The organism is Streptomyces albiflavescens, from assembly GCF_014645835.1.
GTDB classification, from domain to species: Bacteria; Actinomycetota; Actinomycetes; order Streptomycetales; family Streptomycetaceae; genus Streptomyces; species Streptomyces albiflavescens.
On sequence record NZ_BMMM01000014.1, the window covers coordinates 62131 to 119801 of the forward strand.

44 protein-coding genes (1 of these 44 running past the window's edge) are annotated in these 57671 nt (G+C 70.3%); 21 read left to right on the top strand and 23 right to left on the bottom strand.

Annotated elements, in window-relative coordinates:
* Nucleotides 1–44 precede the first annotated feature (44 nt).
* The gene (locus tag IEY95_RS32675) at nt 45–722 is read right to left on the bottom strand and encodes a DUF2238 domain-containing protein (RefSeq protein WP_189189791.1); all 678 of its coding nucleotides are present in this window, start codon (nt 720–722) and stop codon (nt 45–47) included.
* A gap of 289 nt (nt 723–1011) precedes the next feature.
* Here IEY95_RS32675 and IEY95_RS32680 point away from each other — a divergent pair, with 289 nt between their 5' ends.
* Complete coding sequence (locus IEY95_RS32680) at nt 1012–2166, top strand: FAD-dependent oxidoreductase (protein WP_189189792.1); 1155 nt, start codon at nt 1012–1014, stop codon at nt 2164–2166.
* A gap of 385 nt (nt 2167–2551) precedes the next feature.
* On the top strand, nt 2552–4981 hold the full coding sequence (locus IEY95_RS32685; RefSeq protein WP_189189793.1) for a GH92 family glycosyl hydrolase: 2430 nt from the start codon (nt 2552–2554) through the stop codon (nt 4979–4981).
* 409 nt (nt 4982–5390) lie between these two features.
* Here the strand turns inward: IEY95_RS32685 and IEY95_RS32690 are convergent, their stop codons facing one another.
* Nucleotides 5391–6314: a LysR family transcriptional regulator gene (locus IEY95_RS32690; protein ID WP_189189794.1), complete on the bottom strand. Its 924-nt coding sequence runs from the start codon at nt 6312–6314 to the stop codon at nt 5391–5393.
* 71 nt (nt 6315–6385) lie between these two features.
* On the opposite strand from IEY95_RS32690, the gene IEY95_RS32695 reads away from it, so the two are divergent.
* The 5 genes from IEY95_RS32695 (at nt 6386) to tgmB (ending at nt 12042) form a co-directional block, all read left to right on the top strand.
* Nucleotides 6386–7273: an SDR family NAD(P)-dependent oxidoreductase gene (locus IEY95_RS32695; protein ID WP_189189795.1), complete on the top strand. Its 888-nt coding sequence runs from the start codon at nt 6386–6388 to the stop codon at nt 7271–7273.
* Nucleotides 7274–8208: 935 nt separating this feature from the next.
* Nucleotides 8209–9318, top strand: a complete 1110-nt coding sequence (locus tag IEY95_RS32700; protein ID WP_189189796.1) for a PLP-dependent cysteine synthase family protein — start codon at nt 8209–8211, stop codon at nt 9316–9318.
* The gene (locus IEY95_RS32705; RefSeq protein WP_189189797.1) at nt 9315–10685 is read left to right on the top strand and encodes an MFS transporter; all 1371 of its coding nucleotides are present in this window, start codon (nt 9315–9317) and stop codon (nt 10683–10685) included. Before IEY95_RS32700 ends, IEY95_RS32705 begins: the two co-directional genes overlap by 4 nt.
* Nucleotides 10686–10881: 196 nt before the next feature.
* Nucleotides 10882–11073 (top strand): putative ATP-grasp-modified RiPP, encoded by a 192-nt coding sequence (gene tgmA / locus IEY95_RS32710; RefSeq protein ID WP_189189798.1) that lies wholly within the window; start codon nt 10882–10884, stop codon nt 11071–11073.
* A gap of 15 nt (nt 11074–11088) precedes the next feature.
* Nucleotides 11089–12042, top strand: a complete 954-nt coding sequence (gene tgmB, locus IEY95_RS32715; RefSeq protein WP_189189799.1) for an ATP-grasp ribosomal peptide maturase — start codon at nt 11089–11091, stop codon at nt 12040–12042.
* Between the two features lie 88 nt (nt 12043–12130).
* Here the strand turns inward: tgmB and IEY95_RS32720 are convergent, their stop codons facing one another.
* A complete protein-coding gene (locus IEY95_RS32720; protein ID WP_308429363.1) occupies nt 12131–13723 on the bottom strand; it encodes a serine/threonine protein kinase in 1593 nt (530 codons plus the stop codon).
* A gap of 160 nt (nt 13724–13883) precedes the next feature.
* Nucleotides 13884–15095, bottom strand: coding sequence for a 4-hydroxybenzoate 3-monooxygenase (locus IEY95_RS32725; RefSeq protein WP_229703515.1), 1212 nt, complete (start codon nt 15093–15095; stop codon nt 13884–13886).
* A gap of 241 nt (nt 15096–15336) precedes the next feature.
* Between IEY95_RS32725 and IEY95_RS32730 the strand changes: the two genes are divergently transcribed.
* Both IEY95_RS32730 and IEY95_RS32735 read left to right on the top strand, forming a co-directional pair.
* Nucleotides 15337–16776 (top strand): serine hydrolase domain-containing protein, encoded by a 1440-nt coding sequence (locus IEY95_RS32730; RefSeq protein WP_189189802.1) that lies wholly within the window; start codon nt 15337–15339, stop codon nt 16774–16776.
* 170 nt (nt 16777–16946) lie between these two features.
* Entirely contained in the window at nt 16947–17402 is a 456-nt protein-coding gene (locus IEY95_RS32735; RefSeq protein WP_189189947.1) for a hypothetical protein, read from the top strand.
* Here IEY95_RS32735 and IEY95_RS32740 read toward each other — a convergent pair.
* On the bottom strand, nt 17389–17673 hold the full coding sequence (locus IEY95_RS32740; protein ID WP_189189803.1) for a hypothetical protein: 285 nt from the start codon (nt 17671–17673) through the stop codon (nt 17389–17391). The two genes, IEY95_RS32735 and IEY95_RS32740, sit on opposite strands and share 14 nt — an antisense overlap.
* Nucleotides 17674–18053: 380 nt before the next feature.
* Complete coding sequence (locus IEY95_RS32745) at nt 18054–18269, bottom strand: hypothetical protein (protein ID WP_189189804.1); 216 nt, start codon at nt 18267–18269, stop codon at nt 18054–18056.
* A gap of 150 nt (nt 18270–18419) precedes the next feature.
* On the opposite strand from IEY95_RS32745, the gene IEY95_RS32750 reads away from it, so the two are divergent.
* Nucleotides 18420–18911, top strand: a complete 492-nt coding sequence (locus tag IEY95_RS32750) for a VOC family protein (protein ID WP_189189805.1) — start codon at nt 18420–18422, stop codon at nt 18909–18911.
* Between the two features lie 113 nt (nt 18912–19024).
* Here IEY95_RS32750 and IEY95_RS32755 read toward each other — a convergent pair whose 3' ends face one another.
* The 9 genes from IEY95_RS32755 to IEY95_RS32795 all read right to left on the bottom strand — a co-directional run bounded on the left by IEY95_RS32755 (nt 19025) and on the right by IEY95_RS32795 (nt 27646).
* Nucleotides 19025–19375 (bottom strand): UBP-type zinc finger domain-containing protein, encoded by a 351-nt coding sequence (locus tag IEY95_RS32755; protein ID WP_189189806.1) that lies wholly within the window; start codon nt 19373–19375, stop codon nt 19025–19027.
* Complete coding sequence (locus IEY95_RS32760) at nt 19372–20814, bottom strand: ATP-binding protein (protein ID WP_189189807.1); 1443 nt, start codon at nt 20812–20814, stop codon at nt 19372–19374. The genes IEY95_RS32755 and IEY95_RS32760 overlap by 4 nt, the downstream gene beginning before the upstream one ends.
* Nucleotides 20811–22487 (bottom strand): NAD(P)/FAD-dependent oxidoreductase, encoded by a 1677-nt coding sequence (locus tag IEY95_RS32765; protein ID WP_189189808.1) that lies wholly within the window; start codon nt 22485–22487, stop codon nt 20811–20813. Before IEY95_RS32765 ends, IEY95_RS32760 begins: the two co-directional genes overlap by 4 nt.
* Nucleotides 22488–22609: 122 nt before the next feature.
* Nucleotides 22610–23899, bottom strand: coding sequence for a DUF4032 domain-containing protein (locus tag IEY95_RS32770; RefSeq protein WP_189189809.1), 1290 nt, complete (start codon nt 23897–23899; stop codon nt 22610–22612).
* 72 nt (nt 23900–23971) lie between these two features.
* Nucleotides 23972–24796 (bottom strand): amidohydrolase family protein, encoded by an 825-nt coding sequence (locus tag IEY95_RS32775; RefSeq protein ID WP_189189810.1) that lies wholly within the window; start codon nt 24794–24796, stop codon nt 23972–23974.
* 72 nt (nt 24797–24868) lie between these two features.
* Nucleotides 24869–25675, bottom strand: coding sequence for an N-formylglutamate amidohydrolase (locus IEY95_RS32780; protein WP_189189811.1), 807 nt, complete (start codon nt 25673–25675; stop codon nt 24869–24871).
* 57 nt (nt 25676–25732) lie between these two features.
* Nucleotides 25733–26185, bottom strand: coding sequence for a cyclic nucleotide-binding domain-containing protein (locus IEY95_RS32785; RefSeq protein ID WP_189189812.1), 453 nt, complete (start codon nt 26183–26185; stop codon nt 25733–25735).
* A gap of 245 nt (nt 26186–26430) precedes the next feature.
* Nucleotides 26431–27234, bottom strand: coding sequence for a VOC family protein (locus IEY95_RS32790; protein ID WP_189189813.1), 804 nt, complete (start codon nt 27232–27234; stop codon nt 26431–26433).
* A gap of 196 nt (nt 27235–27430) precedes the next feature.
* On the bottom strand, nt 27431–27646 hold the full coding sequence (locus IEY95_RS32795; RefSeq protein WP_189189814.1) for a DUF4177 domain-containing protein: 216 nt from the start codon (nt 27644–27646) through the stop codon (nt 27431–27433).
* Nucleotides 27647–27866: 220 nt separating this feature from the next.
* Here IEY95_RS32795 and IEY95_RS49430 point away from each other — a divergent pair, with 220 nt between their 5' ends.
* Nucleotides 27867–29459, top strand: coding sequence for an aminotransferase class V-fold PLP-dependent enzyme (locus IEY95_RS49430; protein ID WP_229703538.1), 1593 nt, complete (start codon nt 27867–27869; stop codon nt 29457–29459).
* A gap of 161 nt (nt 29460–29620) precedes the next feature.
* On the opposite strand, the gene IEY95_RS32810 is transcribed toward IEY95_RS49430, so the two are convergent.
* Entirely contained in the window at nt 29621–31330 is a 1710-nt protein-coding gene (locus IEY95_RS32810) for an ATP-binding cassette domain-containing protein (RefSeq protein WP_229703516.1), read from the bottom strand.
* A gap of 165 nt (nt 31331–31495) precedes the next feature.
* Here IEY95_RS32810 and IEY95_RS32815 point away from each other — a divergent pair, with 165 nt between their 5' ends.
* The 3 genes from IEY95_RS32815 to IEY95_RS32825 all read left to right on the top strand — a co-directional run bounded on the left by IEY95_RS32815 (nt 31496) and on the right by IEY95_RS32825 (nt 34800).
* Complete coding sequence (locus IEY95_RS32815; RefSeq protein ID WP_189189815.1) at nt 31496–32188, top strand: DUF6629 family protein; 693 nt, start codon at nt 31496–31498, stop codon at nt 32186–32188.
* Between the two features lie 72 nt (nt 32189–32260).
* The gene (locus tag IEY95_RS32820; RefSeq protein WP_189189816.1) at nt 32261–32959 is read left to right on the top strand and encodes a response regulator; all 699 of its coding nucleotides are present in this window, start codon (nt 32261–32263) and stop codon (nt 32957–32959) included.
* Nucleotides 32956–34800: a sensor histidine kinase gene (locus IEY95_RS32825; protein ID WP_189189817.1), complete on the top strand. Its 1845-nt coding sequence runs from the start codon at nt 32956–32958 to the stop codon at nt 34798–34800. Before IEY95_RS32820 ends, IEY95_RS32825 begins: the two co-directional genes overlap by 4 nt.
* A gap of 214 nt (nt 34801–35014) precedes the next feature.
* Here IEY95_RS32825 and IEY95_RS32830 read toward each other — a convergent pair whose 3' ends face one another.
* Both IEY95_RS32830 and IEY95_RS32835 read right to left on the bottom strand, forming a co-directional pair.
* Complete coding sequence (locus IEY95_RS32830) at nt 35015–36916, bottom strand: AMP-dependent synthetase/ligase (protein ID WP_189189818.1); 1902 nt, start codon at nt 36914–36916, stop codon at nt 35015–35017.
* Nucleotides 36917–37269: 353 nt separating this feature from the next.
* Entirely contained in the window at nt 37270–37719 is a 450-nt protein-coding gene (locus IEY95_RS32835; RefSeq protein ID WP_189189819.1) for a hypothetical protein, read from the bottom strand.
* A gap of 310 nt (nt 37720–38029) precedes the next feature.
* Here IEY95_RS32835 and sthA point away from each other — a divergent pair, with 310 nt between their 5' ends.
* The 3 genes from sthA to IEY95_RS32850 all read left to right on the top strand — a co-directional run bounded on the left by sthA (nt 38030) and on the right by IEY95_RS32850 (nt 41274).
* Nucleotides 38030–39433, top strand: a complete 1404-nt coding sequence (sthA, locus tag IEY95_RS32840; RefSeq protein ID WP_229703517.1) for a Si-specific NAD(P)(+) transhydrogenase — start codon at nt 38030–38032, stop codon at nt 39431–39433.
* Between the two features lie 94 nt (nt 39434–39527).
* Entirely contained in the window at nt 39528–39974 is a 447-nt protein-coding gene (locus IEY95_RS32845; RefSeq protein WP_189189820.1) for a MarR family winged helix-turn-helix transcriptional regulator, read from the top strand.
* Between the two features lie 40 nt (nt 39975–40014).
* Nucleotides 40015–41274, top strand: a complete 1260-nt coding sequence (locus IEY95_RS32850; RefSeq protein ID WP_189189821.1) for an epoxide hydrolase family protein — start codon at nt 40015–40017, stop codon at nt 41272–41274.
* A 13-nt stretch (nt 41275–41287) separates the two neighbouring features.
* Here the strand turns inward: IEY95_RS32850 and IEY95_RS32855 are convergent, their stop codons facing one another.
* A complete protein-coding gene (locus IEY95_RS32855; RefSeq protein WP_189189822.1) occupies nt 41288–42307 on the bottom strand; it encodes an LLM class flavin-dependent oxidoreductase in 1020 nt (339 codons plus the stop codon).
* A gap of 424 nt (nt 42308–42731) precedes the next feature.
* On the bottom strand, nt 42732–45518 hold the full coding sequence (locus tag IEY95_RS32860; RefSeq protein WP_189189823.1) for an alpha/beta hydrolase family protein: 2787 nt from the start codon (nt 45516–45518) through the stop codon (nt 42732–42734).
* Between the two features lie 565 nt (nt 45519–46083).
* Between IEY95_RS32860 and fusA the strand changes: the two genes are divergently transcribed.
* On the top strand, nt 46084–48183 hold the full coding sequence (gene fusA, locus IEY95_RS32865; RefSeq protein ID WP_189189824.1) for an elongation factor G: 2100 nt from the start codon (nt 46084–46086) through the stop codon (nt 48181–48183).
* 241 nt (nt 48184–48424) lie between these two features.
* Here fusA and IEY95_RS32870 read toward each other — a convergent pair whose 3' ends face one another.
* Nucleotides 48425–49525: a hypothetical protein gene (locus tag IEY95_RS32870; RefSeq protein ID WP_189189825.1), complete on the bottom strand. Its 1101-nt coding sequence runs from the start codon at nt 49523–49525 to the stop codon at nt 48425–48427.
* A 345-nt stretch (nt 49526–49870) separates the two neighbouring features.
* Here IEY95_RS32870 and IEY95_RS32875 point away from each other — a divergent pair, with 345 nt between their 5' ends.
* The 3 genes from IEY95_RS32875 to glpK all read left to right on the top strand — a co-directional run bounded on the left by IEY95_RS32875 (nt 49871) and on the right by glpK (nt 52917).
* Nucleotides 49871–50302: a hypothetical protein gene (locus IEY95_RS32875; protein WP_189189826.1), complete on the top strand. Its 432-nt coding sequence runs from the start codon at nt 49871–49873 to the stop codon at nt 50300–50302.
* A 220-nt stretch (nt 50303–50522) separates the two neighbouring features.
* On the top strand, nt 50523–51374 hold the full coding sequence (locus IEY95_RS32880) for an MIP/aquaporin family protein (protein WP_189189827.1): 852 nt from the start codon (nt 50523–50525) through the stop codon (nt 51372–51374).
* 25 nt (nt 51375–51399) lie between these two features.
* Entirely contained in the window at nt 51400–52917 is a 1518-nt protein-coding gene (gene glpK / locus IEY95_RS32885) for a glycerol kinase GlpK (RefSeq protein WP_189189828.1), read from the top strand.
* A gap of 146 nt (nt 52918–53063) precedes the next feature.
* Here the strand turns inward: glpK and IEY95_RS32890 are convergent, their stop codons facing one another.
* Both IEY95_RS32890 and IEY95_RS32900 read right to left on the bottom strand, forming a co-directional pair.
* Nucleotides 53064–54269, bottom strand: coding sequence for a PP2C family protein-serine/threonine phosphatase (locus IEY95_RS32890; RefSeq protein ID WP_189189829.1), 1206 nt, complete (start codon nt 54267–54269; stop codon nt 53064–53066).
* A gap of 144 nt (nt 54270–54413) precedes the next feature.
* A protein-coding gene (locus IEY95_RS32900; RefSeq protein ID WP_229703518.1) for a type I polyketide synthase crosses the window boundary here: on the bottom strand, nt 54414–57671 show its end. It continues 5256 nt past the right edge of the window; only the last 3258 of its 8514 coding nucleotides appear in the window; its start codon lies off the right edge, out of view — the gene reads right to left on this strand; it ends in the stop codon at nt 54414–54416.

Sequence of the window (57671 nt, forward strand, 5' to 3'; positions counted from 1 at the left end):
ACGGCCGGGCGGCCGCACCGATGGTGCGGCCGCCCGGTCCGTCGTTACCTCCTGCCCGACCCCGTGAGAGCGTCGAGCTGCCGGTCGTGCAGACGGCTCAGCAGCAGCACCGAGACGGTGGCCCCGATCAGCGCGCAGAACATGTCCCATTGGGTGTCCCACACGTCGCCCTGAGTGGCCAGGAAGTCATCGGCCGCGTGTCCGCCGATCACCGCGGCCGCCCACTCGAACATTTCGAAGACCGCGCTGAAGGCGAGGCAGGCGCACACGGTCAGCGGCGCCAGCCAGCGACTGCCGCGAAGCGGTGAGGTGCGGCTGAGCAGTTCCCGCACCAGGACGGCGGGCACGAAGCCCTGCATGAGGTGCCCGAACCGGTCGTAGGGATTGCGCTCGAGTCCGAGCCCGTCCCGCACCCAGTCACCCAACGGCACCTGCGCATACGTGTAGTGGCCGCCCACGGCGAGCACCAGCGCGTGCGCCGCGAGCAGACAGCACAGCAGATTCGTGAGCGGGAACCGCCGTCGGGTCAGGACGACCAAGGGCAGCCCGACCAGCACCCACACGGTCTCCAGCAGCCACGTCGTCGGGTCGTGCGGATGCCAGGCGGAGAGTGCCATGCCCGCGACGACGACCACGACGAGCACGGTCGGCAACGTCCGCCGAGGTGTGCGCTCCTCGGGCACCGACTGATGGGCGAGCAAGGCGAGGACGGGCTCGGGCATGAGTGGGCTCCTTGGTCCAGGTGGCTCCATCGTGCTGGACCACGGGGGCCAGGGCATGAGTACGGCTACTCACTCCGACCCGCGGTGCGGGATGGGGATGGGGATGGGGATGGGGATGGGGATGGGGATGGGGATGGGGATGGGGATGGGGATGGGGCGAACGCGTTCGCGTCGTACTTGTTCGTAACGAACATGTTCGTTATCGTCCAGGAGTGACAGCACACCCCACTCCCCGCCCCAGCTGTCGCGAACGCCCGGCGAAACCGGACACTCACCTGGAGAACCAGCCATGCCGACCCCTCACCACCACTCCATAGCCGTGATCGGCGCCGGTCTCGGCGGCCTCACGCTCGCACGCGTACTGCACCTGAACGGCATCGGCGCCGCCGTCTTCGACCTCGACGACTCACCGAACGCCCGCACGCAGGGCGGCATGCTGGACATGCACGAGGACTCCGGCCAAGCCGCACTGCGGGCCGCCGGCCTCTACGAGGAGTTCCGCGCGATCGTCCACGTCGGCGGCGAGGCCATGCGCATCCTCGGCAAGGACGCCACAGTCCGGATGGAGGACGACGGCGAGGCCGGTGAGCGCCCCGAGGTCACCAGGGGTGCCCTCCGCGACATCCTGCTCGGCTCGCTGCCCGCGGGCACCGTCCGCTGGGGTGCCAAGGTCTCCGGCACACGGACGCTCGACGACGGTCGCCACGAGGTGACGCTGGCCGACGGGGAGACGTTCACCGCCGATCTGCTGATCGGGGCCGACGGCGCCTGGTCGAAGGTGCGGTCCCTGGTCTCGGACGCCACCCCCCTCTACTCGGGTATCTCCTTCGTCGAGGCGCACCTCCTGGATGCCGACACTCGGCACCCGGAAAGCGCCGCCGTCGTCGGCGGGGGCATGCTGTTCGCGCTCGCCGAGGAGAAGGGCTTTCTCGGCCATCGCGATCCCGACGGCTCGCTGCACATCTACATCGCCCTGAGGACGCCGGCCCACTGGATCACCTCCGGTGCCATCGACTTCGCCGACACCGAAGCGGCCAAGGAGAGCCTTCTGGAGTACTTCGACGGCTGGGACGAGCGGCTGCGGTCCCTCATCGCCGACGCGGACGGCGCGCTCGTCCCCCGTCCGATCCACGCGCTGCCCGTCGACCACCGCTGGGACCGCACCCCCGGCGTCACCCTGCTCGGCGACGCCGCCCACCTGATGTCTCCGTTCGCGGGCGAGGGCGCCAACCTCGCCATGCTCGACGGCGCCGAGCTCGCGACGGCGATCGCCAGCCACCCCGACGACATCGAAAAGGCCCTGACCGCCTACGAGGAGGCTCTCTTCCCGCGTGCCGAGGAGGCGGCCACCGGGTCCGCGGCCAACCTCGACATCTGCTTCAGTCCGCACGCCCCGCAGAGCCTGGTCGACCAGATGGCCGCCTACCGTGCCGAGGCCGACTGACGCCGGCGGGTGCTCACGTACGGGTGCCTGCTTCCGGTCCCACAGGGCGGCGGACGCCCGGCGGCGGACGCCCGGCGGCGCGCCGCCCTCCGGCGCTCCGCGTTCGGCGAGCCGCTCTCCGCGATCAGTGATCAGTGATCAGTGATCAGTGATGGTGCTCCGCGTCGCGCGCGCGTCACGCTGAACCCCCCAACGCGCGGTCGATAAAGGCGACTTGGGTGACCCGCACGCTTCACCGCCCCGTCACCCACAGGACGCATACGCCACTTCCCGCCCTCCTGACCACCTTCTATCCTCGCGCCCGGGCTGGGGTCCGAGGCAGTCACCGGAAGACCTCGGCCTGACTCGTCCTCGTACGCCTCGTCCGTCGGAAGGTGACACTCCCATGCGCCCCCAATGGCTTCGCACAGCAAGACGGTTCGGCAGCAGATCCGCCGTCGTGGTCGTGACCACGGCGCTCGCCGTGAGCGTCCCGTTCCCGGCCGGCTCGGCTCCCCGTGCCGCGGACCGGCCGGTCTCCCTCGTGGACCCGCTCATCGGATCGGCGAACGGCGGCAACACCTACCCCGGCGCCACCCTCCCCTACGGGATGGTCGCCTGGTCCCCGACCAGCACCACCGGCGACCAGACCAGCACGGGGGCCGCCAACGGCTACCAGTACGGCACGACCCGCATCCGCGGCCTGAGCCTCACCCACGTCAACGGCGCCGGCTGCAACCCGGGCGCGGCCGGCGACGTACCGATCATGCCGTACGTCGGTGACATGACATCCTCGCCCTCGGCGGACACCAAGGACGCGGTCTACGCCGCCGACTTCACGCATGCCGAGGAGAAAGCCGCACCGGGGCGCTACACGCTCGGCCTCAAGTCCGGTGCCACCGCGGACCTGGCGGTGAGCAAGCGGGCGGGCGTCGCCGACTTCAGCTTTCCGAGTGACCGACCCGCCAACCTGCTCTTCCGCGTCTCCAACTCCCTCAACGGCAGCGAGGACGCGCACGTCGACATCGACACCGCGCACCGCAAGGTGACCGGCTGGGTGCTCACCGGTGCCTTCTGCGGCCGCCGCGCCAACGGCGGGACGAACAACCGCAAGAGCTACTACAAGCTTTACTTCAGCGCATCCTTCGATCGTGCCTTCTCGTCCGTGGGCACCTGGAAGGACGGCGCGCTCTCCGCGGGGTCGACTTCTGCCTCCGGTGGGGAGGGATACGCCACCGGTGCGGACCGCGCGGGCCGGGGCTCCGGTGGATACGTCGGCTTCGACACGAGCTCTGACAACGATGTCTCCATGCGGATCGGCATCTCGTACGTCAGTCTCGACGGGGCCGAGGCGAACCTTCGCGGGGAGATCGCACCGCACGCCGGCGTCGCGGAGGTGGCCGACGCCGGTGCGCGTGCTTGGGATCGCGAACTGAGCACCGTCCGCGTCGACGGCGGCAGCGCCGCCCAGCGCACCACCTTCTACACGGCGCTCTACCACTCCCTCATGCAGCCCAACCTGATCAGCGACAGGGACGGCCGCTACTACGGCATGGACGGCGCGGTGCACCGTCTGGCCCGCGGGCAGCGGGCTCAGTACAGCAACTTCTCGGGCTGGGACCAGTACCGCGCCCAGATACAGCTCCTCGCCCTGCTCAAGCCGAGGATCGCGGGCGACTTCGCCCAGTCCCTCTACAACTTCGCGCGGCAGAACGGCGGTGTCTGGGACCGCTGGGTGCACATCAGCGGCGCCACCCATGTGATGACGGGCGACCCTTCGGCGGCGACGCTGGCCACTTTCTATGCCATGGGAGTCCGTAATTTCGACTACGAGGGAGCCTTCGACTCGCTCGTGCGCCAGGCCACCGTCCCCAACCCGGACGAACTCTCGGACGCGGGCTGCCCCGGTCAGTGCGTCGGTCAACGCCCGAACCTGGCACAGTACTTGAGCTCGCACTACGCCGCTCAGGACGTCTGCCAATGCTGGGGCGGCGCCGCCGAGACCCTTGAGGACGCCGTCGCCGACTCCGCGCTGGCGAAGTGGGCGAAGCTGCTGGGCCGAGACAAGGAAGCCGCCGTCTTCTCCGAGCGCGCCGACTATTGGCGCAATGTCTTCAACCCCGACGCCACGGCCGACGCCGGCTACATCCAGGCCCGCAACCTCGACGGCTCCTGGGTGACGCCCTTCAGCCCGGGAAGCGACCGCGGTTTCGCTCAGGGAACCAGCGCCACGTACACCTGGATGGTTCCGCAGGACGTGCAGGGCCTGGCCGTCGCCATGGGCGGTCGTGAGAAGGCCGCCGCCCGCCTCGACGGCTTCTTCCACACAGCGGACGGGTCCTGGTCGGTCCGCGGCGGTGACCCGCTCCGCTACGACCCGACCAACGAACCCGGCATCCACGCACCCTGGCTCTACAACACGCTCGGTCAGCCCTGGAAGACCCAGGCGACGGTGCGTCAGATTCTCAACACCGTGTACGGCACCGGGCCTTCGGGTCTGCCGGGCAACGACGATCTCGGCACCATGTCGGCCTGGTACGTGTTTTCCGCGCTGGGCCTGTATCCCCAAGCCCCTGGCAGCGCCTCCATGCTGGTTGGCGCACCACTCTTCCCGAGCGCCGTTGTCGACCGTCCGGGCGGGACCGGCATCGCGCTCAGTGCGCCCGACGCGGATGCCGCGCATCCGTACATCGACGCCGTACGAGTCAACGGTCGTGCCACGCAACGCTCCTGGACGGACGGCGACCTGACCACGAAGGGCGGCGCCCTCACCTTCGAGCTCGCCGAACAGCCCAACACCCAGTGGGCCACCGACCCGGACGATCTGCCGCGGTAACGCCCGGCGGCCTCGCGAGCACGGTGGGTTCTCGCGAGGCCGTAGGCGCCGCTCACCAGCCACCGGTCCTCGAAGACGGTCAGATCCAACTCGCCGGGGAGCACGGTCAGCTGGTAACCGCCCGGCTGCGTCACCAGCCGTACCGCCCTGCCCGCGGAGTCCGCCCCGGCGTCCGTGGCGGACAGCAGCCGGCGCAGCCCGGCCACATGCGTCCGCAGATTCGCCACGGCCGACGCTGGTGAGGTCTGACCCCATACGACGTCGATGAGCCGGTGGACGCCCACGACCTGGTTGTCAGCAGTGCCCTCTTCGGTGCCGCGACTCCACCGTGATCGTCGAAGCGACGACAGAACCCCCCTCATGGGGCCGTTCACCTCGACGGCGTTCGTGGGGACGAGGGCAGCGAAGGTCAGGCCACCGTGTCGGCGTCGAGGGCCGCGGCACGCAGGGCGGCTGCGACGCGGGTGACCGGTTCGGTCGGGCGGTGGGGGAGTCGGGCCAGCAGGAGGCGCCGCTGCTCCTGGGGCCCACCGCGGACCGGCAGGATGCGTACGCCCGGTGGGGCGGCCGGGGCGAGCGCGGCAGGCACGGTGGTCAATCCGCAGCCGGTGGCGACGAGATGGAGTTTGGCCAGCCAGTCACGGGCGGTGTGGGCGATCTCGGGCCGCTCGTCCAGGCCCGGCCATACTCCCATGAGCCCGTCTTCTCCGGAGGAGGAGCTGGTGATCCAGCGCTGCCCGCGCAGGTCGGCCACGTCAATGAAGTCGCCGCGGGCGAGCGGGTGGGTGGCGGGCACCGCAAGACACAGCGCGCGTTCGGTGAGCGTCTGCAGCGCGAGTGGGGGCGATTCGGCGTCCGGTGGGCGGAACGGTGGTGCCGACGCGAGCAGGGCCAGGTCCAGACTTCCGGCCCGCAGTGCGCGCACCAGCGCCGGGGTACTGCCCTCCCGGCTGACGACCTGGATGGCGGGGTCCGTGTGGCGCAGCGCGGCCAGGGCCCGGGGCAGCAAGACGGCTCCGGCGCTGGGGAACCAGCCCAGGCGGACCGTCCCGGCCTGCCCGGGCAGGCCGGACAGCTCGCGCGCGGCGGCGTCGATCTCGTCGAGCACGATCGTCGCGCGGCGCATGACGACGCGGCCGGCCGTGGTGAGCCGTACTCCGTCGCGCCGCCGCTCCAGCAACTCCGCGCCCGCCGCCCGCTCGATCGAGGCGATCTGCCGGGACACCGCGGACTGGGTATAGCCCAGCGATGTCGCGGCCGCGGTGAAGGTGCCCTGCTCGGCCACCGCGCGGAAGACACGGAGCGCGGTGAGTGACACATCAGTGAAGTCCATGACGATTGCGCATACTAGCTGTGCCTCAATGTCGTTGGACTCATGGCGTCGGCGTTTCTAGCGTGGCATGCATGAACGCTTCTCGTATCGCCCTCGTGACGGGCGCCAACCAAGGACTCGGCCGCGCCCTCGTCGAAGGACTGGCGACCCGCATGGGCCCGGACGACCTGGTCCTGCTCACCGGTCGCAACCATCAGCGCGTGACGGACGCCGCCCGCGAGGTCACCCAGCTGCCGGGCACACGCGCCCGCGTCGAGGGCCGGGCCCTGGACGTGACCGACACCGACGCCATCGCCCGCCTCGCCGACGAACTCCGGGCACAGTACGGCGGAGTCGACGTGGTGATCTCCAACGCGATCGCCCGGCTGCTGCCCGAGGAGTCACAGGCCGAGCGGGCCGACGAATTCATCGACGTCTCCAACACCGCCACCCACGCGATCCTTCGCTCGTTCGGCCCGATCGTGCGCCCGGGCGGCCGCCTGATCGTCGTGGCCAGCAGCCTCGGCACCCTCGGCCACCTGAGCCCACGGCTGCACCACCTGTTCGACGGTGCGAGCCTCGACCAGGTCGAGTACGCCGTCGAGTCCTGGCGCGGCGCCATCCACCACAAGACCGCGGAAGAGGCGGGCTGGCCGCGCTGGCTGAACGTGCCCTCGAAGGTCGCCCAGGTCGCCGCCGTCCGCGCGGTCGCCGCCGAACGCCGCGAGCGCGACCTCATGACCAACACCCTGGTTGCGTCCGTGTGCCCGGGCATGGTGGACACGGCCACCTCCCGGCCCTGGTTCAGTGATTACAGCCAGGCTCAGCCGCCCTCCCAGGCCGCCCGCGCCGTCCTCGACCTGGTGTTCGCCGAGCACGTTGATCCCGCCCTGTACGGCGAGTTGGTCCGCTTCGGCAAGGCCCTGCCCTGGCACGACGGCACACCCCTGGTGGAACAGGACGGCCTGCTCAAGCCCTGAACGCAGGTCGTCGCACACGCTTCGGCAGAGCAAGAAGTTCACCCATGAGTGTCATCAGAACCTCACTCGGTTTCCGCCGTCGGCCGTAGCGCGTCCGTGCCCGTCATGAGAGGTCGACTCGACCGTTTGCGATCACAGAAGTGTCCTGCCCATGCGCGTGGTTGGGCCGATCGGGTGGCGGCGGTGTCGGCAGGTGGCTGTTTACGAGGTGTTCTCGTCGCATGAAATGCCGGATTTCCGGCGGGGAGTTAGGATCACGGCGTGATTACGGCCTGGTCGCCTTCCGGCACGCAGCAGAGTCGCTCATCAGCGGCTCTGTGGCGTGTCCTGGGACTGGGCCTGCTGCTCTGCGGTCTGCTCCACGCGCACGCCGTCAGCCCTGAGGCCACGGTGAGTCACCTTTATGTGGGCGAGAGCGCGGCGGTGTTCGGCGCTCACGTTGAGCCCGCCGCCGAGAGCAAGGGCGTTGCACGTGCGATGTCGGCAGGGTCGGTGGGCCAGAGGTCGACGGGACACCGGGACGGCCACGGACACCAGCACGCTGTCGAGGACTGCGCGCTCGGGCAGCCTCCGCAGAGCACCGATGCACGGGTGCCCTGCCCATCTCCGCTGCACCCGGCGAGCGACGACAACGAGATGCTTCGCCCGGTGCGCCTCCGTCACGCCGCAGCGCGGGACGTCGTGGCCCCGATAGCGCATGCGGCGGACTCCGCGGTTCTTCGTATCTAGGTCGGCGCTTCTCGAATCGGTCGACGTCTCCTCGGATGCACCGACTCGGCTCAACGCTGTCTGCGGTCCTGCCTCCGGCGGCCGGTTCAAGGCGTCCGGCCTCCTGCGCATCGCGCTCTGTGGCACGGCGCCGGGGATGGTCGACGACTCGTTCACCACCACCCCCACTGATCGCTGTCCGTTCACACCGATCGAGAGCGAAACACATGCACTCCCTGACCACGAGTGACATCACCCCCGCCGGCTCCACCCTCCCGGGCCTCGTCGGCAACACCCCTGTCCTGCACGTGTCCCAGCCCTTCACCATGCCCGGTCGCGGCTTCTGGGCGAAGCTGGAGGGCTTCAACCCCGGTGGCATCAAGGACCGCCCCGGACTGCACATGGTCGAACGGGCCCGAGCCCGCGGCGAGTTGCGGCCGGGCCGCCCCATCATCGAGTCGACCAGCGGCACACTGGGCCTCGGCCTCGCCCTGGCCGGAATGGTGTACGGGCACCCCGTCACGCTTGTCACGGACCCGGGCCTCGAACCCTCGATGACCAGGCTCCTCGTCGCCTACGGCGTCACCGTCGACATGGTGTCGCGGCCGCACTCCACGGGCGGCTGGCAGCAGGCTCGCCGTGACCGGGTCGCCGAGCTGCTGACGGAACATCGGGGAGCGTGGTCCCCGGATCAGTACAACAACCCCGACAACGTCGCGGCGTACACCCCGCTGGCTCTCGAACTCGCCTCGCAGATGGGCCACATCGACGTGCTCGTCTGCAGTGTCGGTACGGGAGGTCACTCCGCGGGGATCTCGCGCGCGCTGCGCCGGCTCTGTCCGGGGATGCGCCTGGTGGGCGTCGACACCATCGGCTCGACCATCTTCGGCCAGCCCGACCGGCCCCGACTCATGCGGGGTCTCGGATCGAGCATCCATCCGCGCAATGTGGCGTACGAGGACTTCGCCGAGGTGCATTGGGTGGCTCCGGCCGAATCGGTCTGGGCGTGCAGGCAGCTGGCCGCCTCGCACTACGCCACGGGCGGCTGGAGCGTCGGCGCGGTCGCCCTGGTGGCCGGCTGGCTTGCCCGGACGACGCCTCGGAACACCCGCGTCGTGGCGATCTTCCCGGACGGGCCCCAGCGCTATCTGGAGACCATCTACAACGACCGATTCTGCGCCGAGCACGGGCTGTTGGACGCGCCTCCCGCGCCCGAACCCGAGGTCGTGGCCCACCCGGACGAGAAGGAAGTCACCCGCTGGACGCGCTGCACCGCGGTCCTCGACCCACTCTCCCCGACGGCGAAGAAGGTCGGCGCGAAAGGCGGCGGGAGGTGAGGGCGACACTCGCGCAGGTCCGCTCCTACGACCGGAGCGTCCAACTGCTCCTGGCGAACCAGTTCACCATCAACCTCGGCTTCTACATGCTGATGCCGTATCTGGCCCAGCATCTGTCGGGAACTCTGGGCTTGGCCGGCTGGCTCGTCGGACTCGTTCTGGGCGTACGGAACTTCAGCCAGCAGGGCATGTTTCTCGTCGGCGGAACTCTCGCCGACCGGTTCGGCTACAAACCCTTGATCGTTGCCGGATGTGTGCTGCGTACGGTCGGCTTCGCCGCGCTCGGCCTGGTCGACTCGGTCCCGGCGCTGCTCGCCGCCTCGGCGGCCACCGGCTTCGCGGGGGCTCTGTTCAACCCGGCTGTGCGCGCCTACCTCGCCGCCGACGCGGGCGAGCGCCGCGTCGAGGCCTTCGCCCTCTTCAACGTCTTCTACCAGGCGGGCATTCTGCTCGGCCCGCTGGTCGGGATGCTGCTGACCGGCTTCGACTTCCGCTTGCCCTGCCTGGTCTCGGCATCGATCTTCGCGTTGCTGAGCGCAGTGCAGATCCGCGCCCTCCCAGCCCGCACAGCCGGCCATGCCGCGGACGCGGAGGCCGGTGACCGTCAGAGCGTGCCGGCGCAGTGGCGAGGCGTCGTACGCAACCGCGCGTTCCTCCTCTTCGCCACCGCCATGATCGGCTCCTACGTCCTGTCCTTCCAGGTCTATCTCGCGCTACCGCTGGAGGTGCGACGCCTGGGCGGCGAAGGGGAGTTCGGGACGGCGGCCGTCGCCCTGCTCTTCGCCGCCTCGGGACTGGCCACCGTCTTCGGACAGACTCGGGTGACCGAGTGGTGCAAGGCACGGCTGGAGCCCGGTCAGGCCCTGGCCCGGGGGGTGTCGGTCATGGGTCTCGCCTTCGTGCCGCTGCTCGCGGGCACGTTCGTGCCCGTGCCCGACGCACAGGTCGGGCACCGACTGCTCGTCGCTCTCCTGCCGACACTGGCGGCTCTGCTCCTCGCGTTGGGCACGATGATCGCGTACCCCTTCGAGATGGACACGATCGTCCGGCTCTCCGGAAACCGCCTCGTCGCCACCCATTACGGGCTCTACAACACCATCTGCGGCATCGGCATCACGCTGGGCAACCTGCTCACCGGAGCGGCCCTCGACGCCGCGCGGGCGGCCGGCATGTCCGCACTGCCGTGGCTCGCGCTGCTCATCCTGGGCGTGGCGTGTGCCGCGTCCCTCCATGTCCTGTACCGGGCCGGTCTTTTGGCAACCATGGCTGCTGAGCCCGCGTCCGTCACTGCGGAGGGAACCTCCCTGCTGCAACGAGGAGAGCAAGTCGAAGTCACCGGGAACTCTCCCGGGGTGGCTCGGCGTTGAGGTCACTGAGGATGAAGCATTGGCCTAAGCTTTGGGCCGGGATCAACACAGACACACGAGCAGTGCGGCAACAGACAAGCTTGAATCGACGCGATGTGACGACCTTCACCCTGATGTGGCGGAAAGTGATGAATTCCTTACGGCCATGACACGTACGGGTGGACGTAGAGCACCGTGAAACCGGGGAGGATTTTTCATGCGACCGTTCACCCTCAACTACGCCATGCCCACCGGGCAGTCGGCCGCGACGACCCCGTACCACTTCGATGTGGCGCTGCAGTTGAACGTCCTGCCCGACGGCCGCCCGGCCGTCAGCGACCGTGCGCTCCTGATGGCCACCGGTACCACGACGTCCACGGCCGGCTCCCAGACGCACTTCGACGACTGACGGCCACCCGCGCGCATGACGGTACTCATTCTCACGGCCGAGCAGGACGTCACCGCCGACATGGTGGTGGCCCAACTGCACGAGCGAGGCGTGCCCATGGTGCGCCTCGACCCAGCCGACCTGCCGGGCAAAGCGGTGCTCTCCGCCGACTACGCCCACGGGGACTTCGACGGCTATCTGTCGGTCAACGGCCATGTGCTCAGCATGGGTGGCCTGCGATCCGTGTGGGTGCGGCGGCCGGGCGAGCCGGCCGCTCACGCCGCCGAGCCCTCGCCCTGGCTCACCGCCGAGACGCGGCAGGCCTTGTTCGGCATGCTCTACTCCGCCTCGACCCGCTGGATGAACCATCCGCGCCGCGCCGAGCAGGCCCGGCACAAGCCCTGGCAGCTGCGGGTCGCCCACAGCAGCGGCTTCGCGGTGCCGCCCACCATCGTCACGACCGCTCCGCGGGTGGCCCAGGAGTTCGTCGAGGAGTACCGGGACGTGGTGGTGAAGTCGGCCTCCGGGCCCCCGCCCGGTGAGCCGCCGGTGGCCCTGCCGACCACGCTCATCGGACCCGACGCGGACTTCTCCGGCGTCGCGGCCGGTCCCGCGCTCCTGCAGCAGTACATCCCCAAGCGCGCCGACATACGACTGACCAGCATCGGCACCCGTATGTTCGCCGCCAGGAAGGCCGCCGTGCCCGGACAGGTCGACGGGCGGTTCGGAGACACCGGACACGCATGGGAGGCCACCGCCGTGCCCGGCCGCATCGCCCGCTCGGTCCACGAGTACCTCGTCCTCACCGGACTCGCGTACGCCGCCTTCGACTTCGCCGAGGACGAGGACGGCGTCTGGTGGTTCCTGGAGGGCAACCAGGGAGGCCAGTTCGGCTTCATCGAGTTGGAGACCGGTCAGCCCATCGCCGACACGGTCGCCGAGTGGCTGTCGCAGCGAAGACCCGCGCACCGTATCCCCGAGGGGCACTGACACTCCTCCACCACAGACCGTGACCAACAGGCGGCGGTGTCCGTTTGGCGCGAACGGCGCTCTCCGGCCGACCGGAGCGTAGGCGTGATCACTGGGCACTCGGCTGAAAGGACTGGAGGAAGACGTCCAGCGCCTTCCGGTTCGCGGAGGTGTCCCAGTCGTTCGCCGGGGTCGTCCAGCGCAGCGAGAAGCCCCGGTGATCGCCGATCAGGAAGCCGCGGCCGAAGGTGCGCTCGCGGACCCCGTCGGTCACGGAGTACCACTCCATGTCGGCACCCTTGCGGCCGCGATAGTCCACGGCCCGGATGTCGCCCACCCGCTCGTAGCCGGCGGAATCGGCGCGCAGGGACGGCTCCAGCGCGCTCCAGACGGCGACGGGATCCGGGCCCAGCTGCGTGCTGTAGGTGACGGCCAGCGTGCGTGGGTCACCGCTCGCCCCGAAGGTGACGCGATAGGACAGGTCCGCGGATCTCGTGGTCCGGAGGCGTTCCCAGCCCTTGGGGAGGTCGATGGAGAAGCCCTCGGGTGCCTGATAGCGGGCAAAGCCGGACGGCGCCTTCTCGCCGACGGTGGAGGAGGGGGACGGCTTGGGGGACGCCGGCGGTGTCCGTTCGGGGAGCGTGGCGGGGGCGGCGGAGGGGCTGCTCTCGGCGGTCCGTGAGGGAGCCGCGCCGGATGCGGACGTGTCCCCGTCGGGCAGTCCGCCCGCCGCGGTGAGCACGGCGAAGCAGACGACGGTGACGGCCAGCGCCCCGCCCAGCAGGACCGGCCGGCTGACCGGCAATCCGCCCCGGAGCCGTCCCACGCGCCGGGCGACGGCGCACGGATCCAGGAAATGCGGCAGGGGCGCCATGGCCGTCGCGTCGTCGAGTTCCTTCTTGAGGATGCGCGTCAGGGCCTCGCGTACGACCGGCTCGGGCACCCGCTCCAAGGGATCCCTGCGCAGGAGCCCCTGAATGGCCGGTGCGAGCGGTCCCGCGCTGAGCGGGGCCCGGATGGGCAGCCGGTCCACGGCGCGCAGTGTGGCGTCGAGTCGTCCACGGTCGCGGATGGGTGGTCGGCCCTCGACCATCGCGTACATCATCGCGCCCAGCGCCCACAGGTCCGCCGCCGGTCCGGTGCCCTCACCACGGGTCTGCTCGGGGGAGGCGTACGACGGCGCGGTGACGCGTGGCGAGACGGTGGATCCCATGAGGCCGAAACCGCGCACCGTGACCGCGCCCCGTTCGTGCACGTGCACCTGGCCGGGGCTCAGATCGCCGTGCGTCACCCCCGCGTTGTGGGCGGCCGCGAGGACGTCGAGGAGGCCGAGCCCGACGCGGGCCGCGCGGATGTAGTTCACCGGGCCGCGCCCGAGGAGTTCGGTCAGCGGGACGCCCGGGGACCGCTCCGTGACCGTCCACACGAAGTCGTGCTCCTCGATCACGTCGAGGACCGTGGCCACCCGGCCGGGACAGACGAGCTCCAGGCGCTCGGACTCGCGCAGGATCCGCGTGGCGGTACGGTGCTCCGCCTCCTCGCGCCGATGCTCCGGCAGCCGCGACCAGGTCAAGGCGACCGGCCGCTCGAAGTCGAGGTCCTGACCGTGCCAGCCGACGCGGCCCTCTTCCCGGTGGGCGACCTCGAGCAGTCGGTATCTTCCGGCGACCAACTCGCCCGTGGGGTCTTGCACCTTGACCATCGTCATCCCTCGCTGTGCACCGGGCTCTCACCTTTCCCGGAAGTACGGAGGGTGTGACGTTGTGTGCTCAACGGGGAGGGGTTCCAAAGACCTGTTTTTCTTCAGTGCCCCGGCGGTCGCCCACTCGTGCGAAAGGTTCAGGCCAGCGGCGCCTGACGGCTCACCGCACGGGGTCCTTGCCGATGTAGGAGTCCGCGAACGTGGCCGCCGCGGCGGGGGAGCCCAGGAGTCGCCGCAGTCGCGCCCCCGCGGAACCCGCTCGGAAGGGATCGCCCGACGAAGGCCCGTGCAGCAACTCCGCGAACCACTGGGAGAATTCCTGGTACTCCCATACGCGCCGCAGACAGGCCGCCGAGTAGTCACGCAGCCCACTGCGGTCGCCCGTCCCGAAGTAGGCGACGAGCGCGTCCGCCAGAAGCAGTGCGTCGTACAGCGCCAGGTTCATGCCCTTCGCCGCGATCGGCGCCACGAGATGGGCGGAGTCGCCCGCCAGGAACAGCCGTCCGTACGTCATCGGCTCCACGACATAGCTGTGCATGTCGAGCACCCGCTTCTCGATCAGCCGTCCTTCGGTGAGCGGTGCGGCACCGGTCACCGACAGCCGGGCGTGGAGCTCCGACCACACTGTGTCGTGCGGCCAGTTCTCCGGATCGTCGCCGGGCTTCACCTCCAGGTAGTAGCGGGTGACCTGGGGGCTGCGGGCCATGTGGGCGGCGAATCCACCTGAGTTCACACCGAAGACGACACAGTCGGACGACGGCGGTGCCTCGGCGAGCAGCGCCAGCCAGCCCACTCCGTAGTCGTAGCGGGCCAGGGAGCCGCGCTCCGGTGGGACGTAGGTACGGGTCACTCCGCGTGCGCCGTCGCAGCCCGCGATGATCTCGCACTCGATGCGCCGGCGCTCGCCGGTGGCCGGGTCCGTGTACAGCACCGAGGGGCGGTCGCCGTCGATGGCGTGCAGGGCGACATCCTGTACGTCGAACCGGATGTCGCCGCCGCGTATGTCGGCGTACTCGCGCACCAGGTCGGTCACCAACAGCGGCTGCGGATAGACGAAGTGGCGGTCTCCGGTCAGCTCGGCGTACCGGAACCGGTGACGTTCACCGTCGATCCGGAACTCGCACTCGCTGTGCGGCTGGGCCCGCTCCACGAGCCGGTCGGCCAGCCCCCGTTGGCGCAGGGCGCGTACCGCCCATTCCTCGATGAAGCCCGCCCGGGGCCGCTGTTCGATGAACTCCCGGCTCTCGTTCTCCAGGACCACGCAGTCGAGGGACGCGGCGCGCAGGATGTTGCCGAGGGTGAGACCGGCCGGTCCCGCGCCGACGATGACGACGGGAACGCGCTCTACGGATGTGGCTGTGGGGGAGATCACTCGATCATTATGACGGTGACCCGTCAACGCCGGGCATCCGCCCATGTGTTGATGCCCCAGCGGGGCCCGAGGCCCGGCTCGGCGGGCTGCGCTTCACGCGAAGGCCGCGCACACCATCACTGCAAGCCCGCCCGCGGCTCATGGACGCGCGGGCGCCCGCACGGGAAGGATGGCGTACGCATGTATACCGTGTCCGGCTGTGTGTCACAGCCGCTGTCCCGAGCCGCCCGGAGGCCCCCGTATGAGTGCTCGTCCCCTGCCTGTCAGCACGCCCGGCGAACAGGGCGTCGACGCGTCGGGCATTCACGCGTTCCTCGATGCCGTCGAGGCCGCCCCGGACATGGAACCGCACAGCCTGATGATCCTGCGCCACGGTCACGTCGTGGCGTCCGGCTGGTGGGCGCCGTACACACCCGAGCGCCGTCAACTGCTCTACTCGCTGAGCAAGAGCTTCACGTCCACGGCCGCGGGATTCGCCGCCGCCGAGGGGCTGTTGCGCCTGGACGACCCCGTGATCTCGTACTTCCCCGAGTTCGACGCCGACATCACCGACCCGCGCAGTCGCGCCATGCTCGTCCGGCATGTCGCGTCGATGGCGAGCGGGCACCTGGGTGAGACCTACGCCGAGGCGTTCCGGCTCGACCGGAAGGAGACCGTACGCGGCTTCCTGCTGATGCCGCCGGACCGCGACCCCGGCACCGTGTTCGCGTACAACCAGTCCGCCACGTACACGCTCGCCGCGATCGTCCAGCGCGTGACCGGGCAGTCGCTGACGGCCTATCTGCGGCCCCGGCTGTTCGACCCACTGGGCATCGGGGAGGCCGCCTGGCGGCAGGGCCCGGCCGGCCGCGATCTCGGCTTCAGTGGCCTGCACGCCGCGACCGACGCGATCGCCCGACTCGGCCAGCTGTACCTGCGGGACGGTGTCTGGGAGGGACGGCGGCTCCTCCCGTCCTCGTGGATCGCAGAGGCCACCCGTGCGCACATCTCCACCGCGGACGGTACGGCCGAAGGGGCGCTGTCGGACTGGCAGCAGGGGTACGGATTCCAGTTCTGGAGGTCCCGGCACGGGTACCGCGGCGACGGAGCGTACGGACAGTTCTGTCTCGTCCTGCCCGAGTGCGACGCGGTGATCGCGACGACCACGGCGACCGAGCAGACGCAGGACCTGCTGAACCTGGTGTGGCGCCACCTGCTCCCCGCCTTCGGCACCGCTCCGCTCCCGGGCGAGAAGGACGACACACTGCGCAGCCGTCTCGCGCGCCTGGCCCTGCCGCCGGTCGAGGCGCGTCCAGAGCCTCCCGCGCGCAGCGATGCCTGGGCGGGCGCCGAGTTCGTCCCGGAGGGCGGTGCCTGCGCGGATCAGCGGACGCTGACGGGAGTCGCGGTCGCGAAGGGGGACAAGGGCTGGCGCGTGTCGCTGGCCGAGGGCGACCGGCGCATCGACCTGATGCTCGGTACCACCGACTGGACCGTCGACTCCGGCTCGAACCCCACGGCCGTGAGCGGCGGATGGACCGACCCGGAGACCCTGCGCGTCGACGTGCTGTTCCTGGAGACCCCGCACCGGTTGACGGTGACCTGCTCGCTCCCGGACCGCACGTTCACGGCGCGGTGGCACACCACCCCCCTGCACGGCGGTGCACTGCACAAACTTCACGCACCATGGCCCCTGCCGTAACCGGCCAAGGTAAAACGCCAGACCGCGCCACCCCTTCCGCCACGTAGAAATATCTACCAACATGCATATGCCGAGGGGCTGATGGGCAATCGCAAGCCCCGCCGGCTGCGTCCTTCTCCGCGCGTGCCGAGCGGAGCGGAATATCCCCGGAGTGGGCCTTGACGAATGCGATGTGGATGCAAAGTGTGGAGTGGCTCGCCGCAGCCGCCACCGACCCCCGGGCGTGCAAACGGGAGTGGGACCAGGGCAGCGGCAGCGTGCTCCTGGAAGCCGGGCGCTTCTGGGACGTGTTGAGCGTTCCCGAACAACTGGGCCTGCTCGCCCTGGACATACTGTGGTCCGACCCGCTTCAGGTGCCGGGACCCACGCTGGTGGACTCCGCGGCCCGCCGCGTCGGCTTCTTCCTGCCGCCCGATCCCACCAGCCGCTGGGTGGGGTCCGGACTCCGTCACCTCGGCAAGGGCTCCTGGGTCGCCGTACCGCCGCCGTACCGGTCCTCGGGTTCCCTGGAGTGGATCATCCCGCCGGACGGGACCGGTGCCCTGCATCCGGCCCTCCCCCTGGAGCTGGCGCTGCGTCAGGCCAACGGAACGCTCGCCGTTCTGGCGCCCCTCAGCGAGGAGTGACCCTCACCCAGCCGGGGAGACCGCGGGGCACGGGAACCGCGGGCACGGGTTCGGCTTCGTCCACCTCCGGAGCCGGTGCGGCGAAGGAGGCCCACAGCACCTCGCGCACAGTGTGATGCTCCGGAACCACACGGCCCTTGGCCCGCCACTCCGAGACGAGCTGCGCGTAGATCGGCGGATTGCTCCGGTGGTCGTTGGACGGTTCGGCATACGGGCCGCCAACGCGTGCGCGGGTCGGAACGCGGCGCAGTGCTGTGTGAGTGCTCTCCATGTCGGAGCAACGTTCGCCCGCATGCCGGTGGTACGCGTCCTTGCCGCCGCCCACCGGGTTGGGTGAGCGCGCCCCCCGTTCGGAGCAACGGCGCAGCCGACTGGCCCGGGCGCGATCCGGCCCACGACAAGCATGATGCCGCGCCACGTCGTCGGTGGTCGTGGTGGCCGTCGAATCCGGGGCGGCTGTCGCGGTCGTCGTCGCGGCGCGGGCGCCTGGGGCGGTCCGACAGACGGCGCGCAGCAGCGCCGTCGCGGTCGCGGCCAGCGCCCCGAGGGGCACGCGTCGTGGCAGGGCGCCACCTTGACCGAAGGCGCGGGCGACCGCCACAGGGCTCAGCGGGAACCACGGGCCAGTGCCGTATGGGCGGCGTAGGCCTCCTACGCGGCCCCGTAGAAGTGTGCCTGGCCCCCACGCCACTTCACCCACGCGGGATCGTCCAGGAGGTCTTCCGCGTCGGGCAGACCTGCCCGGCCGAGGAACTCGATCAGGTCCTCGTCCGAGAACGCCACACCGAGGTTCTCGCCCCGAGCGGTCACCTGGCGGCCGCCGGTGCCAATGGTGGGATGCACTACCAAAGGGGCACGTCCGGACATGTATCCAGCATCGTCCTGAGTGCCGCAACCCGCATCCGGACGGCCGTAAACCGCTCCGGACGAGAACGGGGGTCAGGGGGGTCCAGAGTAGCCATGAAGTGGTTGAATTTAGTACCAAGAGCGGCTACTTCCCTACCTGAGGAGCTCCCGATGGATGCGGTGGACCTGGCAGCGATCGAGGCGGAGCGTCAGCGGATCCGGGACGCGTATCTGACCGAGGTGAGGCCGGCGAGTTCCGCCCGCGGTGTGCACCATGTCGCGCTGCTCTCCTCGGACGTCGAGCGGACCGTGCGGTTCTACCAGGACGTCCTGGGGTTCCCCCTCACGGAGATGATCGAGAACCGCGACTACAAGGGCTCCACCCACTTCTTCTTCGACCTCGGCCATGGCAATCTCCTGGCCTTCTTCGACTTCCCCGGCCTCGACCTGGGCCCGTACGCGGAGGTGCTCGGCGGACTGCACCACATGGCCATCTCGGTCGACCCCACCACCTGGCAGCGGCTGCGCGAGCGGCTGGATGCCGCCGGAGTCGAGTACGTGCAGGAGAGCGGCACGTCGATGTACTTCCGGGACCCCGACGGCGCCCGCATCGAACTGCTCGCCGAACCGCTCGGCGAGATGTACGGCAAGTCGGTGCTCTGAGCGCCTCCGCGCATGGTTGGCGCCGATACACACAGCGACCGCCCCAACGCTCAGCGTGGACGGAAACGCTCGGCGCACACCGAAAAGCCGGCGCTCGGAAGCGTAGGTGGCTGTCAGCGCAGTGTCTCGGCCCAGTTCGCGGGGACCCGTCCGGCCGGCCCCGGTGTGGGCTGGTCGGCCGGGTGGCTCACCGGGGGAGCGAGGTCGGGCCCCGACTCGTACAGCTCGGAGGTCTCGTAGTTCCAGAACCAGTTCTCGCCGGGCTCGAAGCTGCTGATGATGGGATGCCCGCTGCTGTGCGCGTGCGCGGTGGCGTGCTTCGCCGGAGAGTCGTCGCAGCAGCCGATGTGACCGCACTGGGCGCAGCGCCGCAGATGGAACCACCATCCGCCGACGGCGTCGCACTCGGTGCAGCCGGTGCCGCTCGGCGGAACGGCAGGGTCGATTCCGGTGGGCGTGGTCATGACGGCTCCTCGGAGGTGTCCGTGGCGGTCAGGGGGAGACGTACCTGGAAACGGGTGTTGCCGGGCACCGACTCCACATGAATGCTTCCGTGATGCTTGTTGGCGACGATCCGCCAGGAGATGTCCAGGCCGAGCCCGGTGCCCTCACCCACCGGCTTGGTGGTGAAGAACGGGTCGAAGATGCGGTCGCGGATCTCCGCGGGCACCCCTGGACCGGAGTCCCGGAACTCGACCAGCAATTGGTCCCGGTCGAGCGCGGTGCGCACCGTCAGTGTCCCCTCGCCGTCCATCGCGGAGACGGCGTTGTCGATGAGGTTGGTCCACACCTGGTTCAACTCACCTGGATAGGCGGGGATCCGCGGCAGCGTACGGTCGTACTCCTTGACGACCTTGATGCCGGAGCCCATCTTCCCGGCGAGCATCAACAGCGTGCTGTCCAGCAGCTCGTGCACGTCGGCGACCTGGTAGGGAGCGCGGTCGATCTGCGAGTACTGCTTGGCGGCGTCGACGAGGTGCGAGATGCGGGTGGTGGAGTCCGCGATCTCGTTCATGAGCAGCTCGGTCTCGACGGTGTAGTTGAGCCAGCCGATGGCCCCCGGCAGGATCTCCTCGTCCACTGTCGCCGCGACCTGTTCCAGCCAGTCGATGTCGAGGCCGCCCTGCACGAAGGTCGGTGCGATCCGCCAGCCTTCCGGGACGCCGTGGTCGTCGAGCCAGTCGGCGAGCGCGTCCTCGCGGTCGGAGGCTTCGAGGGGACTCAGGACCGGCGCCTTGGCGACGCGATCGGCCGTGCCCTCCTGGATCTCGATCAGCGACTTCAATGCGTCGCGCTCATATGGACCCGAGGCGATGACACCGAGCTTGTGCCGCATGTGCGCGACCCGGTCCCGGAGCGCCGAGGTGGCCCGAGCCGCCGCCGCCGCGGGGTTGTTGAGCTCATGCGTCAGCCCGGCCGACAGCGAACCGAGCGCCAGCAGTCGCTCGCGCTGGCCGATCGCTCGCTGGGTGTTCTGGCTGCCGAAGAACAGCCCTTCCAGCAGATGGACGGCCATCGGGAACCATTCCCGCAGGATCGCGGAGAACGTCTCGGCGGGCAGGACGAAGAACCGCGAGGGCTCGGTGACCCGTGCGGAGCCCTTGTAGCGGGTCTGGTCCGTTCGGGCCAGATAGGCCTGCATGGCCCCGGCGTACACCCCGCGCTTGGAGGTGCGGCTGATCTCCACGTCGTCGCCGCCGACCCGGCGCGACATCACGATCGTGCCTTCGAGGAGCACGAAGAAACAGGTGGCGGGCTCGCCCTCCTGGTACACATAGCCGGGCTCGAAGAGTTCCACCCGGCCTTCCTGGCAGAGGCGGTCGAGCTGGTCGGCGTTCAGCTTCTCGAACAGGAACAGCGAGCTGAGCTCCGCCGGCTCGCACGGCACCGGCCGGCTGCTCATGACTGCTCCAGATAGCGGTGGACGAGCATGACGGCCATGGCTCCCTCTCCGACCGCGGACGCGACCCGTTTCGCGGACTCGGCGCGTGCGTCCCCGGCCACGAACACGCCGGGCACGTTGGTCTCCAGGTGGTACGGCGGCCGGTCCAGCTCCCAGCCCGCGGGTGGCTGCCCGTCGGGTGTCATGTCCGGTCCGGCCATGATGAATCCGCGTGCGTCCCTGAGCACGGTCCCCTCCAGCCAGTCGGTGAGCGGCGCCGCGCCGATGAACACGAACATCCACTGCGCGTCGACCAGTTCGGTGTGTCCGCTCGCCACATCGCGCAGGGTGAGCTGCTCCAGATGGTCCGAGCCGTGCGCGGCCTCGACGACCGTGCCGGTGCGCACCGTGATGTTGTGTGCCTCGTCGATCTGCCGGATCAGGTAGTGCGACATCGAAGCGGACAGCGAGGAGCCGCGTACGAGGATGGTCACGGACTTCGCGCCCCGCGCCAGGTACATGGCGGCCTGCCCGGCCGAGTTGGCCCCGCCCACGATGTACACGTCGTGGCCCTGGCAGGCGGCCGCCTCGGTCAGCGCGGAACCGTAGAAGACCCCGCACCCGGTCAGATCGGCGAGCCCCGGAGCCTCCAGCTGCCGGTAGGACACGCCGGTCGCCAGGATCACCGAGTGGGCGGCGATCGCGGAGCCGTCGGAGAAGCGGATGGTGCGCGACGCCCCGGTGACCTCGAGTCCGGTCACCTCGCGCGCGGTGAGGATCTCGGCGCCGAATTTCGACGCCTGCCGTCGCGCGCGGTCGGTGAGCTGCGCCCCGGACACGCCGTCCGGGAAGCCGAGGTAGTTCTCGATCCGCGAGCTCTGTCCCGCCTGTCCTCCGGTCGCCGACCGTTCCACGAGCACCGTCCGCAGCCCCTCGGACGCGCCGTACACGGCGGCTCCGAGCCCCGCCGGACCGCCGCCGATGACGACGAGGTCGTAGAACTCCTCCGCCGGCGTCGTGGCCAGGCCCACATGTGAGGCCAGATCCGGATCCTCGGGCTCCACCAGCGGCGTACCGTCCGGCGTGATCACGAGCGGCAGCCGCTCCCCGTCCTGACCGGCGGCCGCCAGCAGCCGCCGGCCTTCCGGGGTCTCGGACGAGTACCAGCGGTAGGGCACCTGGTTGCGGGCCAGGAACTCCCGCACACCCGAGGTGCGCGCCGACCACCGGTGCCCGACCACCTTGCAGGTCGCCACGGGCCGGTAGTCGCTGGCCCGCCACGCGTCCAGCAGATCGTCCACGACCGGATAGAGCTTCTCCTCCGGCGGATCCCACGGCTTGAGCAGGTAGTGGTCCAGGTCGATCACATTGATCGCGTCGATCGCCGCGTTCGTGTCCGCGTAGGCGGTGAGCAGCACGCGGCGCGCCCCCGGATACACGTCGAGCGCCTGCTCCAGGAACTCGATGCCGTTCATCTGCGGCATCCGGTAGTCGGCGAGGATCACCGCCACCTGGTCGCCGCGCAGCTTGAGCTCTCGCAGCGCGTCCAGTGCGGCGTCCCCGGACTCGGCGCGCACGATCCGGTGCGACTCGCCGTAGCGGCGCCTGAGGTCGCGGGCGACGGCGCGCGACACCCCGGGATCGTCATCGACGGTCAGAATGACGGTCCGCGCCGGACTGGCGGCCTGTGCCATATGTCTCCCACCCCGAGCAGGTCAGTGTTGTCCCGGCATCGCGGACGCCGCGGCGAGCCGTTCGGCCGGTACAGGCTTCAATCGTATGTACGATCGGTCGCCTTTGCTCAGGAACCGGGTACTCACGCGGGCGGCGCGGGGGCGTCCGCCCGTGGTGGCAGGGCGTCGCGGACCTTGGGGAGGATGTTCGCGACGTAGTCCTCGACGGCCGTGTCCAGGCCGATGTCGTGCTGTGCGCGCTCGGACAGGAACCAGCGGTGTTCGAGGAGCTCGTGGTACAGCTCGGCCGGGTCCATGGAACCGCGCAGGTCCGGCGGCACGGCCCGGACGGTCGGCCGGAACACGTCCCGCACCCACCGGTGGGCCAGTACCTCCGGGCGGGCGGCCTGGGGGTGTCCCCCGCTCGAGCGGAGCCGAGAGCCTGGGGGAGGGGCATCGGGCGCGTAGTCGTCCTGGGTGGCCATCCAGCTCTCCAGGTCGTTCAGGAGCCGTCGGGCCTGGTTCTCCTCGGTGTCCAGTCCCGTCAGCCGCAGCAGCTGGCGCTGATGGTGGCCCGCGTCGACGACCTTGGGCACGAAGGTGACGGTGTCGCCGCCCGCGGAGTGCGCTATCTGCATCTCGGCGACGTCGAAGCCGAGGTCGTTGAGCCGGCGTATGCGGCGGTCGATGTAGTGGTACTTGCCTGCCGGATACACGGAGGTGCGGGTCAGCTCCTCCCACAGCGTCCGGTAGCGCGCGCAGATCTCCCTGCCGAATTCGATCGGGTCCACGGAGGGGTGCAGGGCTCCGGCGGCCTCCAGGTCCAGCAGCTCGCCGCTGATGTTGACCCGGGCGAGATCGAGGTCGTACTCGCGCTGTCCGTTGCTGAGTTGGGGATGCAGATCCCCGGTCTCGGCGTCCACCAGGTACGCCGCGTACGCCCCGGCGTCACGCCGGAACAGCGTGTTGGACAGTGAGCAGTCGCCCCATGCGAACCCCGCCAGATGCAGCCGCACCAGCAGCACGGCCAGCGCGTCCATCAGCCGGTGCATGGTGGCCGGCCGCATCGTCGTCTCGAACATGGAGCGGTAGGGCAGGGAGCCGCCCAGGTGCCGGGTGATCAGTACGGGCTCCAGCGGTGCGCCCTGCGCGTCGGTGCGCCCCGTCACCACGGCGAGCGGATCGACCGCGGGGATGCCGAGCCGGTCCAGGCTGCGCAGCAGCTCGTACTCGCGCACGGCGGGCCGCTCGGCGAGCTCCTTGACGGCCACCACCTCGTCCCCGGCGCGCGCATAGCGGACCACATGCCGCGAGATGCCGCGCGGCAGCGGCACCAGGTGGTGCTCGGGCCACTCCTCCAAGGGCAGCTGCCAGGGCAGTTCGAGCAGGAGCGCGGGGTGCTCCGGATTGGTTGCGCTGATCTGCAAAGCCATGGCTGAGCTGCCCTCACCTCAGGGTCGATCGTTGTCCGGACCCCGGGGTCGACCGACGTCCGGCTCAAGCATCTACGAATGATCCGCGAGGTGGAAGACGCGGTGGGCGTTGCCCGACAGGAACAACTCGGTGGTTTCCTCGTCCAGGCGCAGGTCGGCGAGGTGTTCCAGCGCCCGAGCCGGCGTGATCATGGGGTAGTTGGTGCCGAAGAGAACCTTCCGCCGTCCCCTGCCGCGCAGATACTCCACCAGCTCGGGCGGGTAGCGGCGCGCGGTGTAGGCGCTGGTGTCGATGAAGACGTTCGCGTGCTTGTCGGCCACGGCGACCATCTCGGTGGTCCATGGATAGCCGATGTGCCCGCAGACGATGGTCAGTTCGGGGAAGTCGAGCGCGACCTGGTCGATGTACGGGATGGGCCGGCCGGTCTCGGAGGGGCGCAGCGGGCCGGTGTGCCCGACCTGGGTGCAGAAGGGGACGCCGAGTTCGACGCAGGCGGTGTACAGCGGGTAGTAGAGCCGGTCGGTGGGCGGCAGCTGCCACAGCCACGGCACGATCCTCAGCGCCACGAAGCCCAGTTCCTCGACGGCCCGCCGCAGCTCCCGTACGGCCGCGACCGGCTTGGTCAGATCGACGCCGGCGACGCCGCGCAGCCGTCCGTCGGACCGGTCGACGAACTCGGCGACCTCGTCGTTGCTGATGAGTGGCCCCTGCGGCCCGTACCAGGCCGCGGAAAGGCCGATCTCCACGTCGGCTGCCGCCAGCGCGGCGACCGTGGCCTTGACCGGCAGGGGTTCCTCCAGAAGTTCCATGCCCGTCCAGCGGCGCAGCGACTCGAACATCTCGTGGTTGGAGTGGCGGAGAGTGGGGTGCTGCATCCACGCGTCGACGACCGGCATGATCCCGTGCCTCCCTGAACCCATGGCTAAGCGTTTGCTTACCCGGATCCTAGGGGTGCCGGCGTCGCCCGGCTAGCCGTCCACGGCATCGACCAGAGCCGTCAGCGCCGAGACGAGGCGCGAGAACCCCGGGCCCGCCGGACCTCCAGGTTCGGTCATGTACGTGTCCCGACGGATCTCCACCATCAGGGCGGTCACCCCCGGCTCCCTCTCGTAGTACCGCAGCGGGATGTACGCCCCGGAGAACGGGCTGTCGATCCCCACACCCCCCAGGCCCGCGAACGCCTTCTCCGCGAGGGCGACCAGCTCGGGCGGTGTGTGAAAGGAGTCGGTCCCCACACAGATCGGCGGCCGCGGACCGTCGCCGTGCAGCTCGTACGGCAGCCGAGCCGTCGGGTACGAGTGGACGTCGACGATCACGGCCCGCCCGGTCGCGGCCAGCCGGTCGGCGACCGCCGCTGTCATCGCCCGTGCGTACGGGTGGAAGTAACGGTCGATCAGCGGCTGCGGATCGACCTTCGTGGGCCGGAGCAGTGCCCGGTGCGTCGTCCGCGTGTAGACCGCACCCATCCCCACGGCCAGCATCTCCTCCCGTTCGTCGGGGAACCGCTCGGGGTCGACCACCAGCCGGGACAGTCGGTTGACGAACCGCCACGGCGTGACCACGGCGTCCTTGGCCACGGCCGCGGCGAGCTCCGCGGTGTGCGCGTCCGTGATGTGGTCCAACTCGTTCTCCAGCGCCGCGTCGTCCAGGAGGATTCCCTCGCGCACCGGCGCGGGCATCCGCCGCGAGGAGTGCGGGACATGCACGATCACGGGCGAGTGGGCCGCGCCGGGCAGGAGTTCGAAGGAATCCAGGGCATCCAGGGTGTCGTCCATACGAGATTCCTATCCCAGCCGGGCGTGCGCGTGCGCATGCCCGGGGGGGACCTGTCGTCATCTGCCACCGCCGTGGCGTGCGTAGTGCTCGATCAGCGCTGCTCGGGTCGTTTCGAGCCGGTGGGCCAGGATGGCACCGATCGTCCGGGTCAGGGACAGCTCGAGCGTCGGATCCGCGTCGAAGAGGGTCCGTACCTGCGCGGCGTCGAACTCGTAGGCGCGTACGGGGCTGAAGGCCTCGGCGCCGAAGTCCCAGGTGTGGGGCCGGAACAACCATGACCAGCCGAGCAGATCACCGGGCCCCAGCGTCGCGACGGAGATGCGTCTGTTCGCGATGACCTGCTGGTAGAGCGAGACGGTGCCGGATCGGATCACCCAGAAACGGTCCGCGACCCCTCCTGCCTCGAAGATCCTTCCGTCCGCGGGGAACGAGACCTCGCGGGCCACGCTCATCAGCCGTTCGCGATGGTCGGGGGAGAGGGCGGGCAGGAGCCGGAGAGGAGTGGGCATCGCGGACCTCCATCGCGCCGCCTGGGGACCGCGGGTCTCGGCGGCGCCTGTCGTGCCGGTTGTATCCCGTCACCCTCTATTGGAGCCCGATCCGCGGATTCCGTCGCGTCGTGGGCGGGGCGACTTCGTCCGCCGGGCCCGTGTGCACGGGCCATGGCCACCGCCGAGCGGCCATCCACACCGGTCCGCGAGGTCCCGTCTCGACCACGGCGCCGAGGGGCGCGCCGGCAGCCGGGTCTGTTGGACTATGCACCGATCTTGGAGGTGACGGTGAAGTGCGCCCCGTCGGGGTCGCTGAGGACCGCCTCCGTCGAGCCGACCCCCTGTTGGTGGGCCGTGCCGCCGTGCGCCCGCGCGGCCCGGGCGCAGGCCTCCACGTCGGAAACCGCGAAGTGGATCTGCCAGTGCGGTCGAATGGTCGGATCGGGCGCCGCTTCCACCGCGCCCGAGTGGATCCGGGCGACGATGTCCCCGTGGCTGCGCAGTACGACCTCGTTCTCCTCGTAGTCGACCTGACAGCATCCGGGGGTCGCGGACGCCCAGCCCAGGACCTCGCCGTAGAAGATGGCCGCGTCGAAGGCGTCGCGGGTGTGCAGCCGTACGAAGGCCGGTGCCGCGCGGCGCCATGCCTCCCAGCCGGACACCAGCTCGCCCTCCCAGATACCGAACACCGCGCCGTCCCGGTCGGCCAGCAGCGCCGCCCGCCCGGGCGCGAACGAGATCGGCCCCACCGCGGTCGTACCGCCGCGTTCCTGGCTGCGCGAGACCGTCTCGTCCGCGCTGGCCACGGCGAAGTAGGGAATCCACGCGACGGCCGTCTTCGCGACGAAGTCCACCTCGGAGACGCCCGCGACGGGGACTCCGTTCACGCGCGCGATCCGGTACTGATCGCCCATCCTGCGGCCCGAGTGCCACTGCCAGCCCAGGACGGCGGTGTAGAAGTCCTCCGCGGCCTTCAGATCGCGGGTGGACAGACTGACCCAGCACGGTGCGCCGCACACCGAGTGACTGGTGACGACCTCACTGCGAAGCGTTCCGTCGCTCTTCATCGCCGTACCGTCCTGACATCACTGGCCGGCAGCGGTCGGGGGCGGGTGCCAGGACTTCGGGGGGCCTCCGGGACCAACCCAGCCGTAAGAGGCCTCCCGGGCAGGAAGGCCTCCGACGGCATCAGTAGCACCTGCGGATCCGCTGTCCCATCAGCTCCAGCATCCCTCGCCTCGGCGCGGCGCGCACCACACGGGGCTATCGGCGCGGCCGCTCCAGCGTCAGAAGCAGCCCCTCGACCGCGCCGGGACCTATGCGGCCCTTGACGTCGGCGGAGGTGATCGCCTTCAGCGCCCACCCGTCCTCGGCGTGCTTGTTCAGGACCTTCTCCAGCTTGTCGCTGTCCAGTGCGTCGCCGATCAGCGACTCCCGGAAGGTGACGACCTTGTACTCGTACGTGTAGGGGCTGCTCATGGCTGTGACGCTCTCCTGCGGTTCGATTGGCGTGGCCGCGCCCACCCAATCACTCATCGGGGCCGCGGCACAGGGGAGGGGCCCGCCTGAGTCAGGGCTTTGTTGAGGCTTCAGCGATGGTTGGGAAGGCCTGTCGCTCGGACCGTGCGGGCAGATGATGAGGGTCGGTCGGCAGCCGGTCCGCCGAGTCGGAGGGGACCGGCCGGGCAGAGGGGGAATGTTGGGAAAGGCACAGACCACGGGCCACATAGGCGATGCCGGAGACAGCTCCGGCAGGGGCGGGGCCGTCGGCTTCGCCGAGTTGCGGGCGCGCGAGTTCGGCTACCTGGACGAGGGCGGGCACACCTACCTCGACCACACGGGCTCCGGACTGCCTCCGCGCTCGCTCGTCACGGGGAGTGCCGAGCGGATCACCGGCGGATTATTCGGCAACCCGCACTCGGAGAGCCCGGCCTCCCGCGCCTCGGGACGCCTGCTCGCCGAGGCCCGCCGGGCGGTCCTGCGGCACTTCACAGCCGATCCGGCCGAGTACGCCGTGATCTTCACCCCCAATGCGACGGGCGCGCTGCGCCTGGTCGGCGAGGCCTATCCGTTCGCGCGCGGCAGCAGACTGGTGATGTCGCTGGACAACCACAACTCGGTGAACGGGCTGCGCGAGTACGCGCGGGCCCGTGGAGCGGCGACGGCGTACGTGCCGCTGGACGGGCCCGGCCTGCAGATCGACGGGGGGCGACTGCGGGCAGCGCTGTCGGCGCGCGACAAGGGGTTCGGCCTGCTGCGGGGGCGCGACGGCGCAGGCTCGCGCGCACCGCGGGCGGGGCGTGTGGCCGGCGCACGCTTGCGGGGACTGACGGGAGGTCGTGCGGGCGGCGCGCGCCCGCAGGGACAAAGGCATGATGCCGACGCTCGCTCGCGCGGACTGCTGGCCTACCCGGCGCAGAGCAACTTCACCGGTGTCCAGCACCCCTTGGAGTGGATCGCCGAGGCCCAGGACCAGGGCTATGACGTCCTGCTGGACGCCGCCGCCTTCGTACCGACCAACACCCTGGACCTGGCCCGGTTCCACCCGGACTTCACTGTGGTCAGCTGGTACAAGGTCTTCGGCCACCCCACTGGCGTCGGCAGCCTGATCGCCCGCCGGGAGGCACTCGCGAAGCTGAGTCGGCCCTGGTTCTCGGGCGGCACGATCTACGCGGTCAGCGCCCAGGCGCAGTGGCACGTCCTCGCCGAGGACGAGGCGGCCTTCGAGGACGGCACGGTGAACTTCCTGTCCCTACCGGACGTGACCGCCGGGCTGGAGTGGATCGACCGCATCGGCATGGACCGCGTGCATGCCCATGTCACGGCGCTGACCGGCCAACTCCTGGCGGGCCTGCGGACATTGCGGCACAGCGACGGCTCCCCGATGGTCCGGGTGTACGGCCCCGAGGGCGGCGGCGGGGCGGCCCGCGGGGGCACGGTCGCGCTGAACCTGCTCGGCGCGGACGGCCGGATCGTCGACGAGCGGATCGTCACGCGCGACAGCGCCGCGCGCGGCATCTCGCTGCGCACCGGCTGCTTCTGCAACCCAGGGGCCGGGGAAGCGGCGTTCGCCCTGCCACTGAGCCGACTGCGCTCGGCCGCACGCAGGCAACTCGGCTCCCTGGAGGACTACTTGGAGCTGCTCCGGCTGCCGTCGGCGGGCGCCGTGCGCGTCTCGCTGGGACTGTCGTCGCAGCCCAGGGACATCGAGACGTTCCTGACGTTCGTGACGCAGACCTATCGGGACCGGGTGCCACGGGTGGTGGGGCTGGCCGCGCGGGTGGGCTGCTGAGACAGGAACCAGGAGGCGTCCATCGGCACAGACGTCGAAGACGCTTCGGCAGGGACTTTCAAGGCCCGCGGCCACGGCGGTCGGGGCCTTCGGCGGGGACTCCCTCGACCCATCGGCAGGATTCCTCCCAGACCCGGCGGCCGTGGCGGCCGGGCGGGCACTCAGCGCCCGTCCCGGCTCCGCACCGCCCCCTCCCGGCACTTGCGCACCAGGACCACCCACGTCACCGCCATGAAGACCAGCCCGAAGACCGCCAGGATCAGCCAGCCACGGCTCGCCGGATGACCGAACGAGTTCCCGTACGAGTCCAGCAGCGGCGGACCCAGCGGTGAGCCGCCCCCGCGCCACAGCGACTCCAGGCCGACTCCGCCGCCCAGCGCCTCGAACGCCCAACGGTTGGTCATCGCCCAGCTGATCGCCTGCCCTGCACCCGTCATCCGGGGCACCGGCACAAAGGCCCCCGAGAACAGCACCTGCGGGAAGCAGAGCAACGGCAGCATGAGCGTCGCCTGCCCGGGCTCGGACACGGCAGCCGACGCCAGCAGCCCCAGCGCCAGTGCGGCCGCCGAAGCCAGCACGCTCGACAGGAACAGCGAGCCGTAGGTGCCCCACCCCGCCGAGGGCAACCGGTCCAGAGCCCGCAGCACGACCAGCAGCAGCGCGTCCGCGACCGCGAGCACCGGGAGCATGGTGGTGAGTTTCGAGGCGACGTACGGCCCGATCCGCAGCCCCGCCAGCCATTCGCGACGCAGCACGGGAAGCTCGGTACAGATCTGCAGCAGCCCGTACGTCAGCCCGAAGAAGAACGCGCCGAACGCGATCCAGAACATGATCATCGCGGTCGATCCGGGGTCGGGCGCCGCACGATCGAACGCGCCGGCTCGGAACAGCACTGCGAACATCGCCACGATCATCACCGGCGAACCGGCCAGGACGGCGACCGAGAGCCGGTTGTGCAGCAGCAGCGCCGCGCTTCTGCGGGTCAGCAGCGCCCACTGGCGTACGGCACCGACGCGCTCCCTCGGCGGGGGAGTTGACGAGGGCCCCGCCGGGCGGAGCTCCGCTGCGGCGGCCTGAGGGACGCGTACGCCCTCGGCCACCGCCTCGTACACCTCCTCGACCGAGCCCGCCCCGAACGCCCCGCACAGGGCGTCCGGTTCACCGGCGAACGCGACCTCGCCGCCGGGGGCGAGGAACACGACCTGGTCGCAGCGGAGCAGATCGGCGAGGACATGAGTGGTGAGCACGACGGTCGTGCCGTCGTCGGCCAGCGCGCGCAGGGTCCGCAGCAGGGCTGCCCCGGTGACCGGGTCGAGCCCGGAGGTCGGCTCGTCGAGGAACAGCACGCGTGGCCGAGTGAGCAACTCGACCGCTATGGAGGCCCGTTTGCGCTCACCGCCGCTCAGCGCGCGCACGGGCGTCGCGGCCCGATGGGACAGTCCGAGGATCTCCAGGACCCGGTCCACACGCGCCGCGACGGTCTCGGCCGCAGTGCTCGGAGGCATGCGCAGGCCCGCCGCGTACACCAGCGTCCTGCGCAACGGAAGCTCACGGTGGATGATGTCCTCCTGCGGCACGTACCCGAACTCCGGCCCGGGCGGGCCGGGTTGAGCCCCGTCGTGCAGTACCTCGCCCGCGGCCGGCGCGCGGAGCCCCGCCAGCGTCTGCAGCAGAATCGTCTTGCCCGCCCCGCTGCTCCCGGCGATCACGGTGAGCCGCCCGGGATCGACGTCGAACGACACATCGCGCAGCACCCGGCCCGCCCCGCGCACCTGCTGGCTCACCCGACGCGCCTGTACGCGCAGGCCGTTGACCGGGGTGAGGGGGCCGTGTGCGGCAGCGGACGGGCTCGGGCGCATGGGAGTCGGCATGAGGGCAGCATGCCAGGGTGATGCTCCGCGTGACCCGTTGCGCGTGGGGAACGTGAGGAGCGACGTCCGGGAGGCTTTCGTGTCCACGACGGGCATCGCATCCGGGCGCCGTAGCGTTGTGCACCGTAAGGCGGGATCTCGTGACGGCGGACCCATGGTGACGCGATGTGTTGGAGTGCGACGGCCGATCTGGCAGCCGGTGCCGGTATCGCCGCTGTCGGGGTGGCCTGTGTGGCGCAGGTGCGCAGGGTGGGGGATCTCCCGCTGGCCGCACTGCCGTTGCTGCTCGGAGCCCACCAGATCGTCGAGTCCGTGGTCTGGGACTCGGGTGGAGGCGGCGGCCCCGCGACGGTGGCCTGGGCCGTGATCGCTCTTCCGCTGCTGGCGGTGTGGGTACCGGTGGGCGTGGTGTGCGCGGCGCCGCGGCACGCCCGGCGCCGGTTGGCGCTCCCTCTCGTGTCCGGCCTCGTGACCGCGGCGGCTCTCGCGTACGCCCTCGCCGCACGTCCCGTCACGGCCGAGATCCGCGGCCACACCCTGGGCTACGTCGTCCACCTGTCCCACGCGGAATGGCTCATCGCGGGCTACCTCCTGGCCACCGTCGGCGCGCTGTTGCTCTCGGGCGATCGCGGAATGCAGCTGCTCGGTCTGCTGGTCGTGGTGGGGGCGCTGATCTGCTGGGCGCTGTGGGAGCTGGAGTTCGTCTCGACGTGGTGCGCGTTCGCGGCGGTGTGCTCGGTGATTCTCTGGTGGTGGGTGCGCGGACGCCGGCGGGCAGGACCGGGCGCACGCGGTGATGGGCGCGAGAACAGGCCGGCGCACAGCGGTGAGGACCCCGAGTGTCGCAGGCGGATGTGAGGAAGGTGTCAGGGTGTGGCAAGCCCCTCGCACCCGCACTCCTCCCGGCCCGGGGCGCTTAGCATCGGCCCCGTGTGCGCATATGTGCTGGTCGCGGAGGACGACGAGAAGCAGGCGGAGCTGATACGCCGCTCACTGCTGAAGGAGGGACACACCGCAACCGTGGTCCACGACGGCGGGGCCGCTCTCGACGAGGCCCGCCGCCACCGGCCGGACCTGGTCGTCCTCGACCTGATGCTGCCGGTCGTCGACGGCTTCGGTGTGTGCCGGGTGCTGCGGCAGAGCGACGACATCCCCGTCGTCATGCTGACCGCCCGTTCCACCGAGGACGACATACTGCTCGGCCTGGAGCTCGGCGCGGACGACTACATGACCAAGCCGTACAGCCCGCGCGAGCTGATGGCCCGCATCCGCACCGTCCTGAGGCGCAGCGGACGCCCCGTCTCCGAACAGCGCGACGATCCGGTCGTACGAGCCGGCGGAATCGCGGTGGACCCGGCCCGGCACGCGGTGACATGCGACGACGCGCCCGTGGACTGCACGCCCGCGGAGTACGAGATCCTGCTGGCCATGGTCGCCGAACCCGAGCGGGTGTTCTCCCGTCGGCAGTTGCTGCACCGGACCCGGGGGATCGATCGGGCGTCGACCGAGCGGGCCATCGACGTGCACATCATGAACCTGCGCAAGAAGATCGAGGCGGACCCCCGCAGACCGGTCCGCCTGCTGACGGTCTTCGGCGTGGGATACAAGCTCAAGGGCGACCGGGCGTGAATCGCCGCATCCCCCTGCGTAAGCGCCTCCTGGTACGGCTGCTGATCACCTCCGTGCTCATCGCCCTGTGTTCCGTGACGGCGACCGCCTGGCTCGCCGTGCAGACCACCACTCGGGCCATCCAGGAGGAGCAGGGCCAGGTGCTCGCCGACGACATGGACATCCTCCGGCAGCTCAGCGGATACGCGGCCACCCATCCCGACTGGTCCGGCGTCGGCAAGACCCTGCGCACGCTGTCGGACAGGACCGGCCGGCGCATCGCGCTGACGACCCCCGAGCGCACGACGATCGCGGACTCCGCGGCCCGGAAGGCCGCCCTGCCGCCGCGTGCCGCCGCCACGGTCGACCCGCTGCACACCGACACCTTCACGGAGCCCGGAGCACAGCTCAGCGGCATCGATCCGCGTGCGGTGGGCCCCTACCGGCTGACGGCCGACGAACGACTGAGGGTGGCCAAGCTGGCCGTGGTGCGCCAGAAGTGTTTCGCACGCAACGGAATCGACATGGGTATCACGCGGACGCCCAGCGGCCGTTCCGTCCTCACGAACGCGGACGGGAGCACCGAGTCCGGCGATGTGCCGCTGGAGTGCGCGGACGGGCGGCTCTATTCCGTCACCCAGACGGAGGAGAAGGCCCTGGCGGCATTGACCGAGCGCGCCGACGCGTGCCTGATCCGCCATGGCGTACACCTCGGCTCGCCCCTGGGCATCGCGACCGACGCCACGGCCCTGACCATGAAGCTCCGCTTCCAGGGGGGAAAGATGCCGAGCGATGAGCGGGGCGCCACGTCCGCGACGGCGAACGCTTGCGTCGACAGCGCGCGCCGGGAACAGCTCGCCCCCTATGTCGCCCCTGCCGCCGAGCTGTTCCTGGGCACGGGGGACAGCGCCGTCCCGCGCTTCGACATGTCGACGGCCAACAAGGCCAAGGTCGTAGGCGTCGCCGGTCTCGTCCTCGCCCTCACCGTGGCCGTGACCGCGCTGGTCGCCACCCGGCTTGTACGCCCGCTGCGCGCACTGACGCAGGCCGCCCAGCAACCGCTGGAGCAGCACGTCCGCGTTCCCGTCACCACGCAGGACGAGACCGGCATCCTGGCCGTGGCGTTCAATGAGCTGACGGAGCGTCGCGAACGGATGGAGGCCCAGCGCAAGGCGATGGTCAGCGACATCGCCCATGAACTGCGCACCCCGCTCACCAACATCCGCGGCTGGCTGGAAGTGACCCGCGACGGCATCGTCGACCCCGACCCGGAACTGCTCGCCTCCCTGCACGACGAGGCGGTCGTCCTCCAGCGCGTCATCGACGACCTCCAGGACCTCGCGGCCGCTGACGCGGGCACCCTCGGGCTGCACCGCGAGGAGGTCCGCGCCGACGAACTGCTCGAACAGGTCGCCGCGGCCCACCGCGTCGGGGCGGAGGCGGCGGGCATCCGCCTGCTCACCTCGGCGGACGGCACGCCGTGGCTCGACGCGGACCCGGTGCGGATGCGGCAGGCACTCGGCAATCTGGTGTCCAACGCGATACTCCACACCCCGGCCGGCGGCACGATCACCCTCTCCGTCCGAGGCCGGGACGGTCAGGTGGTCTTCGAGGTGACCGACACCGGTATCGGTATCGCCCCGGAGGACCTGCCCAGCGTCTTCGACCGGTTCTGGCGGGCCGAGAAGTCCCGCAGCCGACGCACCGGCGGTAGCGGCCTGGGCCTTCCCATCGTCCGCCAACTGGTCGCCGCCCACGGTGGAACCGTCACGGTGGCCAGCGAACCCGGTGCGGGATCGGTCTTCACCCTGCGGCTACCCTGCACGACGGCTCCCGTTCCTTCTGCCGCCGAGGCCGACTGAACCGAGACCGCCGTATTCCCGCCGATCGTGGTGGCGCCGGTACCAGGACCAGCGGTCCTGCTCACGGGAGGGATCTGGTTGCGCCGACTCCCGGGGCGCAAGGTGTACGCATGAACATCATCACCAAGCAGCCGGACGTCAGGAGCCGCGTCACACCTCTGAGGTCGCTCCTGGGAGGCACATACGTCCCGCGCCGTGGCGGCATGCGACCGGTTCACCGGAATACGTCGTCCGAGTCCTCCCAGATCGAGGGCTCACTGGTCGAGTACTCCCGCGGGACCCGCGACGACGTCTGATACATCGCCTCGATCTCGGCGGCGAACCGCCGGACGATGGCGTCCCGACGCAGCTTCATCGAGGGCGTCAGCAGTCCATTGGCAAGATCGAAGGCCTCCGGGAGCACCCGGAACACCCGGATGGATTCCGAGCGGGACACGGTGCTGTTGGCCGCGGCGACCGCGCGCCTGACTTCCTCCCGCAATTCGTTCTCCTCGCGCGCGTCCCGGACCGGTGTTTCACCCTTGGCCCGGGATGCGCGCCAGTGCGCGACGAATTCGGGATCCAGAGTGATGAGGGCCCCCACACACGGGCGGTCGTCACCCACCACCACGGCTTGGTGGATGAGCGGGTGGACACGCAGACGCTCCTCAAGAGCCGCGGGAGCCACGCTCTTTCCGCCGCTCGTGATGACGATGTCCTTCTTGCGGCCGGTGATCGTCAGATATCCCTCGGAGTCCAGACGCCCAATGTCGCCCGTGGCCAGCCAACCGCCCAGGAACGAGGCTTCAGTGGCCTGTGCGTCGTTGATGTATCCCTGGAACACCGAGGGCCCCGACACGAAAATCTCCCCGTCGTCGGCCACATGAATGTCCGTACCCGGCAGCGCGCGTCCGACCGTACCGAACTTCTCACGCCCGACAGGCTGCGCGGTAATTCCTCCGCTGGTCTCGGTCAGCCCGTATCCGTCGTGCACGAGGATCCCGATTCCCGCGTAAAAAAGTGCGAGTTCACGATTCAGCGGCGAGCCGCCCGACACGGCGCCGCACACCCTTCCGCCCAGCGCGGCACGCAGCTTCTTGTACACGGTCTTCTCGTACAGGGAGTGCTGCAGCCGCAGGTCGAAGCCGGGACCCGGACCCCTGCCCAGCCGACGACGTTCTTCGGCCAGGGCGAAATCCTGCGCGGTGCGCACGGCACGCTCGAACAGCGTGCCACGGCCTGTCTGCTGGGCCGTCCGCAGGAAGTTCTTGTAGATCTTCTCGAAGACGAACGGAACGGCGTACAGGTAGGTCGGCCGGAAGGACAACAGGGCCGCCGAGAGCGCCTCTCCGCGCAGTTCGGGTTCGTGCCCCATCAGGATGCCGCCCCGCAGACAGAGCCCCTGGATCATCAGGCCGTACGCGTGGGAGAAAGGGAGGAACGCGAGGATGGCCGGCTGCTCTCCCGGCGGAGCCGCCACGTGCCTCCAGCCTTCGAGCAGTGTGTCGCAGGGGCTCGCCAGGTTGCGATGCGTCAGGGCGCAGCCCCTGGGCGGGCCCGTCGTGCCGGACGTGTAGGCGATGATCGCCGTCGAGTCGGGCAGCACGATCCGGCGGAGTGAGTCGACCGTCGTCGCCGGAATCGCCCGGCCCCGCTCGACGAGGTGCGCCAGCGCCCCGGTGTCCAACTGCCAGACGTGGCGCAGGAACGGGAGCGTGGCACAGGCGGAGCCGACCGTCATGACGCCCTGTTCGTCCTCGACCACCACGCCGACGCAGTGCGCGTCCTTCAGAATCCACGCCACCTGCTCGTGCGAGGAGGTCGGATAGATCGGAACGATCTCGGCGCCCACCGACCACAGCGCGTAGCAGAGCACGGTCCACTCGTAGCGCGTACGCGCCATGATGGCCACACGGTCACCCGGGCGGATGCCGGAGGTGACCAGCCCGCGCGCCAGATCTACCGCCTCGCCCCACAGCTCGGCGGCGGTCACCGGCGTCCAATCGGTGGTGGACGCGTCGAGGCGGCGCGCGACTTGTGGAAGGTCAGGTGTGTGGCGGGCCGCGTCGAAGAGACTGTCGGCGAGTCCCCCCTGCATCAGTGCGGTAGCCGGTGGAGAAAGTTCGGACTGGTGCATTCGCCGCTCCGGAATTCTCCTCAACGTGGCTTCACCCAGAGCCGCCGGTGTCGAGGATTCCTGAATGTAGCCCACACCGGCGACGGCCGTACACGATTTCCTGGCAGCTTGCCCACCGCTTGGATTCCGTTTCAGAACCGTTGTTTTCGGCACGCGCCCCGGCCGGATCATCGAGGCTCATGGCGTCGCCGAATCGTCGGCGAGTTCGGTCCGGCCGCGGGCTGACATCCGGCGGCCGAGGAGGGCTGGGGCGGCGACGGGGACGGGCGACAGGAGGAGCTCCCGTGACACATTCGGAGCCCGCAGTCGCGTGCCGTTCCGATGGCGCAGCCGGGGCCCGTGACCGTCGCCCATCACTCGGACAGACGGCGAATCGCCGAGAGCAGGCGGCGCATGCCCACCGCATGCCCGCCCGTCCCGATCACGAGCCGTCGATAGAGGTCGCTGGCCAGGCCGGGAAAGGTGGCTCGGGTCTCCGCCCGCAACCGCGATCGGGCCGGACCGACCTCGTCGAGACGGAAGATCAGTGCGTAGGACGAGAAACGATGACTCCCCTTGAGGACCAGCTCTCGTCCCGGGACCGCGGCCACCACCCGAAAACCGGGAATCGTGGAGTCCTCGGCGAGGGGCCTCGGCCCGGACGCCGTGCAGTGGGCGGAACCCACCAGCCGCGCGTAGCCGACGGCACGAGGGCGCGAAAAGGATCGGTCCAGCGCTTCGCCCAGACTGCGCCAGACCTCGTCGGTCCCCGCCGCGATGACCGTGGCGTGCTCATCGACGTACGGCAACGAAGCGATCTGCATCAAAGCCTCCGGCAGGTCCGACGACGGTCGGCGAACGCCCCTTGTGTGTCGTCGAGTTCGGCGACGAACGGAGCGACCGCGCTGGGCATGCTGCTCCCCTCCACGGCGTCGTTCGATATGCCGCTCACAGCCGATGATGCCACCGCCACCCGGTACGCCCCGGCGAGCGGGTCAGGCACCGCAGCTCGATCAATTCCGCTCAACGCGCCACCTGGGGCCACGCTTTGGAGCGGAGGCCGCTCCCACGCATCGCGAAAGATCCCCGGTTCACCCTATCGAGGGAAGGCCTCGGGCTGACAGACTCCGGGGCGTGCCCGACTTCGACATGCTCGTCATCGGATCCGGCCCGGGCGGCCAGAAAGCCGCTATCGCTGCGGCCAAGCTCGGCCGTCGGGTCGCCATTGTCGACCGCCCCGACATGGTCGGCGGGGTCTCCATCCACACCGGGACCATCCCTTCCAAGACCCTGCGTGAGGCGGTGCTGTATCTCACAGGTCTCACCCAACGGGATCTGTACGGCCAGAGTTACCGCCTCAAGGAGGACATCACCGTCGCCGATCTGACCGCGCGCACCGAGCACGTGGTCAGCCGCGAGGTCGATGTGATCCGCAGCCAGCTGTCGCGCAATCACGTCTCCCTCTTCGCGGGCACGGGCCGCTTCGTGGACGATCACACGATCGCCCTGCATGAAGCGAACGGCGATGAACGGCAGTTGAGCGCCGAGCACATCGTCATCGCCACCGGCACCCGGCCGGCCAGGCCCGCGGCCGTCGAGTTCGACGGGCGGACGATCATGGACTCGGACAACGTACTGAACCTGGAGCAGGTGCCGCGCTCCATGGTCATCGTCGGAGCCGGTGTGATCGGCATGGAGTACGCCTCCATGTTCGCCGCCCTCGGCAGCAAGATCACGGTGGTCGAGAAGCGGCCCGGGATGCTCGACTTCTGTGACGTCGAAGTGATCGAGTCGCTGAAGTACCACCTGCGGGATCTTGCCGTGACCTTCCGGTTCGGGGAGACCGTGGCCGCGGTCGAGCGACATTCCCGAGGCACGCTCACCATCCTGGAGAGCGGGAAGAAGATCCCCGCGGACGCCGTGATGTACTCGGCGGGCCGACAGGGTCTCACCGACGAACTCGATCTGGACAAGGCCGGCCTGTCCGCCGACCGGCGTGGCCGCATCACGGTCGACGAGCATTACCGCACCGAGGTGCCGCACATCTACGCCGTCGGCGACGTCATAGGCTTCCCCGCGCTGGCGGCGACCTCGATGGAGCAGGGCCGCACGGCGGCGTACCACGCCTGCGGCGAGCCGGTGAACCGGATGCACGACCTGCAGCCGATCGGCATCTACACCATCCCGGAAATCAGCTTCATCGGGCGGACCGAGGACCAACTCACCGAAGACTGCGTGCCGTTCGAGGTCGGCATCTCCCGCTATCGCGAACTGGCCAGGGGTCAGATCATCGGTGACTCGCACGGCATGCTCAAGCTCCTGGTCTCCCCCGAGGACCGCAAACTGCTGGGTGTCCACTGCTTCGGCACCGGCGCCACCGAACTCATCCACATCGGCCAGTCCGTCATGGGCTGCGGTGGCACGGTCGACTACCTGGTGGACGCCGTGTTCAACTACCCGACGCTCGCCGAGTCCTACAAGGTCGCCGCCCTGGACGCGACCAACAAGATCCGTCAGATCGACCGTCTCAAGGACTGATGTGTCACCGCCTCCCAGGGGAGGCGGGAGACCTGTCGGCCCCTCGTTATGCATTGCATAAGCGATTTAAATAAATCGGTGATACATTCCAGTCATGGCACCACCGAGCCGACAGGATCTCGACGCCACGGACCTCACCGCCGTGCTGGGAGAGTTCACCCGCAGGTCCATCCGACTCCCCGCGACCGAGAAGCACAGCTTCACCACGCTGTCGGTCCTGCACACGCTGGCCCACAAAGGCCCCATGCGGCTGACCACGCTGAAGGCGAGCGAGCAGATCACGCAGCCCGCCATCACCCAGCTCGTCACCCGGCTGGAACGTGATGGACTGGTGGAGCGACGCCCGGATCCCGAAGACGGCCGCGCGGTACTCGTCCAGGTGACCCCAGCCGGTGCCCAGGTGGTCCGCACCCGGCAGCAGGACCGCGTCCGCCGGTTCGGGCAGCTGCTCGAAGCCCTGACCCCCGAGGAGCGCCGCGCCATCGGCGCCGCCCTGCCCGCGCTCGCGCGGATGGCCGCGCTCATGGACACCGAGCGCTGATCGCCGGCGCGGCCGCTTCTCCCGACTTGGAAGGAACCTCATGGCAGCCACAGCGCGCTTCCCGCTGGAACCGGCGCCCCTCCACGTCCCCGACGCCGTCCTCGACGACCTCAAGGTGCGGCTACGGCTTACGAGATGGCCCGACGACGCGGGCAACGAGGACGGGTACTACGGCGTCAGCCGTCGCTACCTCCAGGAACTCGCCGACCACTGGCTCCATCACTACGACTGGCGCACGGCCGAAGCCGCGATCAACGCCTACGAGCACTACAAGGTGACCGTCCAGGGCGTTCCGATCCACTTCATGCGCAGGCCGGGCGTCGGCCCCGACCCCACGCCGCTCATCCTCACGCACGGCTGGCCCTGGACGTTCTGGCACTGGTCCAAGGTCGTCGACCCGCTCGCCGACCCGGCCGCGTTCGGCGGCGACCCGGCCGACGCCTTCGACGTCATCGTCCCGTCGCTTCCCGGCTTCGGCTTCTCCACCCCGCTGCCGGACCACCCCGACATGAACTTCTGGAAGGTCGCGGACCTCTGGCACGCCCTGATGACCGGAACGCTCGGCTACGAGAAGTACGCCGCCGGCGGCTGCGATGTCGGCGCCCTCGTCACCGGCCAGCTCGGCCACAAGTACGCCGGCGAACTGCACGGCATCCACATCGGCTCCGGCCTGAAGCTCACGTTCTTCAACGGCGACCGGGCCTGGGACCTCAGCGGCGGCCGGCCGATCCCCGAGGGCCTGCCCGAGCCCGTACACCGTCAACTGGTCGCCTACGAGCGGCGCTTCGCCGTCCACCTGGCCGCCCACGTCCTCGCCCCGAGCACCCTCGCCCACGGGCTCTCCGACTCACCGGTCGGGCTGCTCGCCTGGATCCTCGAACGCTGGGCGAACTGGAGCGACCATCACGGCGACGTGGAAAGCGTCTTCTCCAAGGACGACCTCCTCACCCACGCGACGATCTTCTGGGTGAACAACGCCATCGGAACCTCGATGCGCTACTACGCCAACGCCAACCGCTATCCCTGGACCCCCTCCCACGACCGCCGCCCGGTCGTCGAAGCACCCACCGGCATCACCTTCGTCGGCTACGAGAACCCACCCGGCGTCACCGGCACCGAACAGCGCCTGCAGAACTGGCTCGCCAGTGACCGCGCCGACTGGTACAACCACGTCAACCTCACCGCCCACGACAGCGGCGGCCACTTCATCCCCTGGGAAACCCCGGACGCCTGGGTCGACGACCTGCGCCGCACCTTCCGCAACCGACGCCACACCACGCCGCCGCGCGGCCAGACGTGAGCGACACCGGTGTTCAGACGGCCGGTCGCCAGCCAAGTGCCGGGCCGAGCCGGGTGGCGATGTCGGTGAGGATCTGGACGTAGTCGGCGTGGTCGAAGGTGAAAGGCAGCGCGAACGCGACCTCGTCGACTTCCCGGAACGCGACCTGGGAGTAGAGACGCTCGGCGATCTGGTCGGCAGTTCCGACGAGATCGGGCGCGAACATCATGCGCGCGGGTCCCTGAGGCGTAGCGGTACGCGGCAGCCGCTGCCGGGCGTACTCCTCGTACTTCGCTCGCTGCTCCGGCGAGGCGCTGTCCGTGGGGATCACGACGAGTCCCTGGGAGACGCGGGCGCGATCGCCGTCGGGATGGTGGGCGCGGAAGGCCCGTACGTGTGAGAGCTGGACCTCGGCGAAGTCCTCGGCCTCCTCCGCCTTCACGACGCTGCTGGTCAAGAAGTTCATCCCGTGCTCCCCGGCCCACTGCGCCGACCGCAGGCTCGCGCCGCCGTACCACATGCGGCGGCCCAGGCCGGGGGAGTGCGGCTGGACGCGGTCGGAGAACACCTCGAAGCCCTCGATCCCGCTGAAGTCGGTGGCCGGCTTGCCGCGTACGAAGTCCAGCAGCCGTTCCACACGGTCGTAGTCGAAGCTCTCGACGTCGCCGGTATCGGGATAGAGGGCGTGCTTGACCTGCTCGTAGTGCATGGGCGGGCCGACGCTGACACCCGGATTGAGGCGGCCTGCGGACAGGATGTCGACGGTGGCGAGGTCTTCGGCCAGCCGCAGTGGATTCTCCCAGCCGACCGGGATGACCGCGGTGCCCAGTTCGATGCGGCTGGTGCGCTGTGTGGCAGCTGCCAGGACGGCGACCGGGGAGGAGATGCCGTATTGGAGATGGCGGTGGCGCACCCACGCGCTGTCGAAGCCGAGCCGTTCACCCAGTTCGATGATCTCGAGTGTCGATGCGTGGCCGCGACCGGGGTTGTCCCGGTCGAACAGCCCGATGGTCAGGAAGCCCAGCTTCCGCAAGGGGTTCGAGGGCAGTGGCACAAGCTCCTCCATCGTCCGCGGCAAGTCGAACACCAGCGCTGGTTGAATTGTCGCAGGCGATCAGCGGGCGTCGAACCGGGAGGGCTTTCGCGCAGCGCCACCGTCTCGCTGGGGGCGGGACCGCTGTCGCTGGTGCGGCAGGGGAGCGGAGGCAACCACCGCGTGCCGGCGCCGGCGGATCAGGGCAGGGCGGCCCGGCGGAGAGAGGTCGCGGCCTGACGCGGGCGGAGCCGCTCGTGCGCCGGCCGGCGAATGCGTCCACTGCATCGCGAACCATGCGCGGAGATCCATCAGAAACCCCCTAGGGCTCGGGAAGCGCGTCGACCAGCCGCAGGAACGTGCTCCGGCCGAAAGCGGACCGTCCGGAAATGACGCCGACCGGGCCCTTCGCTCGGGGCCCGGTCGACGCGGGGTGCGGGCGGACCTACGAAGCGTCGCGCACCTTGCCGGTGAACACCGGCCCGTCGTGCGGCTCACCGGAGTCGTCGTAGACGGTCTCCTGGAGGCGCACCGCCTCCTCCGGCTCGGTCAGGGCGTCCGTGACGGTGGGGATGGTCAGCTCGGTGCTCGACCGGCCGGCGGGGACGGTGGCGTAGAGGGAGAGACCCTGCACCGCGGACAGCGGCCGCGACGGCCGTGGCGCCTCGCCGGAGTTCTCCAGCAGCCACTGGGGGTCGACATCGGTGGTCGACAGTTCGGCGCCGCCGGTCACCGGCAGGACGCTGAAGGAGGCCTCGATGTCCGTGTCCGCCACCGCGGAGAGGGACACCCGCCAGGTCAGGCTCTGGCCTTCGGTGACCTGGTCGGCGACCGGCGTCACCTTGATGGTGGGCATCGGGTCGTCGTTCCGCACGGTGACGCCGCCGCGATGGGCGCCGACCACCGCGCCGTGGACCGCCTTCACGAAGACGTCGTGCGCCACGTCGTATCCGAAACGGGTATTGCCCCGCACCCGGACCGGTACGTCGATGCTCTGGCTCCCGGGCCGCACCGTCACCTCACGCACCGTGGCCTGGTCCGATGCCGGATCGGCGACGAACAGGCGGATGGTGCCGCTGCCGTGCCCGGAGACCCGCACCGGTACGTGGTAGGTGCGGACTCCGGTGTCGCCCTCCTTGACCGCCAGCCGGCCGATGTCGACGCGGGGCAGAACGGCGGGTCGGACCGTCGCCATGCCGGGGCGCCAGCCCCAGGCGTCCATCAGCCAGGCCTGTCCGGACCGGCTGCGCGGGGTCAGTTCCAGGGCCGTCACCCGGTGTAGATCGACTCCGGCGCGGGCGGCGGCGGCCAGCGGTACGCGGACCTCCTGCCCCCAGAAGGAGGCGGTGCGCTCGGTTCCGGGCAGACCGTCGAGGTGGACGCGCCCCAGAGTGGCCCGGCGGCCGGCAGCGTCGGCGAGGGTCACGTCGAGCTGGGTGTCCTTGCTGTTCGGTGGCACGATCACGCGCAGTGCCAGGGCCTCGGCGCCGTCGACGGAGACGGCCCGCGTCGGCCGTACGCGCATCGCGGAGCCGGGAGCCGTCCAGCGCAGCGCGACGGCGCGTCGGCCCGGCTCCTTCGACGTCTCCCACTGGGCGAAGTGCGGAGAGCCGCCACGCGCGTGGGAGCTCAGGCAGGCCGCGTCCGCGTCGGTGTCCACCTCCGCGCACAGCCGGCCGCCGTCCACGGCGACCGGGCCGTCCGGCAGGAACGCCGGCGTCCGGCGTGCGCCGACCGCGTGGGTGAGCACCCGCGCGGGGTCGGCCGAGGGCGCGCGCCGGTTCGAGCCGTCCAGCAGCGGACGCGCCCGGTCGTCGCCCGCGACGAACAGCCGCGCCGCGGCGGCGATGTACGTCGCACCGGCGGCCTGTTGCTGACGGGCCGTCAGCCTGGTCGCGGTGCCCGGCGAGCACACCCGGTCCGGCTGGTCCCCGGCCCAGAAGTCGTCCTCCGCCGGGGCCTGGGCCTGTCCCGGAGTCCACTCGCTGTTGAAGAAGTTGTGGTTGGCGCCGATCACGTACACGGCGCTGTGCAGGGCGGCGCCGCGGCTTACACCGCGTGTGCCGTCCACATACATTTCGCCCTGCAGATCGGAGACGTCGCCGTCGCAGCCGGGCAGGATCGTCATCGACGGTACGTCGGGAGTCGGGTTCTGCCCGAAGATGGTCGGGCCGATGAGGACGGTGCCGCGGATGTGCCAGCGCACCGGGCCCCGGTAGCCGTCCTGGTCGGCCGGCGGGGCGTACAGGCTGTCCATGGCAGCCCTGTTCACGCCTTCGCCGCCTCGCGAGTGGCCGACGAGCAGGACGCGCGAGAGATCGGCCGGAGCCGAGGCCCGTACGATCCGGGGCGCCGAGGCCGGGTGGGCCGCCCAGTCCGCCCAGCGGGCCAAGTGCTGCCGCACCAGCGACGATCGGGCCTGTGCACCGCCGTCCTCCGCGGCGTAGTCCTGACCGTTGATGCCGTTGGCGGCGATGGACACGGTCACATATCCCTGCGAGGCCAGCAGTTTCTGGTCGCGCAGATAGCCCCGGTGACTGGGGATCGGTTTCGAACCCGTGGGGCAGGGCCACTCGCCGGTCACGTCATCGCCGTGCCCCGTGAAGCAGGTGGCGTGACGGCCGTGCAGGAACAGCGCCAGCGGGCGGGGCCCGGGGGCGTCGGTGGGCGCGACCACGACCGCACGCATCTCCACGGGTGCGGAAAATCCTGGCAGCCGCACCGAGTTGAGCGTGTACTCGCCGGTGACCGTCCGGTAGGAACCTGGCTTTCCGGGGTCAACCGCGTTGGCAGGAAGCGGGGTTGGCGGTGGGGCAGCGACCCCCGGTCGTCGGCTCGGCCGGTTCTCGTCGGCTGCTGCCGCGTCCAGACGGCGTTGACCGGTCAGGGCTCGAAGGTCGGTCAACTCCCCGAGCCGTACGCCGTGCAGCGCGAGCCGGAACGTACGGCCGTCGTGCCCGCCGACCGGCCGGCCCAGGAACCGGTCGCCGGCGTAGAACTCGACGCCGGAGTCGCTCACCGGCACCGGATCGTCCGAACGCCAGACCAGTTGTCTCGCCGCCCCCTCTCCGGTGATCTGCCAGCCCGGCGGAAGCTCTCCGCCGGAATCCGCGACCGGCGCGGACAGCGCCGATCCGGCTGTCACCAGCTGCGCATGGGCCAATCCAGGCGATCCCGCGACCACTGCGAACAACGCAGCGGCGGCGATCCCTATTCGCCGGACTCGGATCAAGGTTCTTCTCCTTCGGTCGGCATGCTCCCCGTGTGCTCCGCAGAGATCCCGGAGCACTCCCCGTCCCACGAGGACGGCAGCCGAGTCCGAGGGGTTGCCTGACGCCACACGCGTATCTCCGCTTCAACTGCCGCAGGATCACTGCTTGCCGGGGGTGCCCGCGTCGGCAGGGCGGTACGACGCGGCAGCCGGGCCCCGGAGGAAAATGCGATGCCCCACCCGCGCGGGATTTCCTACACTCGCCACGAACCGCACGCCGCAACGACATCGCGGCGCGCGCCGTGACGAGTGAGGGGAGCCGGGCCGTGCGTTACCGCACCGCTGTCGTCGTCCCCCCGTCGCGCTACGAGGTGATCCTCGTGTCTTCGTATGCCCGGTGCCGGCTGCGCGGCCGGAACCGGATGCCCGTGACGAACTCCTGACCTCTGCCTGCTCGGTATCGCATCGGTCGCCCGCGTGCGTTGCGACGCCGTGCGCTGCCCACGAGGTCTCGCGCCGCCTGAACACAGGCCTGTCGTCCGGGAATTGCGCCGCCCTTTCCGTATCACCCGAAAGGCCATGGGCCGTGCGTACCGACCTGAACCGTCACCTCACCAGTCCGCTGACCGCCGTCCGCAACCTGGGCATCCTCGCCCACGTCGACGCCGGCAAGACCACCGTCACCGAGCGGATCCTCTACCTCACCGGGACCACCCACAAGCGTGGTGAGGTCCACAACGGCACCACCGTCACCGACTTCGACCCCCAGGAGCGCGATCGTGGGATCACCATCTTCGCCGCGGCCGTGAGTTGCGCCTGGGACGGCCACCGGATCAACCTGATCGACACGCCGGGCCACGTCGACTTCTCCGACGAGGTGGAGCGCTCGTTGCGGGTCCTCGACGGTGCGATCGCGGTGTTCGACGCCGTGGCCGGCGTCGAGCCGCAGAGCGAGTCGGTGTGGCGGCGGGCCGACCGGCACGGCGTGCCGAGGATCGCCTTCGTCAACAAGCTGGACCGCGCCGGTGCCGACCTCGACACCGCGGTCGAGTCGATTCGCGAGCGGCTCCATCCGGCCCCGCTCGTCGTCCAGTTGCCGATCGGCACCGAAGACGGTTTCAGCGGCGTGGTGGATCTGCTGCGCATGCGGTCCTTGGTCTGGGCGGACGGCAGCGACACGGTCGAGGAGGGGCCGGTACCGGAAGGTCTGCGGGAAGAAGCGCACCGGCGGCGCAGGCTGCTGGAGGAAGCGGTGGCGGAACTCCACCCGGTCGCGCTGGAGGAGTTCTGCGACCGTTCCACGGTCTCCGCGGCGACGCTGACCTCCGCGCTGCGCGACCTGACCCGTACCGGTGAGGGCGTGGTGGTGCTGTGCGGTTCGGCCTACCGCAACCGCGGGATCGAGCCGCTGCTGGAGGCCGTCGTGGCCTATCTGCCCTCGCCGCTCGACGTGCCGGCCGTGCGCGGCACCGACAGCGGCGCGGCGCAGGAACGGCTCGCCGACTCGGAGGCACCGTTCGCGGGGCTGGTGTTCAAGGTGAACGCGACGGCCACCGGGCGGCTGACGTATGTGCGGGTGTACTCGGGAACGATCGACAAGGGAGAGGCGGTGTTGGACGTGGGCGCGAGGCGCACGGAACGCATCAGCCGGATTCTGCGCGTCCAGGCGGACCGGTACGCGGAGTTGGACCGGGCGGTGGCCGGTGACATCGTCGCGCTGGTCGGCCCGAAGTCTGCTCGTGCCGGGGCGACCCTGTGCGCACCCGCGGCTCCTTTGCTGCTCGAACCGCCGGTCGTCGCCGATCCGGTCGTCTCCGTGGCCGTCGAGGCCCGCCGGAGCATCGATACCGACCGCCTGGTGTCGGCATTGGCACGTCTGCGAGAGGAGGATCCTTCGCTGACGGTCCGGACGGATTCCGAGACCGGCCAGACGGTGCTGTCGGGGATGGGCGAGCTGCACTTGGAGGTGGCCGTGGAGAAGATCCGGCGTGCCCAGGGGCTGGAGGTCGCCGTCGGCCGGCCGAGGGTGGCCTACCGGGAGACGGTGACGCGAAGGGTGTCGGGGCTGGTGTACCGGCACGTCAAGCAGGAAGGGGGTGCCGGTCAGTTCGCCCATGTCGTCCTCGATGTGGAGCCGCTGGAGGCCGACCCGAGCGGCGTCGAGGGGAGCGCGACGGGCTTCGAGTTCCGCTCGAGCGTCGTCGGTGGCAGGGTGCCGCAGGAGTACGTCCGCGCGGTGGAGGCAGGCTGCCGGGACGCGCTCGCCGAGGGACCGATCGGCGGCCACCCGGTGACCGGGCTGCGCGTCACGCTGACCGATGGGGCGACCCATCCGAAGGACTCCTCGGAGATGGCGTTCCGCACGGCCGGCCGACTGGGGCTCCGCGAGGCACTGCGCGCCGGCGCGATGGAGCTCCTGGAACCGGTCGTCGAAGTCACCGTCACCGTGCCCGACGACGCCGTGGGTGGCGTGCTCGGCGACCTGGCGGCACGGCGCGGCCGGGTCTCCGGCTCGCTTACGCGAGTGGGCGCGGCGGTGATCACGGCCACCGTGCCACTGGTCGAACTGTTCGGCTACGCCACGCGCTTGCGCAGCCGGACTCAGGGCCGGGGAGTCTTCACGACCCGCCCCACCGGCTACGCTCCGGCACCGTCCAGGTCATCCGACGGGATGGCGTCCCAGTAGCCCCGAGGGCGACCCGAGTCCGATGGCCGGCCCCGCCCGAACCCGGGCGGGGCCGGCCCGCCGGCATCATGCCGTGTTCCGATGCCGGCCCGTCGGCATCATGCCCGTGTTCCGAGGCCGGCTGCGGACGTGGGTGGATACCGCGCGGACCGGCCTCACGAAGCCCGCCGGCGGTGGGAGGGAGGTTCGCCCGCTCCTGTCCTGACAGACCGGCAGGCGCAGAACCGGCTGAGCCTGGGGATCACTTGGACCGTGGTCTGAGACTGTCCGCGACCCGCTGAATCGTCCTTGTCAGCTGGTGCAGCGAGTTCCCGTCGTGCTGACGGGACTCCTCGCCTGCGGGGGAAACCGCACCCCGGAATTCCTTGATCTCGGCCAACGCGGCGTGGGCGAGGTCGGCCGCCTCGCGGTATCGGTCGCGCGACTTGGTCATGGCGTCGAGCGCCTCGGCGTAGGCACTCACGAGCGCGCGTGCGTGGGCGAGTTCTTCCTCGAGAGTCACCAGGTGCCAGTTCTGCCGGAGAGCGGTGAACGCTTCTTCCGCCGCTTCCGGCAGAGGCCAGGGCAGCGCCGCGTACTGTACGACCTTGTCCAGGAGTTCCGTGGGCTCCGAGCCGTCGAGGAACACGCTGCGCACGGTGAAGTCCTGCTTCTCGTACCCCTGTCGGGCGGGAGTGCCGGGCAGAATCACGGCGCCGCCTCGGGGCACCCGGACGCCCAGGTCGTACAGAGCCCAGTTGACGGCCTGGAGTTGCTCAGGCGCGGCGCGGTGTTCCACGACGCGGTGCCGCAGTCCGGGCGGCAGCAGGCGCGCCAGCGGCAGGCGACCGCGCTGGTCGGGAGTCATCGCCTCGTGGACGACGACGTTGATGCTCCAGCTGTTCCGCCCGGCGTCCTTGAGCAGCCGCCGGAGGGCCTTGTCGTCCTGTGGCAGCGGGTTGATGTCCTGTAGACGGAGGCCGGCGACGATGTCGTGGTCCCAGGCAATCTCGCTCTTCTCGGGCCAGAACATGGTCGCGGGGGAGGGCCACGCGGGGTCCCAGGGCCGTTCCGCCTCGGCCGCCAGAGTCCAGCGCCGCTCTGCGTCCACGAGGTCCCGCCCGTCAGTGGCGAGCCGGGCCCGCACCGTGACGGCGTCGTCGACGAGCCACCGGGCCTCGAAGACGTGGCCGTCGGCTTCCGTGGAGTTCTCCGTCTCCAGGAAGTCATGGATCGTTTCGTCGGCCTTGAGCTTGCGCAGGTTCGCCCGCAGGGCCTCCTGCGGGGCGGGCCCGGTGTGGTGGCCGCCGGCCAGCCAGAGGGTCTCGGGGGCCGTGGTGCGGACTGTGCGGGACTTCGACATGGATCACTTTGCGTCTGAGGGCGGCGGCGTGCGTGTCCCAGTATGAGCGGTACGGCTCGCCTGTCTGGAGTCGAGGGCGGCTGAGATCACGGACCTCCGCTCTCGGGTGCTTAACGGACCTCCGCTCTCGGGTGCTCATGGGAGAGTTTGTCCCATAGTTGGAGGAGATTAGTCGTAGGAGATTCGATCCATGGCCATGGATGACCGGGCCGAGATCAGTCTCCTTGAACCCTCAGTGCCCGCCCTCGCAGTCCTGGCGGGATTCCTGAGCGGCGGCGGGCAAGGATTCCCATCATTCTGGACAGAGATGCGATCACGTCTCCCACATCGGGGAAGTCGAATCCCATGAGCGAATCAGAGCTTTCGCCGGAAGACCGGCCCGTGGACCTGTACCTCGACCTGCTCCGCCTCCGTATGACCCCCGCGGACTTCGCGTTGCTGCGTCGCATGGTCGACCCTGTACTCGAAGCGATCCAGGAGCAGCGCGCGGGGCCGATCGAGCTGACTCTGGACGGCGCGGAGGCGGACAGCGTCTCGCAGGAGGTACGCGACGAGGCGTCCCTCGTCGTCGCGGTCGCCGTCACGGGGCGTCTGGACAACCAGATCGTCGAGATCGAGACCGAGGAGACCGGGCCTGTCAGGGTCGTCACGGATTCGGGCACCGCGGCCGATCCCGCCCGCTGCCAGGAGATCGCCGATTTCATCGGTGAACGTCACCGCCAGGACGAGGAGCTGCGCGGCATCGCGGAAGTGAGTGGCCTACCCACCGATGTCTGACGCCCGCCGCGATGCCGGGTCGGACAGTTGAGGAACGCCGCCGTCGCCGGGTGCCATGCGCGCACGGGAGGGGGTCTCCACCTGCGGATCGTCGGCTGTAATCGCTCTAAAGGGTGACATGTCGCTTCTTGTGCGGTTGTTTCTAGATCGTCCTATGCTGAGGTCCGGAGGACTCGGGCACTCAACGGCCGGTCCTGAGCCGGCGGGAAAGCGGGCTTCCATGGCTGAGCGACTCAAAAGGCTGGGGTTGATCGGCGAGGTGTCGGCCGAATTCCTCGGCACCATGATTCTCATCCTCTTCGGCGTCGGCGTGGTGGCCCAAGTGGTCGCCGGTGGAGCGCTCACCACGCCACCCGGTGGCCTCGGTAACCACGACAGCATCTCCTGGGCGTGGGGCATCGGCGTCACCATGGGCGTCTACGTCGCAGCCCGGCTGAGCGGTGCGCATCTCAATCCCGCGGTGACCGTCGCCCTGGCCACGTTCAAGGGGTTTCCCTGGAAAAAGGTAGTGCCCTACGTGCTGGCCCAGACGGCCGGCGCCTTCGTGGCGGCTCTCATCGTGCGTTGGAACTACACCGAGGCGCTGGCGAAGGCGGACCCCGGACATACTTTCAAGACGCAGTTCGTGTTCTCGACGCTCCCCGCCAACGGCAATACGAACCTGCCGGTCCACGAGTGGGGCGCCTTTCGTGACCAGGTCATCGGCACGGCGATTCTGCTGCTGTTGATCCTGGCGATCACGGACCTGCTCAACACGCCTCCCGGCGCCAACATGGCCCCGTTCATCATCGGCCTGGTCGTTGTGGGGATCGGCATGGCATGGGGCACCCTTGCGGGCTACGCGATCAACCCGGCGCGTGACTTCGGTCCCCGGCTGGCCAGTTTCATCACGGGGTACGGCTCAGCATGGCGAGATCAGTACGGGAACCTCTACTACTGGGTGCCGATCGCCGGTCCGCTGATCGGTGGTGTGCTCGGCGCCGGCGTGTACAAGGCCTTCATCGGTCGGTTCCTGCCCACGGCAGAGCCCGAGCCCCCCGGACGTGTCCCCGCACCCGCCCCCGAGGACTGACACCCCACCAGAGAGGCGACACGCCATGGCGGACTTCGTGGGCGCGGTGGACCAGGGGACCACCAGCTCTCGTTTCATGATCTTCGACCACGACGGCAACGAGGTGGCGAAGCATCAGCTGGAACACGCCCAGATCCTTCCGCGCTCCGGGTGGGTCGAGCACGACCCGGTGGAGATCTGGGAGCGCACCAACTCCGTGATGCAGAACGCCCTGCGGCACGGGAACCTGGCGCCGGAAGACCTGGCGGCCATCGGCATCACCAATCAACGCGAGACCACCGTCGTCTGGGATCCGCGCAACGGCCGTCCCTACTACAACGCCATCGTCTGGCAGGACACGCGCACCGACTCCATCGCCGCGGCCCTGGAACGCTCGGGCCAGGGCGACGTCATCCGCCGCAAGGCGGGGCTGCCGCCGGCCACGTACTTCTCCGGCGGCAAGATCCAGTGGATCCTGGAGAACGTCGACGGAGTCCGCGAGGCGGCCGAGCAGGGACACGCCCTCTTCGGCAACACGGACTGCTGGGTCCTGTGGAACCTGACCGGCGGCCCCCACGGCGGCATCCACGCCACCGATGTGACCAACGCCAGCCGCACCATGCTGATGGACCTGGAAACCCTCGACTGGGACGACGAGTTGCTGGGCTTCTTCAACATCCCACGGCGGATGCTGCCCACCATCAACCCCTCGTCCCACCCGGAGGCGTACGGGGTGACGCGCACGACCCGGCCGCTGCAGGCCGCCATCCCCATCGCGGGGGTGCTCGGGGACCAGCAGGCGGCCACCGTCGGGCAGGTCTGCTACGCGCCCGGCGAAGCCAAGAACACCTACGGCACCGGCAACTTCCTGGTGCTCAACACCGGCACGGAGCTGGTCCGTTCGCAGCACGGCCTGCTCACCACGGTGGCGTACCAGTTCGGCGACAGCCCGGCGATCTACGCCCTGGAGGGTTCCATCGCGGTCACCGGGTCGGCGGTGCAGTGGCTGCGCGACCAGATGAAGATCATCAAGAACGCGGCCGACAGTGAGACCCTCGCCCGAACCGTCGAGGACAACGGCGGCGTGTACTTCGTCCCCGCGTTCTCGGGCCTGTTCGCCCCGTACTGGCGCTCCGACGCCCGCGGCGCGATCGTCGGCCTCGCCCGGTACAACGACAACGGCCACCTGGCCCGGGCGACGCTGGAAGCCATCTGCTACCAGAGCCGTGATGTCGTCGAGGCCATGGAACAGGACTCCGGCGTCCACCTGGACGTGCTCAAGGTCGACGGTGGCGTGACCGCCAACGACCTGTGCATGCAGATCCAGGCCGATGTCCTCGGCGTTCCGGTCAGCCGCCCGGTCGTGGCCGAGACCACCGCGCTCGGCGCCGCCTACGCGGCGGGCCTGGCCACTGGCTTCTGGCAGGACACCGACGAACTGCGCACCCACTGGCAGGAGTCCAAGCGCTGGGAGCCCGAGTGGTCGGAGGGCCGGCGCGCCGAGGGTTACGCAGCCTGGAAGAAGGCGGTGGAGCGCACGCTCGACTGGGCCACCGTCGAATAGGCCGATCGAAGGTCGCACAGTCGAACAGACCAGTCGAAGGCACAGCCGAATAGACCGATAGGCCGACAGACCGGTCGAAGGTCGTACGTGGGAAGGTCCTCGGCAGCAGGAGGACCTTCCCACGTACGCGCTCTGAGGCTGGGGGATCAGTGATCTGTGGGCTGGGAGGGGCTCTTGGGTAGCCGGTGGTGGCCGTCGACGGTGCGGGTGAAGTGCGGTCGGTGGAGGTGGTGGGAGGCGGTGAGTTCGATGATCAGGAGGGCGGCGTCGTCGGCGGGTCGGTCGCCGACGTGGGCGAGTAGGTCGTCGTGGATGTGGTGCAACAGCGTGTCGGGGCTGGAGGTGGGGAAGGCGGCGACCCGCTCGGCGAGGGGGTAGAAGGCGCCTGCCGGTGAGCGGGCTTCGATGACGCCATCGGTGTAGAGCAGGAGGACGTCGCCGACCTCGAAGCCGAACGAGTCCGGGCGATGGCTCGATGCGGGCAGTGAGCACATGCCCAGCGGCGGCACGGGGTGACGAGCCTGCAGGACCGTCACCTTCTGATCGCGCAGCAGAAGGGGCGGCGGATGGCCGCAGTTGATCAACTCGATTTGTGTGTCGTCGTCGGGGATGTCCAGTACGAGCGCGGTGATGAAGTGTTCGCCGGGGTCGTCCCGGGTGTCGGCCACGTCGTCCAGATCGCGGCCCACGCTCACCTCCAGGGCCGCAACGAGCTCGGGCAACGTGGCGTACCGAGGGGCACCCTCGCGGAAGGCACCCAGCACCACCGATGCCTCACCGATAGAGGCCAGGCCCTTGCCGCGGACGTCTCCGATGATCACCCGGGTGGAGGCATCCTGGGCGCGGGCGACCGCGAACAGGTCGCCCCCGATCTGGGTCTCGTCTTCGGCGGCCAGATACAGCCAGGCCACGCGCAACGGTCCGATCCGGCGAGGTGGGGGCCGCAGCAGAACCCGCTGAGCCGTCTCGGCGACCGATCGCGCGCGGCTCAGCTCCCGAGCACGTCGCTCCTGCACATGGCAGACGAAAACCACCAGTGAGGAGAGCACACACAGAGCGATGATCTGCGCGATGTGGTTGGCTGTCGTCAGCCCCCCGTGGAACACCGCGATGAACACCTGGGCGGCCACCGCCAAGGCCCCCACTGCGGCGGTCAGCCGCGGCCCGGCGAAGGAGGCCGTGAGCGCGGGCGCGATGACCAGCAACGGCCCCAGATGGATATCAGTCGGTGAGTGGATGTCCACCACGGTGATCACAACGATCAGCGCGAGCGGGATCGCCACCAGCTCGCGGCCCGACGACTGCTCCACGAGACGGTCCACTGACACACGCCGGACGCCCACATCTCCCATTTTGCGCCTGGTACCAGGGCACCCGCGTTTCGGCATCACCCCATGGCGTGGCCGGGACGGTGCGGGGAACTGCCGGCTGCATCGCGCAGCCAAGGTCACGCGACATGCCCGCGGTGCACGTGGTCTGCCGTGCGTCGGCCGCCGTCAGTCGGGCTCCGGGCGGCCGAGCGCATCGCCCCACTCGCGGATCGCCGCGCCCGTCGTCGGGGCGTGTTCCTCGAGCACGCTCAGATGGTTGCCGGGGACGTCCACCGTGTCGTGGAGTCCGGGCCAGGACGACCACGACGGCCAGTGCTCCGGCATGTGCGGCAGCGGTTGCGTGGCACGCACCAGCAGGGTGGGAACCTTGGTCGGTTCCGGCTGCCAGCCGCGGAACATCCGGGTGTACGCGCCCAGCGACAGCAGCGTCAGGGCGTCTACCGCGGTGTCGAATCGCTCGCCCACCGCCAACGGGATCCGGGCGGGCAGGGCCAGCAGCGACGGCTCGGCCTCACGGTCCGGGGTGATGCGATAGGCGTCCACCAGGACGAGCCCGGCCGGGGGAGCACCCTCGGCCGCCAGGCGCGTGGTCAACGCGTGCGCGGCCGAACCGCCCATGGAGTGGCCCACGACGACATACGGACGGTCGCCGAGAAGGCGCCGCACGGTCGTGGAGTGCAGCTCGGTCAGCGTCTCCATATCCCGCGCCACGGCGTCCCCGTGGTCGACCCCGGGGTGTCGTAGCTCGAAGACGTCCCGCTCGCCGTGGAAGCAGGGGGCGAGCCCCGCGTGCCAGGGCCGACCGAGGTTCGTGGCGAAGCCCGGCACACAGACGAGCGCCGGGCCGCGCGCGCCCGTGGCCAGCCGCAGCGGTGACACTGCGTGCCCGTCGCCGGCATCACGGCCGAAGGAGGGCGCGCCGAGCGACGCGGTCACCAGCAAGTGCATCGCCGAGACGACGTCACCCGTTTCGCAGACACGCCGGTACAGGGCCGGCAGTGACTGGCCGGCGCGGGGGCCGCGCGGACTCGGCGGGCCCGGCGCGGGAGCCGGTACCGGAGCAGGCCGGTCGGCGTGCGGGGGAGCGGACGGTACGTTCGCCGAAGACGTTGGCCTCGTGGTCCGGCTGGGGGTGGGCGGGTCGATCGGTGGCGGTGTGGACGGGATGCTCGTCGAGGACGCCGGCCCGGTGGTCCCGGTGGGGGTGGACTGGTTGGTCGGTGCCGGTGTGGACGGAACGCTCGTCGAGGACGCCGGACCGGTGGTGTGCGCGAGGGCGGACGCAGCACCGCCGGCCCGATCCGACGCGACGTCCGCCGAGAACGTCGGAGTGCCAGTGCGGCCCGACGCCGACGGGACGGTCTGCGCCTGAGCAGGAAGGACGGTCTCGGACGGAGTGGTGAGGACGGTCTCCGTCGGCGTGGCCGACATGGTCTCCGCCGGAGTAGTCGGGACGGTCGCTGCCGGAGTAGTCGGGACGGTCGCTGCCGGAGTAGTCGGGACGGTCGCTGCCGGAGCAGCCGGGACGGTCTCCGCCGGAGCAGCCGGGACGGTCTCCGCCGGAGTCGTCAGGAGGGTCCGCGCGGGATGTGCGCGCGCCCGATCCCGTTCAGCCGCCCCCGATGCGGCAGCCGCCCCTTCGGACAACCCGTCGCTCAACTCCCCGTACACGTGATCCGCGAGCTCCTCCGCACTCGGCCAGTCGTACGCGACGGTGGCCGCCAGTGGTAGGCCGGCCAACAGGCTCAGCCGGTTGCGCAGCAGCACGCTCATCAGTGAGTCGAGGCCCAGCTCGGGGAAGCCGCGGTCGACGGCGCTCGCATCGGTGTGGCCGAGGACCGCGGCGACCTCGGAGCGGATCAGCTCCAGCAGCGCGGGCGCCCGCTCGGGCACCGGCAGCGACGCCAGCCGGTCCCGCCACGCTCCGGCGGTGCCGTCGGGCTCGTCGCCCCCGGCCGCCGTCCCGGGCGAGGCCGTCGGCCGGGCGGGGCGCAGTAGCTCACGCAACGGCGGCGGCACCGGTGACCCGGCGGCCAGTGCCCCCGGCGAGCGGTCCAGCGGCAGCGGCGCAAGGACCGGCTCGCCGCTGCCCAGCGCGGCGTCGAAGAGTGCCAGAGCCTGCTCGGGGGAGACCGCACGCACGGCGCCACCGTGGACTCTGCCGGTGCGGGCCGCCATCCCTTCCTCGTCCGCCCACGGCCCCCAGGCCAGTGACAGCGCGGGCAGCCCGAGCGCGGCGCGGTGGCGGGCGAGCGCGTCCAGGAAGGAGTTCGCCGCCGCGTAGTTGGCTTGGCCGGGATTGCCCAGCAGACCGGCGGCCGACGAGAACAGCACGAAGTGCGCCAGGGGCAGGTCCTTCGTCAGCTCGTGCAGATGCCAGGCCGCGTCGGCCTTCGGTCGCAGCACCGTCGCCAGCCGATCGGGCGTCATCGCCTGCAGTACGCCGTCGTCCAGGACGCCGGCCGTGTGTACCACGGCACTGAGGTCGGGCCCGAACTCCTTGATGACGGCGGCCAGTCGACTCCGCTCGGCGGTGTCGCAGGCCATCAGGTCCACGTGCGCGCCCGCTCGCTCCAGTTCGGCCCGCAACGCTTGTGCGCCCGGCGCCTGGGGTCCACGCCGACCGACGAGCACCAGACGCCGGACGCCGTGACGGGCGACCAGATGCCGGGCCAGCAGGGCGCCCAGGGACCCAGTGCCGCCGGTGATCAGGACGGTTCCCCGGCCGAAGGAGCCGGCGGTCACCGATCCGGGAGCGGGCGCCAGCCGGGGGACGCGCAACAGGCCCTCATGGAGGGAAAGTTGGGGCTCGCCCGTGGCGACGGCGGCGGGCAGCAGCCGGAGCGACTCGGGTCGCCCGTCCACGTCCACGAGGGTGAGGCGCCCGGGGTGTTCCGCCTGAGCGGAGCGCAGGAGCCCCCAGACCGTGGCGATGGGCAGGTCGGGCGTCGGGGAGGCGGCTCCGCGCGTCACGACGACCAGCCGGCCGGAACCGGCGAGTCGCGTCCGCAACAGCTCCAGGGCTCGTACGGCCAGTGCGTGCGCCGCGGCGGCCGGGTCGGCGTCCTCGGCCGAGAGGGCAGACGCTGAGGGGGCGGACAGGGACGCCACGACCGTCTCGGGGACGCCCGTGGGCAAGGACACGTCGGCCGCCGCACAGGAGTCCGCCGTCGCGAGCACCGCGGCCACGCCCAGGTCGTCGGGTTCCGTCACCGCCAGGGCGGGCGCTTCGCCGGCGAACGGGACACCACTCCAACGCAGTCGGTACAGCTCCCCGGCCGGGCCGGCGGCCACGTCCGGGATCGGACGTGTGGTCAGCGACTCCAGCCGGGCCACCGGCGCGCCCGTGGGGGTGGCGAGATCCAGGGCAACGGTGTCCGGGCCGGTCGTCGTGATGCGTGCGCGCAGCGAGGCCGCCCCCGT

What these genes read in the sequence shown, in the direction of transcription:
- IEY95_RS32845 (WP_189189820.1), top strand. Translation starts at nt 39,528, where the DNA reads ATGGCACCACCGAGCCGACAGGATCTCGACGCCACGGACCTCACCGCC.
- IEY95_RS32780 (WP_189189811.1), bottom strand. Translation starts at nt 25,675, where the DNA reads ATGGACGACACCCTGGATGCCCTGGATTCCTTCGAACTCCTGCCCGGC.
- IEY95_RS32690 (WP_189189794.1), bottom strand. Translation starts at nt 6,314, where the DNA reads ATGGACTTCACTGATGTGTCACTCACCGCGCTCCGTGTCTTCCGCGCG.
- IEY95_RS32770 (WP_189189809.1), bottom strand. Translation starts at nt 23,899, where the DNA reads ATGGCTTTGCAGATCAGCGCAACCAATCCGGAGCACCCCGCGCTCCTG.
- IEY95_RS32755 (WP_189189806.1), bottom strand. Translation starts at nt 19,375, where the DNA reads ATGACCACGCCCACCGGAATCGACCCTGCCGTTCCGCCGAGCGGCACC.
- IEY95_RS32880 (WP_189189827.1), top strand. Translation starts at nt 50,523, where the DNA reads ATGGCTGAGCGACTCAAAAGGCTGGGGTTGATCGGCGAGGTGTCGGCC.
- tgmB (WP_189189799.1), top strand. Translation starts at nt 11,089, where the DNA reads ATGACGGTACTCATTCTCACGGCCGAGCAGGACGTCACCGCCGACATG.
- IEY95_RS32685 (WP_189189793.1), top strand. Translation starts at nt 2,552, where the DNA reads ATGCGCCCCCAATGGCTTCGCACAGCAAGACGGTTCGGCAGCAGATCC.
- IEY95_RS32835 (WP_189189819.1), bottom strand. Translation starts at nt 37,719, where the DNA reads ATGCAGATCGCTTCGTTGCCGTACGTCGATGAGCACGCCACGGTCATC.
- IEY95_RS32870 (WP_189189825.1), bottom strand. Translation starts at nt 49,525, where the DNA reads ATGTCGAAGTCCCGCACAGTCCGCACCACGGCCCCCGAGACCCTCTGG.
- IEY95_RS32680 (WP_189189792.1), top strand. Translation starts at nt 1,012, where the DNA reads ATGCCGACCCCTCACCACCACTCCATAGCCGTGATCGGCGCCGGTCTC.
- IEY95_RS32830 (WP_189189818.1), bottom strand. Translation starts at nt 36,916, where the DNA reads ATGCACCAGTCCGAACTTTCTCCACCGGCTACCGCACTGATGCAGGGG.
- glpK (WP_189189828.1), top strand. Translation starts at nt 51,400, where the DNA reads ATGGCGGACTTCGTGGGCGCGGTGGACCAGGGGACCACCAGCTCTCGT.
- IEY95_RS32730 (WP_189189802.1), top strand. Translation starts at nt 15,337, where the DNA reads ATGAGTGCTCGTCCCCTGCCTGTCAGCACGCCCGGCGAACAGGGCGTC.
- IEY95_RS32795 (WP_189189814.1), bottom strand. Translation starts at nt 27,646, where the DNA reads ATGAGCAGCCCCTACACGTACGAGTACAAGGTCGTCACCTTCCGGGAG.
- IEY95_RS32700 (WP_189189796.1), top strand. Translation starts at nt 8,209, where the DNA reads ATGCACTCCCTGACCACGAGTGACATCACCCCCGCCGGCTCCACCCTC.
- IEY95_RS32875 (WP_189189826.1), top strand. Translation starts at nt 49,871, where the DNA reads ATGAGCGAATCAGAGCTTTCGCCGGAAGACCGGCCCGTGGACCTGTAC.
- IEY95_RS32720 (WP_308429363.1), bottom strand. Translation starts at nt 13,723, where the DNA reads ATGGTCAAGGTGCAAGACCCCACGGGCGAGTTGGTCGCCGGAAGATAC.
- IEY95_RS32695 (WP_189189795.1), top strand. Translation starts at nt 6,386, where the DNA reads ATGAACGCTTCTCGTATCGCCCTCGTGACGGGCGCCAACCAAGGACTC.
- IEY95_RS32790 (WP_189189813.1), bottom strand. Translation starts at nt 27,234, where the DNA reads ATGAAGAGCGACGGAACGCTTCGCAGTGAGGTCGTCACCAGTCACTCG.
- tgmA (WP_189189798.1), top strand. Translation starts at nt 10,882, where the DNA reads ATGCGACCGTTCACCCTCAACTACGCCATGCCCACCGGGCAGTCGGCC.
- IEY95_RS32740 (WP_189189803.1), bottom strand. Translation starts at nt 17,673, where the DNA reads ATGGAGAGCACTCACACAGCACTGCGCCGCGTTCCGACCCGCGCACGC.
- IEY95_RS32785 (WP_189189812.1), bottom strand. Translation starts at nt 26,185, where the DNA reads ATGCCCACTCCTCTCCGGCTCCTGCCCGCCCTCTCCCCCGACCATCGC.
- IEY95_RS32735 (WP_189189947.1), top strand. Translation starts at nt 16,947, where the DNA reads ATGTGGATGCAAAGTGTGGAGTGGCTCGCCGCAGCCGCCACCGACCCC.
- IEY95_RS32815 (WP_189189815.1), top strand. Translation starts at nt 31,496, where the DNA reads ATGTGTTGGAGTGCGACGGCCGATCTGGCAGCCGGTGCCGGTATCGCC.
- IEY95_RS32775 (WP_189189810.1), bottom strand. Translation starts at nt 24,796, where the DNA reads ATGCCGGTCGTCGACGCGTGGATGCAGCACCCCACTCTCCGCCACTCC.
- IEY95_RS32890 (WP_189189829.1), bottom strand. Translation starts at nt 54,269, where the DNA reads ATGGGAGATGTGGGCGTCCGGCGTGTGTCAGTGGACCGTCTCGTGGAG.
- IEY95_RS32750 (WP_189189805.1), top strand. Translation starts at nt 18,420, where the DNA reads ATGGATGCGGTGGACCTGGCAGCGATCGAGGCGGAGCGTCAGCGGATC.
- IEY95_RS32760 (WP_189189807.1), bottom strand. Translation starts at nt 20,814, where the DNA reads ATGAGCAGCCGGCCGGTGCCGTGCGAGCCGGCGGAGCTCAGCTCGCTG.
- IEY95_RS32850 (WP_189189821.1), top strand. Translation starts at nt 40,015, where the DNA reads ATGGCAGCCACAGCGCGCTTCCCGCTGGAACCGGCGCCCCTCCACGTC.
- IEY95_RS32810 (WP_229703516.1), bottom strand. Translation starts at nt 31,330, where the DNA reads ATGCCGACTCCCATGCGCCCGAGCCCGTCCGCTGCCGCACACGGCCCC.
- IEY95_RS32745 (WP_189189804.1), bottom strand. Translation starts at nt 18,269, where the DNA reads ATGTCCGGACGTGCCCCTTTGGTAGTGCATCCCACCATTGGCACCGGC.
- IEY95_RS32765 (WP_189189808.1), bottom strand. Translation starts at nt 22,487, where the DNA reads ATGGCACAGGCCGCCAGTCCGGCGCGGACCGTCATTCTGACCGTCGAT.
- IEY95_RS32675 (WP_189189791.1), bottom strand. Translation starts at nt 722, where the DNA reads ATGCCCGAGCCCGTCCTCGCCTTGCTCGCCCATCAGTCGGTGCCCGAG.